The 57671-nt window shown below is 57.5% G+C and carries 49 protein-coding genes and 1 tRNA gene (1 of these 50 running past the window's edge); 20 read left to right on the top strand and 30 right to left on the bottom strand.

Features of this window, described 5'->3' with window-relative positions:
* Positions 1 to 850, bottom strand: the beginning of a protein-coding gene (gene acs / locus PH5382_RS00250) for an acetate--CoA ligase (protein ID WP_058332347.1). The gene continues 1112 nt to the left of window position 1, outside the view; the window shows 850 of its 1962 coding nt (coding positions 1-850); it begins with the start codon at positions 848 to 850; its stop codon lies beyond the left edge, outside the window.
* A 581-nt stretch (positions 851 to 1431) separates the two neighbouring features.
* Between acs and PH5382_RS00245 the strand changes: the two genes are divergently transcribed.
* The 3 genes from PH5382_RS00245 to PH5382_RS00235 all read left to right on the top strand — a co-directional run bounded on the left by PH5382_RS00245 (position 1432) and on the right by PH5382_RS00235 (position 4603).
* Entirely contained in the window at positions 1432 to 2448 is a 1017-nt protein-coding gene (locus PH5382_RS00245; RefSeq protein WP_058332346.1) for a C4-dicarboxylate TRAP transporter substrate-binding protein, read from the top strand.
* Positions 2449 to 2540: 92 nt separating this feature from the next.
* Positions 2541 to 3197 (top strand): TRAP transporter small permease subunit, encoded by a 657-nt coding sequence (locus PH5382_RS00240; RefSeq protein ID WP_058332345.1) that lies wholly within the window; start codon positions 2541 to 2543, stop codon positions 3195 to 3197.
* A gap of 2 nt (positions 3198 to 3199) precedes the next feature.
* Positions 3200 to 4603: a TRAP transporter large permease gene (locus PH5382_RS00235; RefSeq protein WP_058332344.1), complete on the top strand. Its 1404-nt coding sequence runs from the start codon at positions 3200 to 3202 to the stop codon at positions 4601 to 4603.
* Between the two features lie 164 nt (positions 4604 to 4767).
* Here the strand turns inward: PH5382_RS00235 and PH5382_RS00230 are convergent, their stop codons facing one another.
* From PH5382_RS00230 to PH5382_RS00220, 3 genes are all read right to left on the bottom strand, one after another.
* Complete coding sequence (locus PH5382_RS00230; protein ID WP_058332343.1) at positions 4768 to 5985, bottom strand: MFS transporter; 1218 nt, start codon at positions 5983 to 5985, stop codon at positions 4768 to 4770.
* Positions 5986 to 6272: 287 nt separating this feature from the next.
* A complete protein-coding gene (locus PH5382_RS00225; protein WP_058332342.1) occupies positions 6273 to 7697 on the bottom strand; it encodes an aldehyde dehydrogenase family protein in 1425 nt (474 codons plus the stop codon).
* 290 nt (positions 7698 to 7987) lie between these two features.
* Positions 7988 to 10657, bottom strand: coding sequence for a molybdopterin-dependent oxidoreductase (locus PH5382_RS00220; RefSeq protein ID WP_058332341.1), 2670 nt, complete (start codon positions 10655 to 10657; stop codon positions 7988 to 7990).
* Positions 10658 to 10799: 142 nt separating this feature from the next.
* Between PH5382_RS00220 and PH5382_RS00215 the strand changes: the two genes are divergently transcribed.
* Entirely contained in the window at positions 10800 to 11504 is a 705-nt protein-coding gene (locus PH5382_RS00215; RefSeq protein ID WP_058332340.1) for a response regulator, read from the top strand.
* On the opposite strand, the gene PH5382_RS00210 is transcribed toward PH5382_RS00215, so the two are convergent.
* The gene (locus tag PH5382_RS00210) at positions 11477 to 14341 is read right to left on the bottom strand and encodes an ATP-binding protein (protein ID WP_058332339.1); all 2865 of its coding nucleotides are present in this window, start codon (positions 14339 to 14341) and stop codon (positions 11477 to 11479) included. The two genes, PH5382_RS00215 and PH5382_RS00210, sit on opposite strands and share 28 nt — an antisense overlap.
* On the opposite strand from PH5382_RS00210, the gene torT reads away from it, so the two are divergent.
* A complete protein-coding gene (torT, locus tag PH5382_RS00205; protein WP_058332338.1) occupies positions 14340 to 15365 on the top strand; it encodes a TMAO reductase system periplasmic protein TorT in 1026 nt (341 codons plus the stop codon). The two genes, PH5382_RS00210 and torT, sit on opposite strands and share 2 nt — an antisense overlap.
* Positions 15366 to 15529: 164 nt before the next feature.
* Here the strand turns inward: torT and PH5382_RS00200 are convergent.
* Both PH5382_RS00200 and PH5382_RS00195 read right to left on the bottom strand, forming a co-directional pair.
* Positions 15530 to 15604: transfer RNA gene (locus PH5382_RS00200), tRNA-Asn, on the bottom strand.
* Positions 15605 to 15663: 59 nt separating this feature from the next.
* On the bottom strand, positions 15664 to 16593 hold the full coding sequence (locus tag PH5382_RS00195) for an MBL fold metallo-hydrolase (protein WP_058332337.1): 930 nt from the start codon (positions 16591 to 16593) through the stop codon (positions 15664 to 15666).
* A 336-nt stretch (positions 16594 to 16929) separates the two neighbouring features.
* Here PH5382_RS00195 and PH5382_RS00190 point away from each other — a divergent pair, with 336 nt between their 5' ends.
* Complete coding sequence (locus PH5382_RS00190) at positions 16930 to 18249, top strand: ATP-binding protein (protein WP_058332336.1); 1320 nt, start codon at positions 16930 to 16932, stop codon at positions 18247 to 18249.
* A 60-nt stretch (positions 18250 to 18309) separates the two neighbouring features.
* Here the strand turns inward: PH5382_RS00190 and speB are convergent, their stop codons facing one another.
* Complete coding sequence (gene speB / locus PH5382_RS00185; RefSeq protein WP_058332335.1) at positions 18310 to 19275, bottom strand: agmatinase; 966 nt, start codon at positions 19273 to 19275, stop codon at positions 18310 to 18312.
* Positions 19276 to 19587: 312 nt separating this feature from the next.
* Here speB and PH5382_RS00180 point away from each other — a divergent pair, with 312 nt between their 5' ends.
* On the top strand, positions 19588 to 20019 hold the full coding sequence (locus PH5382_RS00180; RefSeq protein ID WP_082645522.1) for an ester cyclase: 432 nt from the start codon (positions 19588 to 19590) through the stop codon (positions 20017 to 20019).
* Between the two features lie 174 nt (positions 20020 to 20193).
* Here the strand turns inward: PH5382_RS00180 and PH5382_RS00175 are convergent, their stop codons facing one another.
* Positions 20194 to 20787, bottom strand: coding sequence for an HD domain-containing protein (locus tag PH5382_RS00175; protein WP_058332334.1), 594 nt, complete (start codon positions 20785 to 20787; stop codon positions 20194 to 20196).
* An 80-nt stretch (positions 20788 to 20867) separates the two neighbouring features.
* Here PH5382_RS00175 and PH5382_RS00170 point away from each other — a divergent pair, with 80 nt between their 5' ends.
* The gene (locus PH5382_RS00170) at positions 20868 to 21746 is read left to right on the top strand and encodes a LysR family transcriptional regulator (RefSeq protein ID WP_231751760.1); all 879 of its coding nucleotides are present in this window, start codon (positions 20868 to 20870) and stop codon (positions 21744 to 21746) included.
* 41 nt (positions 21747 to 21787) lie between these two features.
* On the opposite strand, the gene PH5382_RS00165 is transcribed toward PH5382_RS00170, so the two are convergent.
* The 11 genes from PH5382_RS00165 to xdhA form a co-directional block, all read right to left on the bottom strand.
* Positions 21788 to 22126, bottom strand: coding sequence for a carboxymuconolactone decarboxylase family protein (locus PH5382_RS00165; RefSeq protein WP_058332333.1), 339 nt, complete (start codon positions 22124 to 22126; stop codon positions 21788 to 21790).
* Positions 22127 to 22215: 89 nt separating this feature from the next.
* Entirely contained in the window at positions 22216 to 22884 is a 669-nt protein-coding gene (locus PH5382_RS00160) for a DUF938 domain-containing protein (RefSeq protein ID WP_058332332.1), read from the bottom strand.
* Positions 22884 to 23963: an NAD(P)/FAD-dependent oxidoreductase gene (locus PH5382_RS00155; protein ID WP_058332331.1), complete on the bottom strand. Its 1080-nt coding sequence runs from the start codon at positions 23961 to 23963 to the stop codon at positions 22884 to 22886. The genes PH5382_RS00160 and PH5382_RS00155 overlap by 1 nt, the downstream gene beginning before the upstream one ends.
* On the bottom strand, positions 23960 to 24919 hold the full coding sequence (locus PH5382_RS00150) for an aldo/keto reductase (RefSeq protein WP_058332330.1): 960 nt from the start codon (positions 24917 to 24919) through the stop codon (positions 23960 to 23962). The genes PH5382_RS00155 and PH5382_RS00150 overlap by 4 nt, the downstream gene beginning before the upstream one ends.
* 988 nt (positions 24920 to 25907) lie before the next feature.
* Positions 25908 to 26984, bottom strand: a complete 1077-nt coding sequence (locus tag PH5382_RS00140; protein ID WP_058332328.1) for a BMP family ABC transporter substrate-binding protein — start codon at positions 26982 to 26984, stop codon at positions 25908 to 25910.
* A gap of 76 nt (positions 26985 to 27060) precedes the next feature.
* The gene (locus PH5382_RS00135; protein WP_058332327.1) at positions 27061 to 27981 is read right to left on the bottom strand and encodes an ABC transporter permease; all 921 of its coding nucleotides are present in this window, start codon (positions 27979 to 27981) and stop codon (positions 27061 to 27063) included.
* Positions 27981 to 29063 carry an ABC transporter permease gene (locus PH5382_RS00130; protein WP_058332326.1) on the bottom strand — a complete coding sequence of 361 codons (1083 nt, stop codon included), beginning with the start codon at positions 29061 to 29063 and terminating at the stop codon, positions 27981 to 27983. Before PH5382_RS00130 ends, PH5382_RS00135 begins: the two co-directional genes overlap by 1 nt.
* A 45-nt stretch (positions 29064 to 29108) precedes the next feature.
* Positions 29109 to 30626 carry an ABC transporter ATP-binding protein gene (locus PH5382_RS00125; protein ID WP_058332325.1) on the bottom strand — a complete coding sequence of 506 codons (1518 nt, stop codon included), beginning with the start codon at positions 30624 to 30626 and terminating at the stop codon, positions 29109 to 29111.
* Complete coding sequence (xdhC, locus tag PH5382_RS00120) at positions 30623 to 31567, bottom strand: xanthine dehydrogenase accessory protein XdhC (protein WP_058332324.1); 945 nt, start codon at positions 31565 to 31567, stop codon at positions 30623 to 30625. Before xdhC ends, PH5382_RS00125 begins: the two co-directional genes overlap by 4 nt.
* Entirely contained in the window at positions 31557 to 33887 is a 2331-nt protein-coding gene (gene xdhB / locus PH5382_RS00115; protein WP_058332640.1) for a xanthine dehydrogenase molybdopterin binding subunit, read from the bottom strand. The genes xdhC and xdhB overlap by 11 nt, the downstream gene beginning before the upstream one ends.
* A 14-nt stretch (positions 33888 to 33901) precedes the next feature.
* Positions 33902 to 35263 (bottom strand): xanthine dehydrogenase small subunit, encoded by a 1362-nt coding sequence (gene xdhA / locus PH5382_RS00110; protein WP_058332639.1) that lies wholly within the window; start codon positions 35261 to 35263, stop codon positions 33902 to 33904.
* Between the two features lie 401 nt (positions 35264 to 35664).
* Between xdhA and dnaE the strand changes: the two genes are divergently transcribed.
* Positions 35665 to 39177, top strand: coding sequence for a DNA polymerase III subunit alpha (gene dnaE, locus PH5382_RS00105; protein ID WP_058332323.1), 3513 nt, complete (start codon positions 35665 to 35667; stop codon positions 39175 to 39177).
* A gap of 113 nt (positions 39178 to 39290) precedes the next feature.
* Here dnaE and PH5382_RS00100 read toward each other — a convergent pair whose 3' ends face one another.
* From PH5382_RS00100 to PH5382_RS00070, 7 genes are all read right to left on the bottom strand, one after another.
* Entirely contained in the window at positions 39291 to 40859 is a 1569-nt protein-coding gene (locus tag PH5382_RS00100) for an ATP-binding protein (protein ID WP_058332322.1), read from the bottom strand.
* Between the two features lies 1 nt (position 40860).
* Positions 40861 to 41772, bottom strand: a complete 912-nt coding sequence (locus PH5382_RS00095) for a phosphate/phosphite/phosphonate ABC transporter substrate-binding protein (protein WP_058332321.1) — start codon at positions 41770 to 41772, stop codon at positions 40861 to 40863.
* 619 nt (positions 41773 to 42391) lie between these two features.
* A complete protein-coding gene (queF, locus tag PH5382_RS00090) occupies positions 42392 to 42856 on the bottom strand; it encodes a preQ(1) synthase (protein WP_058332320.1) in 465 nt (154 codons plus the stop codon).
* Positions 42857 to 42944: 88 nt separating this feature from the next.
* Positions 42945 to 43652 carry a 7-carboxy-7-deazaguanine synthase QueE gene (gene queE / locus PH5382_RS00085; RefSeq protein ID WP_058332319.1) on the bottom strand — a complete coding sequence of 236 codons (708 nt, stop codon included), beginning with the start codon at positions 43650 to 43652 and terminating at the stop codon, positions 42945 to 42947.
* The gene (gene queD / locus PH5382_RS00080; RefSeq protein WP_058332318.1) at positions 43649 to 44014 is read right to left on the bottom strand and encodes a 6-carboxytetrahydropterin synthase QueD; all 366 of its coding nucleotides are present in this window, start codon (positions 44012 to 44014) and stop codon (positions 43649 to 43651) included. Before queD ends, queE begins: the two co-directional genes overlap by 4 nt.
* Positions 44014 to 44715 (bottom strand): 7-cyano-7-deazaguanine synthase QueC, encoded by a 702-nt coding sequence (gene queC / locus PH5382_RS00075; protein WP_058332317.1) that lies wholly within the window; start codon positions 44713 to 44715, stop codon positions 44014 to 44016. Before queC ends, queD begins: the two co-directional genes overlap by 1 nt.
* 131 nt (positions 44716 to 44846) lie before the next feature.
* Positions 44847 to 45041, bottom strand: coding sequence for a SlyX family protein (locus PH5382_RS00070; RefSeq protein ID WP_058332316.1), 195 nt, complete (start codon positions 45039 to 45041; stop codon positions 44847 to 44849).
* Positions 45042 to 45157: 116 nt separating this feature from the next.
* Here PH5382_RS00070 and PH5382_RS00065 point away from each other — a divergent pair, with 116 nt between their 5' ends.
* From PH5382_RS00065 to hisG, 4 genes are all read left to right on the top strand, one after another.
* The gene (locus tag PH5382_RS00065; RefSeq protein ID WP_058332315.1) at positions 45158 to 45985 is read left to right on the top strand and encodes a crotonase/enoyl-CoA hydratase family protein; all 828 of its coding nucleotides are present in this window, start codon (positions 45158 to 45160) and stop codon (positions 45983 to 45985) included.
* 184 nt (positions 45986 to 46169) lie between these two features.
* On the top strand, positions 46170 to 46343 hold the full coding sequence (locus PH5382_RS19655) for a hypothetical protein (RefSeq protein WP_156414808.1): 174 nt from the start codon (positions 46170 to 46172) through the stop codon (positions 46341 to 46343).
* Complete coding sequence (locus PH5382_RS00060) at positions 46340 to 47428, top strand: ATP phosphoribosyltransferase regulatory subunit (RefSeq protein ID WP_058332314.1); 1089 nt, start codon at positions 46340 to 46342, stop codon at positions 47426 to 47428. The genes PH5382_RS19655 and PH5382_RS00060 overlap by 4 nt, the downstream gene beginning before the upstream one ends.
* Positions 47425 to 48117 carry an ATP phosphoribosyltransferase gene (gene hisG / locus PH5382_RS00055; protein WP_058332313.1) on the top strand — a complete coding sequence of 231 codons (693 nt, stop codon included), beginning with the start codon at positions 47425 to 47427 and terminating at the stop codon, positions 48115 to 48117. The genes PH5382_RS00060 and hisG overlap by 4 nt, the downstream gene beginning before the upstream one ends.
* A gap of 159 nt (positions 48118 to 48276) precedes the next feature.
* Here the strand turns inward: hisG and PH5382_RS00050 are convergent, their stop codons facing one another.
* Positions 48277 to 48708, bottom strand: coding sequence for a DUF1489 family protein (locus tag PH5382_RS00050; protein ID WP_058332312.1), 432 nt, complete (start codon positions 48706 to 48708; stop codon positions 48277 to 48279).
* Positions 48709 to 48898: 190 nt separating this feature from the next.
* On the opposite strand from PH5382_RS00050, the gene PH5382_RS00045 reads away from it, so the two are divergent.
* The 3 genes from PH5382_RS00045 (at position 48899) to PH5382_RS00035 (ending at position 52648) form a co-directional block, all read left to right on the top strand.
* Positions 48899 to 51193, top strand: a complete 2295-nt coding sequence (locus PH5382_RS00045) for an adenosylcobalamin-dependent ribonucleoside-diphosphate reductase (RefSeq protein ID WP_058332311.1) — start codon at positions 48899 to 48901, stop codon at positions 51191 to 51193.
* A gap of 492 nt (positions 51194 to 51685) precedes the next feature.
* Complete coding sequence (locus tag PH5382_RS19925) at positions 51686 to 52111, top strand: hypothetical protein (RefSeq protein ID WP_231751759.1); 426 nt, start codon at positions 51686 to 51688, stop codon at positions 52109 to 52111.
* Between the two features lie 123 nt (positions 52112 to 52234).
* Entirely contained in the window at positions 52235 to 52648 is a 414-nt protein-coding gene (locus PH5382_RS00035; RefSeq protein ID WP_156414807.1) for a hypothetical protein, read from the top strand.
* A gap of 235 nt (positions 52649 to 52883) precedes the next feature.
* On the opposite strand, the gene PH5382_RS00030 is transcribed toward PH5382_RS00035, so the two are convergent.
* Positions 52884 to 53792: an HNH endonuclease gene (locus tag PH5382_RS00030; RefSeq protein WP_058332308.1), complete on the bottom strand. Its 909-nt coding sequence runs from the start codon at positions 53790 to 53792 to the stop codon at positions 52884 to 52886.
* A gap of 295 nt (positions 53793 to 54087) precedes the next feature.
* Between PH5382_RS00030 and PH5382_RS00025 the strand changes: the two genes are divergently transcribed.
* The 4 genes from PH5382_RS00025 (at position 54088) to PH5382_RS00010 (ending at position 56135) form a co-directional block, all read left to right on the top strand.
* Positions 54088 to 54354, top strand: coding sequence for a hypothetical protein (locus PH5382_RS00025; protein ID WP_058332307.1), 267 nt, complete (start codon positions 54088 to 54090; stop codon positions 54352 to 54354).
* A gap of 154 nt (positions 54355 to 54508) precedes the next feature.
* A complete protein-coding gene (locus PH5382_RS00020) occupies positions 54509 to 55201 on the top strand; it encodes an HNH endonuclease (RefSeq protein ID WP_058332306.1) in 693 nt (230 codons plus the stop codon).
* Complete coding sequence (locus PH5382_RS00015) at positions 55198 to 55836, top strand: hypothetical protein (protein WP_058332305.1); 639 nt, start codon at positions 55198 to 55200, stop codon at positions 55834 to 55836. Before PH5382_RS00020 ends, PH5382_RS00015 begins: the two co-directional genes overlap by 4 nt.
* On the top strand, positions 55800 to 56135 hold the full coding sequence (locus PH5382_RS00010; RefSeq protein ID WP_197409966.1) for a hypothetical protein: 336 nt from the start codon (positions 55800 to 55802) through the stop codon (positions 56133 to 56135). The genes PH5382_RS00015 and PH5382_RS00010 overlap by 37 nt, the downstream gene beginning before the upstream one ends.
* 398 nt (positions 56136 to 56533) lie before the next feature.
* On the opposite strand, the gene PH5382_RS00005 is transcribed toward PH5382_RS00010, so the two are convergent.
* The coding region (locus tag PH5382_RS00005) for a hypothetical protein (protein ID WP_058332304.1) at positions 56534 to 57671 on the bottom strand (1138 nt) is incomplete at its 5' end.

Below are 57671 nucleotides of genomic sequence, written 5' to 3'. Positions count from 1 at the left end.
GATAGCCACCCGAGGTATGCACAACGCCCTTTGGCTGGCCGGTGGAGCCGGAGGTGTAGAGCACAAAGAGCGGATCTTCAGCGTTCATCTCAGCAGGCTTGCAGTAGTCGTTCGCCTCGAGCGCCATCTCGTTGTAGTCATAGTCGCGATCATTGATCCAGGTGGTTTGGCCACCGGTACGCTTGACCACCAGACATTTTACCGAGTCCTTGCAGTGCAGCAGGGCCGCATCCGCGTTGGATTTCAGAGGTGTTTTGCGACCGCCACGGGGGGCCTCGTCAGCAGTGATCACTACCTTGGCGTCAGAGCCGTTTACACGGGCTGCCAGGGCATCAGGGCTGAAGCCGGCAAAGACAATGGAGTGGATCGCGCCGATACGGGCACAGGCCAGCATCGCATAGGCGGCTTCGGGGATCATCGGCAGATAGATCACGACGCGATCGCCTTTGCGCACGCCCATGGTCTCAAGAATATTGGCCATGCGGCAGGTGCGGCGATGCAGCTCCTTATAAGTAATGTGCTGCGCGGCCTCTTCTGGATCATCTGGCTCAAAGATGATCGCGGTCTGGTCGCCACGGGTTTCCAGATGGCGGTCGATGCAGTTGGCCGACACGTTCAATGTGCCGTCAGAATACCAATTGATCGAAACCTCGCCGAAATTGTAGTTCACGTCCTTCACGGTTGTGAACGGCTTGATCCAGTCGATGCGTTTGCCCTGTTCTGCCCAGAAGGTTTCCGGATCGTTCAGAGAGGCGGCATACATCGCCTCATATTTGGCATTGTCGACATGGGCGCGGGCAACGGTTTCCTCGGATGGCGCGTGTGGCTGGCCTTCGGGCTGCGGTGTCATGCTTGTCTCCTCCCTATGATCTTGTCAGTTTGACACACCACAACTGGTGGGCGTGACTGTCAAACCGTTTCCTTCCTCTTCGGTGATCATAGGGAGTGTTGAAAATAAGTGAATAAGCGGCAGAAAAATAACGATTTGCTTGTAAATGAATTTCCCTGTTGGGCGTGCGTTTGAAAATTTGTTGGAAAAACTTCAAGAAATTCCTATGAAAATATGAGGAAATTCAGTCAACGATGGCCTGCCGGAATTTCGGTGAATTGTCGACAAAAGCCAGGAGAGAGCGGTCAATCCTGCCGTTTCGTGCAAAAATAAACCTGCGGCATTTTGTGACTCGGAGACGGTTTTACGTCGGCGCAGGGTGTTTTTGCGCAAGTTTGTTACTCCGCAGGGATGGTTGGAGCAGCCTTATCTGTACCGCTGTTTCGCCTCTGGGTGGAATCACGTTGCCTGTCTTGCGTTCTGTTGCGCTCCGGGCTTGGCAGCTTAGTCAGTTACCGCTAGCTTGTCGCCAAGCGCCTGGCCTCTGGGCCACCCGAAACGGGTAGTTTGGTCGATATGGGCGCAAAATGGGAGATGACTATATGAAAACGATTCTGACTGCCGCTGTGGCGGCTGCCGCTGGTTTTGCGCTCGTGGGAGAGGCCGCAGCAACCGAATGGAATGTCTCGGTCTGGGGCAAACGTCGCGCCTTTACTGAGCACGTCGAGAAACTGGCAGAGCTGGTTTCCGCCAAGACCAATGGCGATTTCACCCTCAACATCAGCTATGGTGGCCTGTCCAAGAACAAAGAGAACCTCGACGGTATCTCAATTGGTGCCTTCGAGATGGCGCAGTTCTGTGCTGGCTATCACCGCGACAAGAACCCTTCGATCACTGTGCTGGAACTGCCCTTCCTGGGGGTGAACACCCTCGAAGAAGAAGTGGCCGTGAGCCACGCGGTTTACGCGCATCCTGCGGCGCAAAAGGATCTGGCGCGCTGGAATGCCAAGCTACTGATGACTTCACCGATGCCACAGTACAATATCGTCGGTACGGGCGAGCCACGCGATGCAGTGGCCGAGTTCAAAGATATGCGGGTGCGCGCTACCGGCGGTATCGGCAAGGCATTTTCGGCAGTGGGCGCTGTTCCAACATCGGTGACCGCGACCGAAGCCTATAACGCAATGGAAAGCGGTGTTGTTGACACGGTTGCATTTGCTCAGCACGCGCATCTGGCCTTTGGCACCATCAACCGCGCTGAGTGGTGGACAGCCAACCTCAATCCCGGCACCGTCAACTGCCCGGTTGTGGTCAACACCGATGCCTATGACGCGCTGTCTGACGCCGAGCGCGCTGCACTGGATAGTTCCGTAGATGAAGCCATCGCGCATTACCTCGACAACTACGGCGCGCTGCTGGCCAAATGGGACACCGTCCTGGAAGAAAAGGGCGTGACCAAGGTGATGCTGCCGGAGGAAGAGCTGGCCTCGTTCCGCGCCACTGCTGCTGACCCGATCCGCGAACAGTGGATCAAGGACATGGAAGCACAGGGTATTCCGGGCCAAGAGCTCTATGACCTGGTGATGAAGACACTGGAAGACACCCGCGCCGACAACTAGGGCCGCTTGGGATTTGTCGGGGCTGAGAGCGCGCTCTCTCGGCCCCGATTTCCATTTCCTGGAACACTCTCTCTGACAGAAAGGTGGGACCCATGGCGGGAAACGCCGCGGTATTGGAAGATGGCAGTCTGATCAGCCGTCTTGACCGCAAATTGCTGCGCCTGGAGCAGGTTTTTGCCCTGCTGAGCGGGTTGGCAGTCTTTTCACTCATGCTGCTGGCCGTGATTTCGGTGGGTGGTCGCAACACGATGAACGCACCGCTGCCGGGATATGTGGACTGGATCGAACAGGCCATGCCGCTGATCGCCTTTATGGGGATTTCCTACGTGCAGCGAGATGGCGGCCATATCCGCATGGACATCGTCATTGGCGCTCTGCGAGGGCGCGCGCTTTGGCTGTTTGAACTGGTGTCTGTGCTGTTGATGCTGGTGCTGATGCTGGCCCTGGTCTGGGGCAGCTGGTCGCATTTTGCACGGTCCTTTGATTTTGCCGCACCACTGTGGAGCCGTGACAGTTCGATCGATATCGGATTGCCGATCTGGCCGGCCAAGCTTCTGGCGCCAGTGGCCTTTTCAGTGCTGGTTCTGCGCCTGCTGTTGCAGGTCTGGGGCTATGGCCGGGCCATGGTGCTGGGGCTGGCAACTCCACCGGCAGTGCCATTGATACAGGATGCCGCCGAACAGGCCGCCGCTGAGGCAGAACAGCTCAGTGGTCACGATGATGATGCCGTGAGCGGGCAGGGGAACTAGACATGGAACCAATTGATATCGGCCTTTGGGTCACTGGCATCATGCTGGTCCTGGTGGTTTTGGGTATGCGGGTGGCTTTTGCTGCCGGTCTTGCCGGTCTTGTTGGCTTGGTGTGGATCTTTTGGGCCAAGTTTGGCTATGATCCGTCCCGGTTTGGCAAAGCGTTGACGATTGCGGTGAAAACCGCAGGGCAGGTTCCGCACTCCAAGGTCTCAAGCCAGGCGCTGAGCCTTATTCCGACCTTCATTCTGATTGGCTATCTGGCTTACTACGCAGGCCTCACGCGGGCGTTGTTCGAGGCAGCCAAGCGCTGGATTGCCTGGCTTCCCGGCGGTCTTGCGGTCTCGACCGTGTTTGCGACGGCGGGTTTTGCGGCGGTCTCGGGGGCATCGGTTGCCACATCTGCGGTGTTTGCCCGTATCGCCATCCCCGAGATGCTGGCGATCGGCTACAACAAACGCTTTGCGGCAGGGGTTGTGGCCGCCGCCGGAACACTGGCCTCTTTGATCCCGCCATCGGCCATTCTGGTGATCTATGCCATTATCGTGGAGCAGGACGTGGGCAAGCTGTTGCTTGCGGGGTTTATCCCCGGTGCCTTTAGTGCTGTGGTCTATGTGACTCTGATCATTGGCATTGCGCTGATTTTCAAGAATGTCGGCCCGCCGGTTCGGGGCTTCACTTGGCGCCAGCGCTTTGAATCGCTACCGGGGGCGCTGCCGATCATCTTTGTCGTCGTGATCATCATCTGCTTTGTCTACAACCCTTTCGGCGGCGATGCTTGGGGCACTCCTACCGAAGGCGGCGCACTTGGGGCCTTTGTGGTCTTTTGCATGGCGCTGTGGCGCGGCATGAAATGGGCCGAGTTCAAATCGGCACTGCTGGAAACAGCCAAGCTGACGGTGATGATCTTTACCATCATCTGGGGCGTGCTGATCTATGTGCGTTTCCTGGGCTTTGCAGACCTTCCGGGGGCTTTCTCTGACTGGATCACCAGCCTCGAGATGTCGCCCATGGTGATCCTGATCTGTATCCTGCTGGCCTATGCGGTGCTGGGTATGTTCATGGATGCCATTGGTATGCTCTTGCTGACCCTGCCGGTGGTCTACCCGGCTGTGATGGCGTTGAATGGCGGCGAAACTGTTGCGGCAGCAGACAGCGCCTTTGGCATGTCGGGGACGATGTGCGCGATCTGGTTTGGTATTCTGGTGGTGAAGATGGCCGAGTTCTGCCTGATCACACCCCCGATTGGCCTCAACTGCTTTGTGGTAGCGGGTGTGCGTGATGATCTGAGCGTGCAGGATGTGTTCCGCGGGGTGATGCCGTTCTTCATCGCGGATGGCGTGACCATTGCGCTGTTGGTGGCCTTCCCGGGTATCGTGCTTTACCTGCCGATGCTGGCGCAGTAGCCGCAAACATTGGCCACTGTCAGCCATTGAAAGAAAAAGCACTCCGGTTTGAACGCCGGGGTGTTTCTCCATTTTGGGGCAGTCGAATTGCGTGAAATGGAGTGTTGCATTTGTTCTACTGGGCCAAGCACCAGTCCGCTACAACTGTGCCAATGTCCGCTTCGTCAATCGAGACGCAGTTTGAATAATGCATATATTAGCAGGATTGTGCAGGCTACCCCTGCACATAGGAACGATGAACGCAGTGCAATTTCGCGACCAAAATCCTGTTCCAAAACCGAAACCAAAATACCGCCAGTCATCGCTCCCAAAGGCATCGAACCCCATCCAAAGAAACGGTAAATACTATTGACGCGGCCTAATAGCTCCGGGGGGATACGCCTTTGCCGCCAAGAGACTGTGATGACATTCCAGAGCATGGCCGCGGCCATCACAAAGAAGAGCGCGAGCGCCATTGCCAGTCCTGAATGGCTCACTCCGATAGCACTATAGCCAATGCCCCAAGTTGCAATTGAAAGGTACAAACAGGCCTGCGAGCCAAGCCTGGAAATAGCCCAAGGAGCGAGCAGGCTTCCGGTGATTGCACCAACGGCTGCGACGGACAGGACCACCCCGTAAGAAGATGCGGATATCGCCAATACATCCTGTGCAAAAAGAACCTGGATAGTGATTGTCGCCGTAGCGATGAAGTTCGCGATCCCCAAAACGATTGCCAGTCGTAGCAACAATGCGTCACGCCGCATAAAGGCTATTCCTTCAAACAGTGCTTTTCGGAAACTGCGTTGGATCTTTGCCCTTGGCTTGAGCGAAATCATCCACACCAAGCCTGCCGCCAAGACCAGCAATGCAGCGTCAAGACCAAAGGGAATGCCAATGCCAGCGGCGATCAGAATGCCTGCCAATGGCGGGCCAATGAATTGGCCGGTCAATTGTTCGCTGCTCCAGAGCTGACCGTTGGCGGTCTCTAGATCCTTGGTTTCCACAATTGATGGCAGCATGGTTTGTGCGGCATTGTCCCGTAAAACTTCCGCAGACCCTAATAGAAAAGCAAGCGCTGCGAGTATCCAGATCGCGCCATCTATGTACTCACTCATCGCGAGCATCATGATTGCCGCAACAATGGCCGCACGTAAAATATCAGCACGCGCGATGAGCTTTCTATGGTCAGAGTTATCGATAATGACACCGGCAGGTATCGCAAATAACAACCACGGCAAGCGGCCCGCCGCCGCGACTGTGCCGATTGCGACAGGGTCATGCGACATCAGGGTTGCGAGCCAGGGTAAGGCAAGCACGACCATACCATCGCCAAGGTTGGTCAGAGTGCCAGCGCCAAAAAGAAGGCGAAAATTTCGGTTTCTGACTAAAAGTGGAGTAGACATTTTGATCCAAAATTCTCTCTAAAATGAGAGCTTGGCACAGCGGTTCATTTGCAACAAGCCGACGGAACGACCCGACTAGGATAAAGTCCAAACGGACTAAACCTGCCACTCGTCTGCCGCGCTGAATCATGCAGAGCGGACCTGCTTTGGGGCTGCCCTGACGCTAATGGCCAACGACCTCGTGAAACAGTGCTATAGTGAACGAAGGCGCGCTATCCGCCTTCGTTTCATTTACGAGTTCCCCCACGCCATTCATCACGAGTCTTTTCTCAGCCTTTGCCAGGCCATTAGCCAAAGTGCAACGTCTTGACCTCCAGATAGTCCTCCAGCCCCATATGCCCACCTTCGCGGCCATTGCCGGACTGTTTGTAGCCGCCAAAGGGGGAGCCATAGTTGAAGCCACCACCATTGATATGCACTGCCCCGGCGCGTAGCCGCGCGGCGACACGTTCGGCGCGCTCGGGGTCGCCGGTTTGCAAATAGGCGGCCAGACCGTAGGGCGTGTCATTGGCGATCTCGATAGCCTCTGCCTCAGTGTCAAAGGGGATCACCACCAGAACCGGGCCAAAGATCTCTTCCTGAGCAATGCGCATGGCATTATCCACATCGCCAAAAATGGTTGGCTTGCAGAACCAACCGGTGTCAAAGCCCTCAGGCTTGCCCAGTCCGCCTGTCAAAAGCCGCGCGCCTTCGTCGATGCCTGTCTGGATCTTTTCCTGAACCCGGTCGTATTGAATGCGGTCAAACAGCGGGCCGATGTGGTCGCCTTCTTCGGCCGGATTGCCCACCTGAATGCTTTCGGCGGTGCGCTTGGCGATGTCCAGCACCTGGTCATAGACGCTGCGCTCGACCAAAAGGCGGGTTGGGGCATCACAGGACTGGCCGGTGTTATACATCACCTCCTGCACCGATCCGGCCACGCGTTCTTCGAGATCGCAATCGGCAAAGACCAGATTTGGGGATTTCCCTCCCAGCTCCAGTGTGACGCGTTTTACCGTGTCGGCGGCGTCTTTGGTGATGGCGCTGCCTGCCCGGGTGGAGCCGGTGAAAGACATCATCTGGATATCTGCGTGGCGCGACATAGCGCTGCCAACCGACACGCCATCGCCCTGCACAAGATTGAAAACCCCCGCCGGGTAGCCCGCGGCGTCAATGATTTCGGCATAGATCATGGCCGATATTGGCGTATGTTCCGAAGGCTTCAGCACGCAGGTGCAGCCCGTGGCCAGGGCAGGCACCACCTTGAGCGCGATCTGGTTCATCGGCCAGTTCCAGGGGGTGATCAACCCGCAAACGCCAATCGGTTCGCGCAGTAAGGTATCGCCATTGGACAGGGTCTCTCGCTGCTTGATCTCCTGCAGGGCATCGATGAAGCCTTGTAGATGCCCGATGGCCGCATCTGCTTGCGCCTCGCGCGACATGGTGATCGGGGCTCCCATTTCTGCGGACATCGCCTGTGCGAGATCCTCGAAACGGGCTTTTGTTGCCTCCATTAGGCGGTCCAGCAGGGCCAGACGTTCTGCCTTGGAGGTCTGTGAGAAGCTTTCAAAAGCGGCCTTGGCTGCGGCCACGGCGCGATCCACATCGGCCTGATTGCCCATTGCGACCGTGCCAATCTGCTGCTCTGTGGCCGGGTTCATGACCGGCATGGTCGCGGTTGAGATTGGCTCAACCCATTCGCCACCAATGTAGAACTTTTTCAGGTTTTCCATCCTGTCACTCCTGTTGGGTATCGCGCGTTTGTGGCGAGCCTTCGGTTTTTGCTTGAGATACTGTGTCGCCTTTATCAGGCTTTGGCGATGGCTTTTTCGACAAGTGTCTTGACCTCACCGACATCTGCCAGCCGAGAGTTGCTGCCGACGACACGGTCTTGCAGTGCTATTTCTGAATCGCGCTGAAGCAGATTCAATTTGCTCGAAGGTTTTCAATCCAAAAAGAATCATGGGCGACCGGGAATGTCCCGGCCGCCCATGGTGTTCTGCCCGAAATGGACCGTGAGTGATTAGTTGGCGTCTGCCGCGTTCTTCATCAGATAGTCCAAGACCAGCGCAGATTCCTCGTCGTCTAGACCGGCACGCGGGAACATGGACGGGGTGATGCCCTGCCACTGTTGCCGGGTGTAGTGGGTCACTTCACGCGGCGCGTGGCAAACGGTGCAGCGCTCGTAGTAGATCTTTTCACCCGGGGTCATGTCTGCATAGAGCGAAGCGGTCAGAGCCTCGAGCCGTTCCAGGCCTAGCCCGTCTTCATCGATCTCTGTCAGCTCCATGTTATCGATGAATGCGGGTTTCTCGTAGGCCAGGTTGGGCCCGTCGGGATCTTCACATTTCTTGATCGACACCAGGGTGGTGTTGGCAGTGGTCGCCTGGCTGAGACCCGAGCTGCGCTGGGTCGAGGTCAGGAAGTTGATCAGACCCGAGTTGCAGCGGCCTTTGCTGTCAACCTGTGGCCAGCAGCCCTCGTAGATCGAGATCACCCCCGGCATGATGTCGTCAGAGACAACCGCCCCGGCCAGAACCGCGCCACGATCATTGTAAAGCTCGACCAGATCGCCGTCGGCGATGCCGCGTTTCTCGGCGTCCTGGCTGTTGATCCGCACCGGTTCACGTCCCTGGACCTTGTAGATGCCACGCAGGGTTGAGGATTGATCCATCTGGCTGTGCAGGCGGTACCAAGGGTGGGGGCTGACAACATGCAGCTGGCCCTCTTTGGCATTGCCCAGATATTCGTGTTTCTCCATCCAGACCGGCATGCCGGGGCAGTCTTCAATCTGCATGTCTGCAATGGTGTTGCAGAACATTTCGATCTTGCCCGAAGTGGTGTGCAGCGGATTGGCATCCGGGTCGTCATAGAAGGCTCCATGACGGGTCCATTTGCGCGCCTCGTCTTCCACTTCCATCAATGCGTAGCCCTGTTCCCAGAACTCCTCGAACGGGGTGGTCTTGGCCGCGGTTGAGCGCTCATAGGCCATCTTGATGTGATACATCTTATCTTCGCTGTCGGTGAACTGCGCCCAGAGACCCAGTTTGTCAGCAAGACCTTCGAAGATCTCATAATCTGGCAGTGCATCGCCGATCGGCTCAATGACCTTTTTCATCGCATAGACACGGTCGTTGGAATAGGTCCCACCCGAGGTGATGTCATCCTGTTCCAATGTGGACGCGGCGGGCATGACGATATCGGCCCAACGGGTTGCAGCTGTCCACCAGACGTCAACGCTGACAATGGTTTCGACCTTCTCGAGCGCACGGATCAGCCGGTTGGTATCTTGCTGGTGCGACATGAAGTTGTTGCCGGCGTTAAAGATCATCTTGACGTCAGGGTAGACGTTTTTGTTGCCATTGTAGCTCATCTCGAGGCCGGGATTTTCCAGCATTTCAGTGATCCGGCTGGCCGGGCAGATGGTTTTGACAAAGTTACGGCCCTGGCTGAGCCCCGATGGGGTGGATTTGCCAGAAGCGGGCATGCCGCCGTTGCCATAGTGCCAGGAGAAACCAACGCCCTGACCCGGTTTGCCGATCTTGCCGGTGAGGGCGGCAAAGTTGACGATGGCCCAGTGGGTCATTTCACCGTGCTGTGCACGCTGCAGCGACCAGGCACCGGCGATTTCTGTTTTCGAGGTCGCCAGCAGTTCTGCCAGGGCCTTGATTTCAGCTTCATCCATACCGGTGATGGCGGCCGCCCATGCGGGGGTTTTGGGGGTGCCATCGGTTTCACCCATCACATAGGCGATCCATTTGTCGGCGCCTGTGGTGTATTTGGCCATGTATTCCTTGTCGTCCAGGCCTTGTTCCAGCACGTGGTAGGCCATGGCGTTGAACAGGGCGACGTCGGTATTAGGGATGATTTTCAGCCAGTCGGCCTTGAGATACTCATCCGACGCGGTGCGCTGAGGGTTGATTGAGATGAACTTGATCCCGGCATCGCGGATTTCTTCCCAGTGGGCATACATGCCATGGTCGGCAACCCGGTATTCAATACGGTTGTTCTTGATCGGGTCACACCCGACAAGCACAAAGACTTCGGTTTCGTCGCGGATGGTTTCCCATGCGGATTGGGTGGAATAGACTTCCATATCGCCAATCACATGCGGCAGTGCGATCTGCGAGGCACCGGCAGACCAGTCACCAGCAGTATTGGTGCAGCCGCCCATCAGGTTGATCAGGCGCCCCTGCAACACGTTGGGGCGGAACACACCGGCATTGGACCAGCCGCCATAGGATGAGCTGAAGATGGCTTCGTTGCCATGATTGGTGGCGGTATCCAGCAGGGCCTTGGCAGTCAGGCTCCAGGCGGTGTCCCAATCGACGCGGACGTATTCTTCCTTGCCGCGCAGTTCTGGTTTCACGTCGCCGCTCTGCCAACCTTCGAGGTAGGATTTACGCACCATCGGGTAGTCGATGCGGCTTTTGTCATAGGTGCGGTCGATGATGCCATAGGACAGCATCTCGGTCGGGCGGGCATCAAGTTCCATCATATTGTTGATGGCGACGATCTTGCCATCGCGCACGACGGCCTCAAAGGGGCCAAAGTGGCTGGCATGAAAGGTGCGCGCCGCAAAGGAGTTGGGGTCGATCCCCGCCAGGGCGGTTGATCCCATCAGGGTGGTCGCGCCGAAGGCGGCAGCGCCACCTTGCAGGAACGAACGGCGGGTTGGGTTGGCAAAAGTCATGGTGTCCTCCACGGAATCATGTGAATGTCTGACCCCAAATCTAGAAACCGCGCATGAACAGGTCTTTCGTCAGCCATGAACAGGCTGTTTGAGTTTGTAAAAGAGTGTAACAATTCGGGCGAGTGGCCCCAAAGAGGCATGTATGAGCCAGCATATCATCATCGTTGAAGACGACAGCGTCACCCGCCGACGGCTGGCAGCGGCGCTGAGCAAGCAGATGTATCGCGTCAGCGAAGCGGAAGATGCCTGCCAGATGGAAGAAATCCTGGCGCGTGATCCGGCCGATCTTTTGCTGGTGGATATCAACCTTGATGGCAAAGATGGTCTGACAATAACCCGTGAACAACGGGCTAAATCAAAGGCCGGGATTATTTTACTGACCAGTCGCGATGATCAGATAGACCGGATCATCGGGTTGGAAATGGGGGCGGATGACTATGTGACCAAACCCTTTGACAAGCGCGAACTATTTGCGCGGATCAAGAACCTGATGCTGCGGATCAGTGAAATTGGCAGCAGTGAACCCGCACCAGAACCAGTCTGGCGTTTTGGGCGCTGGACATTGGATCGGATGCGTCGGCGTCTGGCGGATGACACCGGTGCGATCGAACAATTGACACGGGCCGAATTCGAGCTGTTGCATGCCTTCACCCGCTACCCCGGCGTGATCCTGCCCCGCGAACGCCTGCTGGAGCTGATCCAGCACCGGCAATGGGCGCCGGACAACCGCACAATTGATGTTCTGGTCGGGCGCCTGCGCAAAAAGATCGAAACGGATCCGGGACAGCCCGACTGGATTATCACTGTTCACGGCGAAGGCTATGTCTTTGCCGCCTCAGATACCTGAAGACCCAGATCCTGGGCAACTTTGCAAAGCTGGCGGCGTGTTTCCAAGAAAATCTGTTCAAGGTTTTCGCTGGCGCCCGACAGGTCCTGCTGTGTTTCTGCCAGTTTTTCCAAGCGCCCAAGATAGCTGCCCAGCACGTCCAGACGGAAATTGGAGGACGCCCCCTTCAGGCGATGTGCCGTCCGGCGGGCGTTCTCATGATCCTGCGCAGCACAGGCCTCGGCAAGCTGTGAGACGGCCTGGTCAGCTTGCTTCAGATACTCTGTCAGGATTGCACTGGTTTCCTCGGCGCCCAGATCCAGTATGTCGCTGGACAGGCTTTCACGCGTGGGTGCGGTTTCGATTTCTGTCTCTGTCTGTGCCAACTCACTTTCCCGGTTCTGCGCGTGCTGACCATCCGGGGGTGTGGTGGCAAGCATCTGGCTCAGCTGACGCGGAGAAATGGGTTTGGTGAGAATACGTTCGACGCCGAGACGGTCACGCTCTTCCTGGGTGTCGGCTAGGTTATGCGCGGTCAGCGCCACAAGCCGGGGCGGGGTGCTCAGGCATCGGGTGATTTCTGCCGCCACCTCAATTCCCGAGATGTCAGGCAGGTCCAGATCCAGCAGGACCACATCGAAATCGGCGGCGTGCACAGCTTTGATCGCTGCCTTTCCGGTTTCTGCTTCGGTGACAAAGCAGCCCAACCGTGCAAGGTAGCCCTGTGCCACCATACGGTTGACGGCGTTGTCTTCGACCAGCAGAATCCGCTGACCGAGCGTGGCACGTGCAACCGTTTCTATCGGACGGGAGACCTGCGCCAGATCGCCTTCCGGCAGGGCGAGGGTCAGAGTGAAGCGCGAGCCCTGGTCGGGCGCACTTTCAACGCTCAGCAAGCCACCGATGACTTCGGTCAGGCGGCGGGAAATTGACAGCCCCAGCCCCATCCCCTGAATATCGGCCTTCTTGCCCCGTTCGGCGCGGCCATAAGCATCAAAGATGAAGTCCATATCTTTGGCGGCGATGCCAATACCGGTGTCGACAACCGAAAAGCTGATGACATGGCGGCCATCCTCGCCTTCAAAGGCGTGGTCCACCACCAGATCGATACGGCCCTGCTCGGTATATTTAGTTGCATTGGACAGCAGGTTGACCACCACCTGGCGAATTTTGGAAACATCCCCAAACAACGCAATCGGCAAATCCGGTGGGGATTGGACGCCATAACCCAGCCCTTTGGCCTGGGTGCTGACACCGAGGTAGGTGGCAAATTGGCCGACCAGATCACGTAGGTCAAAATGGATGGGGGTGTCACGCAACTTGCCCCGTTCGGTGCTGGCATAGTCCAGCAGATCATTGGTCAGTCCCAGCAGGTGTTCGGCCGACTGTCGTGCCGTGACCAGGCGCTGGCGATCATCCTGACCTGCAAGCTCGCTTTCCAGCAAACGCAGCATCCCGATGATGCCGTTTAGCGGGGTGCGGATCTCGTGACTCATCATGGCCAGGAATTCCGATTTTGCCCGGTTGGCGGCCTCGGCCTCGGCGCGGGCGCGGTCATGTGCGTTCATCTCGGTGACAATGTCGCCGGTGCGCTGGCGAACCGTGTCTTCCAGTTCGTTGCGCAATTGCCGCGCTTTTGCGGCACGTCCACGCAGAATATGCAGAGCCTGTTCCATGGCGCCGATTTCGTCGTCACCGCTGACAGGAATGTCGCGGCCGTAGTCTTCGTGTACCAGTGCGTCGATATGTTCAGCGACACCGCGCAGGCGGGCCACGACCTGTCTTCTGGCAAATTGCCAGCTCACAAAACCCGCCCCAGTCGCCAAAAGCAGCAACACGCCAAGCCCGATTGCGATGCGGTGGCCGAGGGTATCAGTTTGCTGTTGTGATTGCAGAGCCCGAGCCTGTAGGCGGGTGAGCAGGTTATCGGTAAATCGGGTCAATACGCCGACATCGCGGCGTATGCCAGACAGCAGCGTGACCATCCTGTCGGCATTGACCAGCGCCGCTTCCTGCAGGCTATAGGCGCCTGTTTCTGCAAGCTCCTCTCGCAAGAGGCGCAGCAGATCAGTCGCCCGCGACTGCGCCTGTGCTGAAAGAAGATATTCCAGCCGCCGCTCGGCGAAGGCCAGGTTTTGGGCAAGGTCTTCGCGTTGCTGTGTTAGTTTTTCCCTGTCCGACAGATCCGCAATCAGCCGTAGATGGCCTCCGGCGGCATCAATGGCACGGGCCAGTTCGACCTGGCGGTCATAGGCGAAAAAATCGCGGTCGGCCAATCTGTCCAGCAGTTGCCTGGCCGCATCCGGTTGGGCATAAAGGTCGGCTATTGTTGCCGTGACCCTGACGCGGGTGATATCCAGCTGACTGGCCAAAATATCCTGAATTTCTGCCAGACTGTCTGCGACATTGGTCAGACGTCCGTCCAATCTCTGGCGTTGCTGCAGCCGCATTTGCGCAACCTGGGCCAGCTGTGTCACCGAAGATTGCAAACGCTCCAGAACCTGCGCACCATTGTTCAGGTCGTCCTTGAAAAGATCGGCGAATATTCCAGGCTGTCTGAGCCGATCGAAATCGGTCTTCAGATCGTCCATCTCGTGCTGCAGGGAACGGACCAGCGACTGGAGGTCTGCCAGATTGCCGACCTCGGAAAACGACGGAGCAAGCGCGGCGACAAAGATGCTTTCGTCGGAAATCTTGCGGGCGAGGGCGGCAGCGGGCAAATTGTCCTGTATCAAGGCGCGCTGTTGCCCGGTGAGATAGAGGTTGGAGCCTAGTGCTGCCAGGCTGACAAGGACGGAGAGGCTCACGATGAAGGTGAACACCCGTAATAACTGCTTGTCAAAACCAACGTGTTGCATGGCGCGACGCTATGGTGTTTTGCGCTTGCTCGCAATCACTTGCCTTGTTTTTGCATCCCTTGTTTTAGCGGTCGAGGCGCAAACCGGTGATGAATCTCCCTGGCCGCACCCTCACAGGGAGCAGACTTCTGCCCCGTCCAGTCAGGTTCGGCTGTGTGTAGTCGTCCCGCATTTCAAGGATGAATATTGGCTTAGTGTCGGACACGGCCTGCAGGAAGAGGCGTCTCGCAGGCAGGTCGCCCTGATCATCCATGAGTCCGGCGGCTATCACGCTCTGGAACGTCAGGTGAGCCTGCTTGAAACCTGCATTGCGCAGGGGGTGGATGCCATTTTGCTGGGCGCTATTTCAGCCGAGGCGGATGTTCTTCTGGCGGCAGTGAAACATGCTGCGGCCCGTGTTCCGGTCTTGGCGCTGGTGAATGAGTTGCAGTCGCCTGATCTGGCGGGCTCGATTGGCGTGGATTGGCGTCAAATGGGGCGTGTGATTGGGGATTTTCTGGCTGCAAGACATCCGGGCGGAGCCCGGGCCACCACGGTCGGATTTGTCACCGGGCCGGTCGATTCCGGCTGGTCGCCCTTGCTTGAAAGCGGGTTACGGGCCGGATTGCTTGGCTCTTCGGTCGAAATAGTTGTGACGCGCCATGCCGATACCGGGCTGCGCGAGCAATTGCGCGAAGTGGAAACAGCGCTGAGTTTGCAACCCGGCCTCGACTATCTGGTGGGCAGCGCTCCTGCTATCGAGGCTTCGATGGGGCTGGCGGCACGCAGCGACAGCGGCTTTCCTCAGATGATAGCCACCTACATCAGCCATTCTGTTCGACGTGGGCTGCAAAGTGGAAAAGTAGTCGCTGTGCCGTTTGATGATCCGGTGCTGCAGGGGCGACTGGGCGTTGGGGCAGCTCTCTATGCGATCAGCGGCGGACGGCTTTCAGCGTTGCAGGGACCGGAAATTGAACTGATCCAGGCCGAAGATGCAGGTGATTTGCCACTTTCGCCTGCGCACCTTGTTCTGGCCATCGAATAAAAGCCTTAGACCGCATTCTGCTAGGTTTGGCTGGCTAGAAAGAAAGTGCTGCCAAGTCTCGGCCAAATGGGTGATCCTATGAAATCCCGCTAGGCTTATTGAACTCACGGAAGGACTATTAAAGTCAAAAAAGCCACCAAGCTATTGAGCTTGGTGGCTTTTTATGGCTCCGGCGGTAGGGATCGAACCTACGACCAATTGATTAACAGTCAACTGCTCTACCGCTGAGCTACGCCGGAACGGTGAGAGCGATATAGCCAGAGCGGCAGAAGACGTCCAGAGGGGAAATGTAGATTTTTCAAGAAAAATCAGCCTGGGTCCCGAGGCGGAACTTTGCCTCCGGGGTAAGGGCGCCAATTGGCGACACAATAGACTTTCCCGCCAGATCGACCAAATGTGCAAGCACGTTGCGTTCAGCCGCGCCCAACAAGGCAGGTGGGGTTTCGGTGTAGATAGCCCGGGCCAGTTCCGCAGGTGTTGCAGGCTGGTGTTGCAGCCGTTCGAGAATTGCAGCCTCGCGGGCATTTCGGTGCCCCATCAGCCAGTCCAGTCGGCCCGAAGGATCCAGCACGGCGGCCCCGTGGCCAGGATAGAAGACACGCCAAGAGCCGTCGCGCAGGCGCTGACAAGAGGTCATGAAATCGGTAAGATCGCCATCGGGGGGGGATACCAGCGAGCTGGCCCAGCCCATCACGTGATCGGCGGTGAAACAGGCGTCATTCAGCCCGAGGGCAATGTGGTTCCCCAGATGGCCCGGGGTGTGTATGACCTCCAGGCTCCAGGTTTCGCCCGTCAGGATCTCGCCGTCGCGCACGGATATGTCCGGGATGAAATCAGTGTCAATTCCTTCACCACCCCCTTGCATACCCTTGTCCACGAGGTCCTGCATTGCAGGGCTGCGCCCGGCAGTAGCCGGGCCAAACCCATAGACAGGCGCCCCACAGCGCAGCGACAGGGCCCTGGCCAGCGGGGAGTGATCAAGATGGCTGTGGGTAACGATGATATGGCTGATCCTCTGCCCAGGTTCGATGGCGGCCAGGATGGCCTCCAGATGCGCGGGCAGGTCTGGACCGGGATCGATCACCGCAACATCCCCGGTGCCGATCAGATAGGTATTGGTTCCGCGATACGTCATCGGAGAGGGGTTGGGTGCCAGAATGCGCCGCACACCGGGTTCCAGTTCCTCGGGCTGTCCGGGGACTGGATTGAAATCATCAGGAGCCTTCATCTGCTGTCGCCTCGTCTCTGTCGTCTTGTTTTCTGCTGACCTGTGGCCTGCAACATTTAGCCTGCAACATTTTCAATGCTTGTTTGCGATCTGTCGGGCTGGTCTGCAAGCCCGCAGAACGACGGTCGGAACCAGGGCGAAGAGGCGGCCTGCGCCAACCTCGGTGTGATCCGCTGCCGGATACCACCGATCTGCACTCGTATCGCTGAACTACGCCAGTTTCCCTGCCAGTGCCGATTTACGTCCCTGATGTATTTCAGGGTCACATCAGCATTGCTGTCACCTGTTGTCAGCCTCCATCTTCACAGTGTCGCACTGCAGCTGTAGTCTTAACCTATGTTCTTCCAATGGCTCAAACAATATGTCCCGCGTAGCCTTTATGCCCGTGCGGCATTGATCCTGGTTATGCCAATCGTTGCACTGCAATTGGTGGTGTCGATCGTCTTTATCAAACGTGACCTCGAAGATGTCACGACGCAGATGACCACGACTGTGCTACGTGAAATCGCCCTGTTGCAGCAACTGGGCGCAGATGAAGCCGATCCGCTGGCCTATCTGGCGCGGATTGATCCGTTGCTGGAGCCGCTGACAATGCAGGCCCGAATCCTGCCTGCTGAGGCGCAGCCGCCGCGCGATGAGCTGCGCTGGGATGAGTTTTCAGGGCGTGTGGTCCGCGACAAGTTCCAGTTGGAATTGGCCGAATTTCGAGCCGTGAAGTTTCCGGAAAATCGGGACTTTTTGCTGTATCTGGACACCGCTGCGGGGATTCTTGAATTGCGGTTGGACCGGCGGCGCCTTACGGCGGCAGCACCGCATCAGCTGATTGTTACCATGGTGTTTTTTGGTTTCCTGATGACCGTGATTTCCTTTGTCTACATGCGCAACCAGTTGCGTCCGATCAAAAAACTGGCGGATGCGGCTCAGGCCTTTGGGCGGGGGCGCAATGTCCCCTATGCGCCGCGCGGCGCCACAGAGGTGCGGGTCGCGGGCAGCGCCTTTCTGGATATGCGTGCCCGCATTGAGCGCCAGATCGAGCAGCGTACCCTGATGCTGTCAGGGGTCAGCCATGACCTGCGCACGCCGCTGACGCGTCTCAAGCTGAGCTTGGCGATGATTGACGAGGATGAGGCCGAACCAATGCTGCGCGATGTCAGCGAGATGCAGGCGCTGCTGGATGCGTTCCTTGATTTTTCGCGTGGTGCCTCAACTGGTGAACCGGAACCGGTGGACCCGCAGGCGCTGATCACAGCCGTGGTCGAGGATTGGCGGCGCCAAAACAAAGACGTGATGCTGGGAGAGCTGAGCGGCGTCGGGACAGTGCCGCTCAGGGCGCAATCGATACGGCGTGCGGTCGAAAACCTGGTGTCAAATGCGGTGCGCTACGGCACCCGTGCCCGGGTCTCCATGGCATTGACGGAAAAGTCTTTGAGGATCCGGGTCGAAGACGATGGCCCCGGAATTCCAGCCGCGCAGCGCGGCGATGCGATCCGTCCCTTTTCGCGGCTGGATCCGGCGCGCAACCAAGATCTTGGCTCTGGTGTGGGGCTGGGTCTGGCCATTGTCACCGATATTGCCCGCGCCCATGGAGGGACTCTGCGCCTCGGCAAAAGCGAAGAGCTTGGCGGCCTGCAGGCGGATATCGTGATCGGCCGATGAGGCGTGCCGCCTCTATCACAAGAGTAGAGAGGCGGCACGAAAGTGCGGGGCGCGCTGTGGTCAGCTGCGATTGTGAAAGATGAAGCCGATGAAGTTGAGTAGAAGCTGAGCGGCCAGAACCTGCGTGCTTTCGCTGGGGTCATAGGCTGGTGCCACCTCCACCAGGTCAATGCCGACCACATCGCCACGCTGGCTCAGCCCCTGCAAGATCTCCAATACGTCGTAATAAAGAAACCCGCCATGGCTTGGCGTGCCGGTGCCTGAGGCAATGGAGGGGCAGAAGGCATCGATATCGATGGTGACATAGTAGCGACTGCCTTCGGGGATGCGGGCCAGCACGGCCTCGGTGCCCAGTTTGCGCACTTGGCGCACCGACAGGATGTCTGAACCACGGGTGCGGGCGTCATCGTAGCCTTCTTTGGCAGTAGAGGACACATTGCGAATGCCAAGCTGGGTCATGCCCGAAACATAGTCTTTTTCGATGGCGCGGCGCATCGGGTTGCCATGGCCATGGGTGACTCCATGGCGTTCGTCGACAAAATCCAGATGGGCATCAATCTGCACCACATGGATCGGGCCGTTTTGGGCACAGTCCTCGGCAAAGGCATTGATGCAGGGGATATTGATCGAATGATCGCCGCCGATGGTCACCGGCAAAGCTCCCGCATCAAGGATTTTCTTGACGCCGAATTCGATATTCGCGTGGCTTTCTTCGGTCTTGGTATGGATGATATCGGCGTCGCCAATATCCACCATTTTCATATCGGCGCCCAGATAGGTGGCATCGTCTTCGTGATCATAGGCTCCGGCATGGCCAAAGCTGAACAGGGTTGAGGCCTCGCGGACGGCGCGGGGGCCAAAACGGGCGCCGGCCCGCCATTGGGTGCCAAAATCAAACGGTGCCCCCAGGATGGCGACATCGGCGTCTATGGCATCCCAATCTGCGATGTATTGAGATTTACCAAAGGTGGAAATTCCCACGAATGGCAGATTGAGACGTCCCGCCGCATATCCATGTTCAGACACGTAATTCTCCCGTGGTTTTTATTGTTTCTCTGCCTGAGCATGGCCGATTTTTAGCGGGTCGCCAAGCAGGGGAGCGACAGATGGGCTTCGCTCCCAGACAAGAACGGGACAAGAAAGGGATGCATGCAGGGGTATGCGGTCTACACAGCTCGTCTCTAGGGGGCTTTGCCGATTCAAAACCTGCACTCAAGCTTTCGTGACTGGGTCAGTGTCAGGGTTTGGCAAGATAGGGGTTTGTGGTCGCATCGTGCACAATATACGCAGGGGTATCATAATTGTGATTCTGCCCAGTAGTGTGAGTTGAGACCAAACATGAGTAAACGTGACCTTGTTGAGCGCTGGTTTGTCGAGGCCTGGGAAAAGGGCAATATGGCAATCCTGGACGAAATGCTTGCGCCATCTTTAACGGATAGCGATCTTTTGGATGGATTGCTCGCTCCGCGCCGGGACTTCCCGCTTCTGGTGGAGGTCATTCACAAACTCGTTGGCCCCTTGAAGGTCGAGATCCTGCGCTTCTTGCAAGACGGTGACTGGACGTCGACGCATTATGTCATGACATCACCCGGCCCCGATGCGGCGACCCCCTTGCGTGTCGAGGGAGTCGTGCTGATCCGGTTCGAAGAAGACAAAATCGCCGAGCTGATTTCCCGCTTTGATGGATTCACCCTGTTTGAGCAATTGGGTCAATTGCCTCCTGATGCGCTGGTCGCCTGCCTTTCCGGGCAAAAACTGACCTGGGCCTAGACTGACCTGAGCAAGGACCGACCGGGGCATAGACTGAACTTGCATAGGTTGGGCACAGGCCAGACTTCAATTGCTTTTTCTGTTCCTGAGGAGGCCGCAAGACTGCCCGGCACAAGAGCACTGCCCGACTGGAGCGACGTCTGGAGCGAGGCCAGCTGTTCGGCTCAAACGGTCTCATGACGGGCTTGCGGTTTCGTTCAACTCCATATGTCCTTCTCCCCGCGACAGAACGCGACGCAGGATAGGTTCAAAGAACTCCAGTGGCTTGGTCGGATAATCCGGGTCAAAGGCGCATTGGTCATAATCGTGGCAGAATTTTCGGCACGCCTCCCAGTGGGGGCTGTCGCGGTATTTGTCGCGGGCATTGCGGTCTCCGCCCAGATGGTGATTGTAGTAAAATCCCTGGAACACACAGTGGTGTTTCAGGATCCACCAGGTGCGCTCGCTGACATAGGGTTTCATCATCGCGGCCGCCAGTTCTCCGTGGTTATAGGGAGACAGGATATCGCCGATGTCATGCACCAGGGCAGCAACGATGATCTCCTCATCAGCCCCATCGGTATAAGCACGCGTTGCCGCTTGCAGGCAGTGTTGATAGCGGTTGATCGGATAAGGGGTCCAGTCCTCGTCCAGCGAGCGGATGGCGGCGAGCATCCGCTCCGGAAGGGCGGCATTGAAGGCCTCTTCGTAGGCCATGACCGCATCCCAATCGGGTTTTTCGGCCTGTTCAAAACTGGTCCAGGTGGGTTTGTGACTTTTGTCGAGCATGGGCGCGTTTCCTGTTGAGGTGTCTTGTCTGGCTAGCGCAACGCGTATGATAGGCAAAACGAATTGATTTGATCTGTGTGATGCAGGATATTCATCACATGCAGATGAACGCCATTGATACCTTTCTGGCCATTGCGCGTGACGGCAGCTTTCACGCGGCCGCCGAGGCGTTGAATGTCACCCAGACAACTGTGAGTGCCCGGATTAGGGTGCTCGAAGAGGAACTCTCCATCAGCCTGTTTGATCGTGGACCGGGCGGCACGCAGCTGACGGCGTCAGGGCGACAGTTTCGACCCTATGCCGAACAGATGCAGCGTACCTGGGCCTTTTTGAAATCCGGTGGCGCCGCGCCGTTGCAGGACCGTTTGTCACTACGGCTAGGGGCGCAGCTGTCTATGTGGGACGCGATGCTGGTCGATCTAGTGATCTGGCTCGAAGAGCAGAAGGGAAAACTTCCGTTCATACTCAACTATGATCACGCGCTCAACATGGGGGAGGCGGTCACACAGCAACTGCTGGATCTCGCCATCGTTACCGAGGCCCCGCATGGGACACGGCTGCAGGTCGAGGATCTGCCCCCGGAGGAGCTGATACTGGTGTCGGATCAACTGCTGGACCTGGCCGGGCCGCAGATGGGGCAGAACCTGCCTTTGTTCATCAATCTGGATTTTGGGCGGCATTACGACCGGCAGGTGCAGGAGGTGATCCCCAAAGGCAGTCGCCAACATATCGTTCTGGGCAATGCCGGTATGGCACTGCGCTACCTGCATAAACGCGGTGGCATGGGGTTTTTTCCACGATCCATGGTGGCAGAGGCACTACAGGACGGGCGCTTGCAGCCGGTCGCGGGGGTCGCGCCGATGTGGCTGGACTGCAAGGCTCTCTATCATTCCGGATCGCCGATCTTGTCTCAGATCGAAGAGGCGCTTCAGGGATTACGCAGCCTGCGTTGCCCGTGAAGTGGGCCTGAAGTTAGCTGAATTGAGCCTGGGCTGAACCGTTATTTTGCGGTCAAATCATCAAAACAGGTCATGGCTTTGGCGGCATACATCATCGCCGGGCCGCCACCCATCTGGATCGACATGGCCAGCACATCCGCGACCTCTTCACGGCTGGCCCCGGCACGGATCAACGCTTCGACGTGCAAGCCGATGCAGTCTTCGCAGCGCAGTGCCACCGCGATACCAAGAGCGACGAATTCCTTTTGTTTGAACTCCAGCACGCCCCCCTGTTTGACGGCCTTGCCCAGGGCCCCAAAGGCCTGGGCAGTGTCGGGGATTGCTTTGTTCAGGTTGCGCAATCCCTGACGGGTGCCCTCGAGTTTGTCGTTCCAATTCATAGACTGTCCTTCGGTTTTACATTCCGCTTTCCGAAGGTGTAGGCAACAGGCGCTCTGCCGACTTTGATCTAGGTCACGCCGACAGCGCGTTACGTGGCGCCATTGTGAAACACCAGACCAAGATTGTTGGCGGGCATTTCGATGACGGCACCGGGGGTTAGCCCGGCGTCTTCAGCCCAGTCGAGCACATCGAAATCATCTTTGTAGCCAATCTCGGGGTCATGACCCACAAGGGAGGCATGAAAGGTCTCGTCGCCCTCACTGGTCAGCTCTCCCGCACGCGAAAAGGGGCCGTAAATCACCAAGGTACCCGCAGGTGCCAAGCAGGTTGCCGCCTCTTGTATAAGGCGCTGCGCCTCTGGCGTGCTGATCAGGTGTAACAGATTGGAAAGCATGATCAGATCCACCGGGCCCTGCGCCTGCAATACGCTGTCTGACCAGCCCGGTGCGGTAGCATCCAGCGCAAGGGCCGGGCGGATATTGTCTGTACCAGCCTCAGCCACGTGGGCATCAATGCTGGCGCGGCGTGCCGGGTCGACCTCGCTTGGCTGCCAGGTCAGACCGGGCAGGCGGGTGCCATAGCCAATAACGTGTTGTCCGGTGCCGCTGGCCAGTTCTAGGGCAGTGCCGGAAGTGGGTGCGACCTGATCGAGAAGATCACACAGGGCGGCCAAATTGCGCGCAGCTGAAGGCGCAAACAGTTTGCCGCCATCGGGGTTGGCTACCGAGGCGCTGCCGGGAACAGAGCGGACCGGCATCAGCGCAGCCTCTGTGGCGAAAGTGCCACCAGCGTTTCTGTGTCAAACAGGCTGGAGGTACCACCAAGGATATCCGCTAACAGCTGCGAGGCGGCAGGGGCGGTCTGAAAGCCATAGCCGCCCTGGGCTGCACACCAGATGAAATCAGGTTGATCCGGATCGGGGCCAAGCACCAGATTGCCGTCCGGGGCAAAACTGCGCAGGCCAGCCCAGTTGCTTTCAACCCGGGTGACCGGTGTCGTTACCCGTTCTTCATAGCGCGCCAGCCCTTCGGCAAGTACCATGTCATCGGCATAGGCATCATGGGGTGTCACCAGATCGGCATCCGCAGGGGAGACCAGAAGTTTTCCCGCGTCAGGCTTGGCATACCATGTCTCTCCGACGCCCATCAGCATCGGCCAGGTGCTGACATCGTGCCCGCCAGGGGCTGGCAGTCGCGCCATCGAGCGTCGGCGCGGTTGAATGCCAATGGGGGACACACCAGCAAGCACGGCGATCTCATCTACCCAGGCTCCGGCAGCATTGACGATTTGGGCTGCCTCGTAGGTCGTATCGGCGGTAGTCACTAGCCAGCCTGCGCCAGACCGGGTGATGCCAGTGACGGTCGCACGGGTCACGACACTGCCGCCGGCTGCGCGCAGAACCTTGGCGAAATCCTGGATCATGCGATCGGTATCAAGGTCCTGGGCCGCCTGATGCAACCCGGCATGGGTGACGGTTTTGGGGTTCAGGATCGGAACCCTGTCCAATGCGTCTTCGATCGAGATCGGCTCAAGGTGCAGGTCTTTGATATCAGAAGTGAACTGCTGCTCCTCACCGGGGCCTGCCACCAGCATGAATCCGCGCGGCGTGAGATAGCCGCCATTGGCGCTATGGTGATAGTCAGCGCTGGCCCGGTTCAGAGCGACCACGGCATCTGTGCCGTAGTTTTCTTCAAACATAGCCGCCGAACGTCCCGAGGCATGATAGCCAAGCGCCTCTTCCGCCTCGAGCAGGACCACGCGGCCCAGCGCCGACAGGCGGGCGGCTGCACTGGTGCCGGCAATACCGCCGCCAATGACGATAAAATCACTCTTCATGCACCCATCTCCTGTTCTTCGAGCCTATCGGTGGCTGGTACTGGCCGCGGGCTGAGCGCGGCTATAGCGTCATAGAGATCCTGATCCATCTCCAGATCCAGTGCGGCAAGCGAGGGCGCAATCTGCTCCACGGTGCGCCCTGAGATGATCGGCATCGGTGCGCTGCCATGGGCTGCGACCCAGGCCACGGCCAATGTCGCCGGATCCACACCGCGTGCCTGTGCCATAACGGTCAGTTCTCGGGCGGTGTCATGCATCCAGGCCTGGCCATAGCGGCTGTTATAGCGGGCATCCTCGCTCAGCCGTCCTGAGGACCAACCACTGCCACCTGAGGCATATTTACCGGTCAGCAAACCACCGCCCAGCGGCGAATAGGGGGCTACGGCCATGCCCTGATCGGCACACATCGGTAGGATTTCCACCTCGACCTGACGTTTCACCAGCGAATACATTGGCTGCAGGATATCTGTCGAAACCCCGATCTCTTTCCCAAGCATCTGGGCCTTCATCACCTGCCAGGCGGCAAAATTCGACAGCCCTATGTAGCGGATATCGCCAGCCGCCTTGCGGGCGGCAAACCATGACAGGGTTTCGCGCAGGTCAGTCTCGGCGTCAAAACGGTGCAGATAAAGGATATCAATGCAGTCCAGCCCAAGGCGCTTGCGACTGGTGTCAAACTGGCTTTGCAGATTACCCGCCCCGGCACCGCCGGAGTAGCCGACCTTGCTGGCGACCAGCACCTGGTCACGCTCAGCCTGGATCAGTTGCCCCAAAATTTCTTCGCTACGGCCGTCTGTATAGACCCAGGCAGTGTCAAAATGGGTAATCCCTGCGGCACGGCAGGCGGCATAAATTTCAGCAGATTGTGCGGCATCGGCGCGACCACCAAACTGCATGGTGCCAAAGGCAAAGCGGCTTGCCGGGGTTCCGTCGGGGCTGGTAAGGATCTGTGTCATGGGCGGAACCTGCCACGTCCCTGTAACAGGGAAAAGAGCGAAGGTGAGTGTCGGCCTACCTTTCGTGAAAAACTGCTCCGCCTGAGTCGTCAATGCTCAGGGAGATGCGGCTTGCAGGTTCAATAACTCGAAGTGCTTGGTGGCGCGATGTAGAGCTGAGTGGCCATCTAACAGCTTTACTCCGATGACCGGTTTGAGCCCTCTTTGCCGCGTTTTTGCACTGCGGCCAATGTCTGCTATCACGGTAGAGGTAAAAACGTTCAATAGCCACTTGGGTTTTGAACGGGTTTGTGGAAGCATTAAACGAGGACGTTTGCGGGAGTGCCCAAAACGAGGGTTTTTGGAAGGCTTTCACTTGACCGCTGTCAGATATTGCGGGCGTTCGGCGGTATGCTTATCATCAGCAGATAAAATAGGGGTCGAAGAATGCCAGATAATCACACTAACCCAGATAGGCCGTCCATAATTAAAAAGGCTTGGCGCGACTGGTTAAAGATGTTCCTGCCGCTCATGGCTGTAGTCTGGTTCGCAATGTATTGGTTTGGTTTTAATGCGATCATGCCATGGTTGATCGTAATGATCATCGTCACGTTATGCTATCAACGGTTCGTGAAGAAACGTAGTTGGAGATCAATCATGTGGGGCGTTTACGCTTCCGATAAGTAACCATACGCAGCTGATTGAGAAGCTCTAACCATTCAACCAAAATGCCAGAGATTGTATTCGCTGTAAGGTCAAAAGTGGCTCTCCAAAAACGACCGTTTTTGAACGGTTTGCCAAACCGGACATTGGCGCACGTGAAGTGAAGGGCGGCTTCGTCCGCACTGCGGACATTCGCCCAGTGCGTTTCTTCAGAAACTCCGGGTGGTCGGCAGTATTGTTCCCTTGTGTTGTGTGAATAGTGCGATTGTGTTTTTTCTAGACATCTCCCCCAAAAAAAGGCCCGCCTATTGGGGCGGGCCTTTTCGGTGGTGAAGGTAGCAGTTGTTTACTGCGGGATGTCGCCTTCGATGCCTTCGACATAGAAGTTCATGCCAGCAAGGGTGCCGTCATCCGCAGTCTCGCCATCGGCCAGCCAGGCGGATCCGTCCTGTTTGGTGATCGGGCCGGTGAAGGCGTGGTAAGAGCCATCCGCAAGGGCCGCTTTCAGTGCCAGTGCTTCGGCTTTCACTTCAGCAGGAACCGCGTCGGAGATCTCGCCGATGCCAACCATGCCAGCGCCGATGCCGTCCCAGGTGTCCGTGCTTGTCCAGGTACCGTCCATGACGGCCTTGGTGCGGGCGATGTAGTAGGGGGCCCAGTCGTCAATGATGGAGGAGACGCGTGGCTTGGGACCGTATTCGGCCATATCCGAGGCCTGGCCAAAGGTGATCACGTTGCCAGCAGCCTGTGCTGCGGCCTGTGGCGCGGTCGAATCGGTGTGCTGCAGGATCACGTCGGCACCCTGTTCGATCAGTACCTTGGCAGCGTCAGCTTCTTTGGCAGGGTCAAACCAGGTGAAGGCCCAGACGATTTTGAATTCGACGTCGGGGTTGACCTTTTTGGCGTGGATATAGGCAGAGTTGATGCCGCGGATCACTTCGGGGATCGGGTAGGAGCCGATGTAGCCGACGATGTTGCTTTCGGTCATATGGCCCGCGATGGTGCCCTGAACCGCGCGGCCTTCATAGAAACGTGCCGAGTAGGTCGAAACGTTTTCAGTATTGCGCTTATAGCCGGTGGCGTGCTCGAATTTCACGTCCGGGAATTTGGCGGCGACGTTGTTGGTCGGATCCATATAGCCGAAAGAGGTGGTGAAGATCAGATCCGCACCCTGCAGCGCCATCTGGGTGATCACACGCTCGGCGTCGGGGCCTTCGGCGACGTTTTCAACATAGACGGTTTCGACCTTGTCGCCGAATTCTGCGACAACAGCCTTGCGGCCCTGGTCGTGCTCATAGGTCCAGCCGCCGTCGCCCACGGGGCCAACATAGACAAAGCCCACTTTGGTTGGGTCTTCGGCTACAGCAGCCGTGGCAAGGCCCAGTGCCATGGCAGCACTGGTCAAAAGGTTCGTCAGTTTCATTAAAGGGATCCCCCCGTTTTGATTATGATTGTGCCCGGGGGCAGCCCCGGACAAGTGGTGTGCTGCGCGCCAAAGATTAGCGCGAAGCGTGGAAGTTGCGGCCAAGCGCAGCAGGGGCGCTGCTTTTATCGGCGGATAGAATGACGAGCACCAGAATGGTGATCAGATAGGGCGACATTGCCAGATACTCTACCGGGATGGCAACGCCTGCGGCCTGAAGATTAAGCTGAACAACGGTCACGCCGCCAAAAAGATAGGCACCCAGCAGCACGCGCCAGGGTTTCCAGCTGGCAAAGACCACCAAAGCCAGCGCAATCCAGCCGATGCCTGCGGTCATGCCCTCGGTCCATTGCGGCACGCGAATGAGGCTGATGTAGGCGCCGCCAAGCCCGGCACAGGCACCACCAAACAGGATCGCCAGAATGCGGATGCGAACAACCTTGTAGCCAAGCGCATGGGCGGCATCGTGGTTTTCGCCCACGGCGCGCAGAACCAACCCCAGGCGGCTGAACTTGATCATGGCCCAGACCGCCGCGATCAGTGCGATTGCCACATAGAGCATCAGGTCATGGCCGAACAGGATCGGGCCCACAACAGGTAGGTCGCTCAGCACCGGAATGTTCAGCTTTTCCATCTGTGGCGGCTTTACCCCGACATAGCTCTGCCCCATGAGGGCTGACAGACCCAGACCAAACAGGGTCAGCGACAGGCCCGAGGCGACCTGATTGGCCTGGGCAAACTGCGTGAGAATGGCAAAGAGCACAGAGAGCAATGCGCCGGCCCCAGCGGCTGCGACAAAGCCCAGCAAAGGCGATCCCGTCTCAACGGCAGTGGCAAAGCCAGCGATGGCGCCGATGATCATCATACCCTCGACGCCAAGGTTCAGAACCCCGGCTTTCTCCACCACCAATTCTCCAATGGCGGCAAACAGCAGCGGCGTGGCCGCGACCATGAGCGAGGCAATGAGCAGGACGGGGTTGATTGCAGAAAGATCCATCACGCGACCTCCGGTTTGCCAAAGCTGAGGCGGAAATTGGTGAGCAGGTCAAAGGCCAGCAGGAAAAACAGCAACATGCCCTGAAAGACCTGAATGGCCGAAGACGGCAGCTGCAGGTTAGCCTGGGCGATATCACCGCCGATATACGTCAGCGCCATCAGCCCCCCGGCCAGCAGGATGCCCACTGGATGCAACCGGCCCAGAAAGGCGACGATAATGGCGGTGAAACCATAGCCGACGTTAAAATCGATAGAGACCTGACCGGAGGGCCCAGAAACCTCAAACAGGCCTGCAAGACCGGCGAGAATACCAGAGGTGCCAAGGCAGAACAGGATCAGGCGCGATGGGTTCACTCCCGCGAACTTGGCCGCACGCGGCGCCTCACCTGTCAGGCGGATGTGATAGCCCGTCATGTGACGGTTGAGCAGCACATAGGCAAAGATCACCGCGATCAGGGCTGCAACCACGCCCCAATGCATGCCGGTTCCAGCGATCAAGTCGGCGTTATAGGCGCTCTCGTATTGCTGCAGGTTGCGTGAGCCCGGAAAGCCAAACCCTTCGGGGTTTTTCATCAGGCCCAATGACATAGAGGCAAGAAACTGTTCGGCCACATAGACCAGCATCAGCGACACGAGGATTTCGTTGGTGCCAAAGCGGACTTTCAAATAGGCTGGGATCGACGCCCAGAGCCAGCCGCCAAAGCCGCCAGCGATCACCATCAGCGGAAAGATATACCAGGCCTCAAGCGGGTAAAACGCGAGCCCAACCCCGGCGCCAAACAGCGCGCCCATGATATATTGCCCTTCGGCGCCAATGTTCCAGATGCCGGCCTTGAAGCCCAGCGAAAGGCCAATGGCGATCAGCACCAGCGGCGCACCTTTGACCAGCAGTTGCGGGCGGTAGTAAAAGGCGAACTCGCCAAACAGCGGTTCCCAGAAGATGGTGCGAATGGCCTCGACCGGGTCCTTGCCAAGGATGGCAAACAAAAGCCCGCCAGCCAGCATGGTAGCCAGCACCGCCACCAGCGGTGTGGCCAGTGACCAGGCCTTTGACGGCTGTGGCCGTTTCTCTAGCCGGATCATGCGGCCTCTCCCTGTTCTCGTTTTTTGTTGTTGTGGGCTGAAAGATCAGACATGCGCCACCTCCATGCCATGGGCACCGCCCATCATCAGGCCGATTTCTTCAACCGTCAGGCCAGCTGCCGGACGTGGCGCCGATAGGCGGCCCTCATTGAGGGCGGCAAAACTGTCGGAGATCTCCATCAGCTCATCCAGATCCTGGCTGATGCAAATCACTGCCGCACCGCCAGCCGCCAGATCCAGCAAGGATTGGCGAATGGCCGCCGCAGCAGAGGCATCAACCCCCCAGGTCGGCTGGTTCACGACCAGTACCTCGGGACGTTGCAGCACCTCGCGTCCGATGACAAATTTCTGCAAATTGCCGCCCGATAGCGAGCGCGCGGCATTTTCCGGCCCCGGTGTGCGCACGTCAAATTCCTTGATGACGCGCTCAGCAAACTCTTTTGCGGCCGCCCATTTGAGAAATCCGTTCTTGACCAGCCCTTCGCGAGTGGCCCCGGTCAGCATGGCGTTTTCTGTCAGGCTCATATCAGGGGCTGCAGCGTGGCCCAGACGTTCTTCGGGTGCAGCCAGCACCCCGAGTGCACGGCGTGCCACAGGGCCCAGTCGCCCAATCGGGTCTTTGCCTAGCTTGACTGCATCCGCTTCGGTCAGGGTCTCGCCAGACAGAACCGACAGCAACTCATCCTGGCCGTTGCCAGCGACACCCCCAATGCCAAGGATCTCGCCCCGGCGCACCGTCAGATGTACATTGCGCAGCGCCGTGCCAAAGGCCGAAGGCGAGGGCACCGACAGACCCGAGATATCCAGCGCCACCGCACCAAATTCACGGTCGCCGCGTTCAGGCGGGGTCAGGGCCGATCCGACCATCAGTTCCGCCATTTCACTGGCCGAGGTCTCAGCCGGGACGCATTCACCGACGTTCTTGCCCAGCCGCAGGATGGTCGCGTGATCACAAAGTGTACGGATCTCTTCCAGCTTGTGGCTGATATACAGGATCGAAGTACCCTCGGCGCGCAGTTTTTCCAGTGTCTGGAACAGGATGTCCACCTCTTGTGGGGTCAGCACCGACGTTGGTTCATCCATGATCAGCAGTTTGGGGTCCTGCAGCAGGCAGCGAATAATCTCCACCCGCTGACGTTCCCCGGCAGACAGATCGCCCACGGTGCGATAAGGATCCAGCGGCAGCCCATAGGTCTCCGAGACTTCGCGAATTTTCGCCGCCAGATCGCGCAGCTTGGGCGGGTTCTCCATCCCCAAAGCGATATTTTCGGCCACATTCAACGCATCAAACAGGGAAAAGTGCTGGAACACCATGGCGATGCCATCGGCACGCGCCTGGCGGGGCTCTCCCGGAGCAAAGGCTTTGCCCCGCAGGGTCATCTCGCCACTGTCGGGCTTCACCAGCCCGTAGATCATCTTGACCAAGGTGGATTTACCGGCGCCGTTTTCGCCCAGAAGCGCATGCACCTCACCTTCGCCAATGTCAAAAGAGACGGAATCATTGGCCACCACGCCGGGGTAGGCCTTGGTCAGGCCCTTCAGGCTCAAGAGTACCTCAGTCACGCGCGCCGCTCCTCTTTTATGTCTTTGATAGCGGTCTGCGCCAACAGCTGTGCTGCAACGCCGACCGCAATCATCTGCGGGTGTTTGCCCAGGGCTGGCGAGCCGATCGGGCAGGTAATGCGGGCGATCTCAGCCGGGCCGTGACCCAGGGCCGCCAACCGGCTGCGAAACCGCGCCCATTTGGTGGCCGAGCCAATTAGCCCCGCAAAGGTGAACCCATGCAATAGCAGGGCGTGGCATAGCGCCAGATCCAGCTCATGGGAATAGGTCAGGATCAAATGTTGTGCATTTACCGGGGCATGACGCAGCAAAAGAACGGGATCAGCTCCGGGAAGTCGGGTAACTTGGGGTGGAATATGATCCGGAAACCGCGCAGGGGCGGTATCAACCCAGGTGATGGACAGATCCGGCAGCGGCGCCAACACATCGACCAACGCGCGTCCCACATGGCCCGCGCCCCAGATCCAAAGATCTGTTTGTGGCAGATGCACCGGCTCCACCATCCAGCCTTCAATCAGCTGTGGGTCGGGCCGTTGTCCCTGATTGCGCAGCTGCGCCAGCAGGCGTTTAACGGCCAAAGGTTCTTTGGGGCTGGCGGTCTGCGCAACCGGTCTTGCAATGATCTGCGCGTCCAGTTGCTCCAGATCAGCCGCCTTATAGGTTTCGCGCAGCAATGTCACAGACCCGCCGCAGCACTGGCCCAGGTCTGGTCCCAGCGCATGGGTGCTGAGCCCAGACTTGGCGCCTTGCCTGCGCGAAATCTGAGCCGCCTCGTATTCTAGTGCCCCGCCACCGATGGTGCCGCTCTGGCCAGTCTCCCATACCAGCATGGCAGCGCCGACTTCACGCGGCGAAGATCCCCGAATGGCGGCAATCACCACCCGTGTGACCCTGCCGTGGCTTGCGACGGCTGCGCGCAACTCCTGCAGATCAAATCCCATCTGTCAGCCTCCGGCTGCAGCGCCAGACCTCCTCGGCTGTGGCCGGGGCATTCAGGGCAGGGTAGCCTTCGCCAAACTGCGCCACGGCGTTGCTCAGCGCCAGCCAGGCCGAAATCCCCAGCATAAAGGGCGGCTCGCCCACGGCCTTGGAGCGATAGATGGTCTCTTCGCGGTTTTCACCCTGATAAAGTGCGACGTTGAACACATCCGGCCGATCAGAACAGGCCGGGATCTTGTAGGTCGAGGGCGCATGGGTGCGCAAAGCACCTTTGCCATCCCAGACCAGCTCTTCCGTGGTCAACCAGCCCGCGCCTTGCACATAGCCGCCCTCCACCTGACCGATATCGAGATCTGGATTCAGCGAAGCACCGGCATCATGCACGATATCTGTGCGTAAAATGCGATTCTCGCCGGTCAGCCGGTCCACAACAACTTCGGTCACCGACGCCCCGTAAGCAAAATAGAAAAAAGGCCGTCCTTCACCTTTGATGCGGTCCCACTTCAGGCTCGGTGTTTTGTAAAAACCAGTCGCTGACAGGCTGATGCGCCCCTCATAGCACTGCTTGGCTGCCGCCTCGAATGGGATCTCCTCAGCGCCGATGCGCACGCGATCACCGTCAAACACCACCGCACAAGGCTGGGTTTGATGACGCTCGGCCAAAAAGGCAGTCATCCGGTCGCGAATGGTGTCACAGGCGGCTTTGACCGCCATGCCATTTAGGTCCGACCCGGAAGAGGCTGCCGTAGCAGAGGTATTGGGAACCTTAGCGGTATCGGTGGCAGTGATTTTCACCTTTTCCATTGAGATGCCAAAGCGGCTGGCGGCCACCTGCGCCACCTTCTGAAACAACCCCTGTCCCATCTCGGTGCCACCATGGTTCAGATGCACCGAACCATCCTGATAGACATGCACCAAAGCGCCCGCCTGGTTCAGATGGGTCAAGGTAAAGGAAATGCCGAATTTTACCGGTGAAAAGGCGAGCCCACGCTTCAGGTGGGACTGTCCCTTGTTCCACTCCGCAATTTCAGCCTTGCGTCGCTGATAGTCAGCACTCTCTAGCAGTTGATCGGTCAGCGCATGCAGCTCGAAATCTGTGACTTCCATACCGTAAGGCGTGGTGTTGTCCCGGGAACTCACTTTTCCAGAAACATTCCGGGGGGGCGAGCCCTCTTCTTCCGGTGCATCATAATAGTTACGTCGGCGCAACTCGACCGGATCCAGGCCCAGATCATAGGCAATATGATCCATCAGTCGCTCGATCCCGACCATACCCTGCGGCCCGCCAAAGCCGCGATAGGCGGTGGCGCTTTGCAGGTTTGTCTTCAGCCGGTGGCTTTCGATGCGAATGGCAGGGATGGCATAGGCATTGTCGCTGTGCAGCATGGCGCGATCCGCCACCGGCAACGACAGATCCTGGGCCCAGCCACAATTGACGAGATGGATGAATTCCACCCCAGCCAGACGGCCCTGATCATCATAGCCCGCACGGTAGCTGATCCGAAAGGCATGGCGCTTGCCGGTGATCACCATGTCATCGTCGCGGTCATAGCGCATTTTGCAGGGCTTGCCGGTCCGGGCCGCCGCCACAGCACAGGCAACGGCCAGCGCGTTGCCCTGGCTTTCCTTGCCTCCAAACCCACCGCCCATGCGCCGGGTCTCGACCCGCACTGCATGCATTGGCAGGCCAATCGCCTCAGCCACCTTATGCTGGATTTCGGTTGGGTGCTGGGTGGAGGAATTCACCAGCATGCCGCCATCTTCCTGTGGCAGCGCCAATGCGGCCTGGCCCTCAAGATAGAAATGTTCCTGGCCGCCCAGCTCAAACGTGCCCTCAATCTGATTCAGCGCCGCTGCAATGGCCGTTGCGGCATCGCCCTTCTGGTAGATGCGCGGCCCATCTTCAAACCGGCTGTCTGCTGCCAATGCTGCATCCAGTGTCAGCAGTGCGTCTTCTTCGGCATAGGTGATCACGCCTTTGCGCGCCGCTACCCGTGCGGCGCGATGGCTTTTTGCCACCACCAAAAACAGCGGTTGGCCCAGGTAATGCACCGTGCCATCGGACAAAAGTGGTTCATCATGGATCGAGGGCGAGACGTCATTGGTGAAAGGCAGATCATCTGCGCGAAGGACTGCAACCACATCCGGGCTGGTCTCCACGTCAGCCAAATCCATCGCTGTGATCCGCCCTTTGGCGATGGTGGACAGGCCAAAAGCGAGATGAAGGGAGCCACGCGGCAAAGGCGTGTCATCGACATAGCGCGCCTTGCCGGTCACATGCAGTTTGGCTGCGTCATGGGGCAGAGGCTTGCCAACGGGCAGGTTTTTTCCAAGGTTCATGACCGCACCTCCAAAACCGATTGGCCGGTGCCGTTCAGATCGGCAAAATATCGGCTCAGCATGTTGCGGGCCGTCTCCAGCCGGTAGGGAGCCGAAGCGCGCATATCGCTGAGCGGGCTGAAGTCGCGGTCCAGTTCAGCGGCTGCTGCTGCGATGCTTGCCTCATTCCAGGGCTGGCCAATCAGGGCAGCCTCTAGGTGGCTGGCGCGTTTTGGCCTGCCTGCCAAGCCCCCAAATGCGATGCGGGCGGCGGTGATCTGATCATCCGTCACGCTGACATTGAAAGCGCCAAGCACGGCAGAGATATCCTGATCAAAGCGTTTCGACAGTTTATAGACCCGCAAGCGATCTGCTTGTCGTGGAAGACTGACGGCTTCGATAAACTCTCCGGGTTTGCGGTCCTGTTTGCCATAGTCGACAAAGAAATCCTCAAGCGCAATCACGCGGCGGTTGTTACCCTGACGAAGGTGCAGATGCGCTCCAAGGGCGATCAGGGCCGGTGGATTGTCCCCGATGGGGGAGCCATTGGCGATATTGCCGCCCAGTGTGGCTGCGGCGCGCACCTGCTGGCTGGCAAACCGGCGGATCATTTCCCCGTAGGAGGGATGCAGCGGCGTGATTACCTCGCGCAGGCGATTCATATCGACCATGGCACCGATGCGGATCTCGTGCTCATTCTCCGAGACCTCTTTCAAATCGGCGCAGCCATCCAGAAAAATCATCTCACCGAGATCGCGCAGCCCCTTGGTGACCCAAAGGCCCAGATCGGTGGCCCCTGCCACCAGTCGCGCTTCGGGTTTGGCCTCATACAGGACAGCCAGCTCATCCGCGCTGCGCGGCATATTGGCAGCTGGCGTGGCTGTGGGTAGGGTTTCTTTGCTGATCCATTGCGGAACGGGGGCTTTTGCTGCGGCCTCGGCAGCGCGGATGATTGGGGCGTAACCGGTACAGCGGCACAGGTTGCCCGCCAGCTGCACGTCGTGATCGGTGGCGCCGTTCTTGTGGGCCGTGACCATCGACATCACAAAACCCGGCGTGCAAAAGCCGCATTGGCTGCCGTGATGGGTGATCATCGCGTCCTGCACTGGGTGCAGGGTGCCATCGGTATCAGCCGCCCCCTCAACTGTACGGACAGATTTACCATTCAGCTGTGGTAAAAACAGGATACAGGAATTCAGCGGTTTCGCCCCGGTGGGATCGCTTACCATCACGGTGCAGGCACCGCAGTCACCTTCGTTGCAGCCTTCCTTGGTGCCGGTCAGTCCGCGCTCTTCGCGCAAAAAATCAAGCAGTGTTGCTGCGGGATCGAAATCCTGCAGCACAACTTCTTCACCGTTCAAATGAAAGGTGATTGTCATCATTGAAACCCGTCGCCTTACTTGGTTCCCCCCGGTGCCAGACCTTCGATGCGACGTAGAAGGAATAGCGGGCGTTTTTATTATGCTTGCTTACCCCAGCCTAGGAAGCTCTGCCTCGCTCTGGCAAGAAAAAGCGACTCTGCGGTGCAGAATTCCATGGGCGCAACAATATTGCCGTATACAGGTGCATGCTGTTATTTTTAAAGCACTTCCTGCAAGGAGTTGTGCGAAATATCGGGGGCTGACAGTAAGACTTTCAAAACGCCTTTGATAATGGTCGGGCTTTTCATGCTTCTCGCGAAGGCTGCAAAGTGTCTTGGCATGCTGCACATGTCTGCGAGGAGGCTGGTTTGTCAGATCGGCTCTTATCCTTGCGGCGGTGATCGGATAGCTTGGCCAACATGACCAATGCTCCTCGATTCATTCACCTGCGCAGCCATACCGAATACTCTTTGCTTGAAGGGGCTTTGCGCCTGAAAAAGCTGCCGGATCTGTGCAAAAAACACGACATGCCCGCGATTGCGGTGACCGATAGCAATAACTTGTTTTCGGCGCTTGAATTCTCTGTCTCCGCCAGCGGGGCAGGGGTGCAGCCGATCATCGGCTGTCAGGTGGATCTGCGCTATACCGAGCCCGCGCCCGGAGAACGTCCCGTGCCACCGGCACCACTGGTGCTTTTGGCGCAGAGCGAGCGGGGCTATGAGCATCTGATGAAGCTCAACTCCTGCCTCTATCTGCGTCAGGGGAGTGAGCTTCCGCATGTCACGCTGGAGGAGCTGGCAGAACATTCAGAGGATATCATCTGCCTGAGCGGGGGACCGGACGGCCCTGTGGGGCGTTTGTTGCGTCAGGGGCAACGCCCAGCCGCCGAAGAGCTGATGCAGAGCCTCAAGCAGATTTTTGCGGATCGGCTGTATGTGGAGTTGCAGCGCCATCCGGGCGAGGACGGCCAGCCTGAGGCAGAAAAGCTGAGCGAACGTGGCCATGTCGAGATGGCCTATGCGATGGATTTGCCGCTGGTCGCGACCAATGACGTCTATTTCCCCAATACAGAGATGTACGAGGCCCATGACGCGATGATCTGCATCGCCGAAGGTGCCTATGTCGACCAGTCAGAGCCGCGCCGTCGCCTGACCGCCCAGCATTACTTCAAAAGCCAGGAAGAAATGGTCGCGCTGTTTGCGGATCTGCCCGAGGCAATTGAAAACACGGTAGAGATCGCCAAGCGCTGTGCCTTCAAGGCCTATCTGCGCGACCCCATCCTGCCCAAGTTCGCCGATGATGAGGTGTCAGAGCTGCGTCGTATTGCCAACGAAGGCTTGCAGCAGCGTCTTGCGGTAATCCCGCACGCGGTCAGTGTCGCCGAATATCAGGAACGGCTCGATTTCGAGCTTGGCATTATCGAGGGCATGGGCTTTCCGGGCTACTTTCTGATCGTTGCGGACTTTATCCAATGGGCCAAGGACCACAATATCCCAGTAGGGCCGGGCCGAGGCTCGGGTGCGGGCTCGCTGGTGGCCTATGCGCTCACCGTGACTGACCTTGACCCGCTGCGTTACTCGCTGCTGTTTGAACGCTTCCTCAACCCGGAACGGGTGTCGATGCCTGACTTTGACATCGATTTTTGCATGGATCGCCGCGAAGAGGTGATCAAATACGTGCAGGAGAAATACGGCCGCGACAAGGTCGGCCAGATCATCACCTTTGGCGCGCTGTTGTCCAAGGCGGCGGTGCGCGACATGGGGCGGGTTCTGCAGATGCCCTATGGCCAGGTGGACCGGCTGTCCAAGCTGATCCCGGTCGAAGGCGTGAAGCCGATGTCGATCGTCGACAGTCTCAAGGAAGAGCCGCGCCTGCAGGAAGAGGCCAAGAACGAGCCTGTGGTGGACCGTCTGCTGAAATACGGCATGCAGGTCGAAGGGCTGTTACGGTCTGCCGGCACCCACGCGGCGGGTGTGGTGATCGGAGATCGCCCACTGGATGCGCTGGTGCCGCTATACCGCGATCCGCGTTCGGATATGCCGGCCACCCAGTTCAACATGAAATGGGTGGAACAGGCCGGGCTGGTCAAGTTCGACTTTCTGGGTCTGAAGACCCTCACGGTGATTCAAAACGCAGTTGATCTGATCAAACAGTCAGGGCGCGACCTGCATACCGGGGCCGACGGCACCCCGCTGTATGAGCCGCCCGAAGGGGCAGTGAACGAGATCAACGCCATCCCGCTGGATGACAAGCCCACCTATGATCTTTATTCCTCGGCCAAGACGGTGGCGGTGTTCCAGGTGGAATCCACCGGTATGATGGATGCGCTCAAGCGCATGAAGCCTACCTGTATCGAGGATATCGTGGCGCTGGTGGCGCTCTATCGTCCGGGGCCGATGGAGAACATCCCGACCTATTGCGAGGTGAAGAACGGTCTCAAAAAGATCGAGTCGGTGCACCCGCTGATCGACCATATCCTTGAGGAAACCCAAGGCATCATCGTTTATCAAGAACAGGTGATGCAGATTGCCCAGGTGATGGCGGGCTATTCGCTTGGCGGTGCTGACCTATTGCGCCGCGCCATGGGTAAAAAGATCAAAGAGGCGATGGACGCCGAAAGGCCCAAGTTCGAAAAGGGCGCGGCTGAAAACGGCGTGCCTGCGAAGAAGGCATCGGAAGTCTTTGATCTTCTGGAGAAATTTGCGAACTACGGCTTCAACAAATCACACGCGGCGGCCTATGCGGTAGTTTCCTACCAGACCGGCTGGCTCAAGGCGAACCACCCGGTGGAGTTCATGGCGGGCGTCATGAACTGCGACATCCACCTGACGGATAAGCTGGCGGTCTATTTTGAAGAGGTCAAAAAAGGGCTGGGGCTGCCCTATGTGCCGCCCTGCGTGAACCGCTCGCTTGCGACCTTCAATGTGGTCAATGGTGAGCTGGTCTATGCGCTGGGCGCGCTGAAAAACGTAGGCCTGGATGTGATGCGGCTGGTGGCAGAGGCGCGGCAGGAGGACGGACGCGAACACCCCTTTGTCAATATTTTCGACTTTGCCCGCCGGGTGAACCTCAAAAAAGTCGGCAAGCGACCGCTTGAGATGCTGACCCGCGCAGGTGCCTTTGATCAGCTGGACCGCAATCGCCGCCGTATTTTTGACAGCCTTGAGGGGCTGGTGAATTACTCCGCCGCCATCCACGAGCAGAAAAACTCCAATCAGGTTTCGCTTTTTGGCGAGGCGGGCGATGATTTGCCGGAGCCGCGCCTGACCAACACCCCTGACTGGTTGCCAGCTGAGCGGCTGTCTGAGGAGTTCAAGGCGATCGGGTTTTATCTGTCGGGCCATCCGCTGGACGACTACATGCCCGCGCTGAAACGCAAGGATGTGATGACCCTGGATGAGGTCATGGTAAAAGCAGAGCGCGGACCGTTTATGGCCAAGATGGCCGGTGTCGTCGCCGGGCGGCAAGAGCGCAAGTCCGCGCGCGGCAACCGGTTTGCCTTTGCGCAGCTGTCGGATACCACCGGTGGCTACGAGGTGACGATTTTCTCCGACGTGCTGGAGAAAAGCCGCGAATTCCTCGAGACGGGTTCCAAGGTGGTGATCACCGCCGAGGCCACGATGGAAAGCGACCAGCTGAAACTGCTGATGCGGTCTGCCGGGCCGGTGGACAGCGCCATTGCCGATGCCGGGCGCAGCTCGCTGCGGATCTATCTGGATGATGCGGCGGCAGTGGCGACCGTGGCAACGGTACTCGAAGACGCCAAATCCGCCGCCCGCAATGCCAGCGCTGGTGACGTCTTTCTATATCTGCAGGACCCGGGCCTGCCGGGAGATGTGGAGATGGATCTGGGCCAGGCCTTTCCGATCAACCCGCAGATCAAGGGGGCGATCAAATCGCTGGAAGGGGTCATGGAGGTCGAAGAGATCTAGACAGTAGGAGATGCGGATTGGAGCGGCGGTGTGGACGCGATTAGGCCGGACCGGTTCAGATCGAAAATCCTGTCAGATCAGAAATGCTTTGGCCCGAAATGCTGTCGGAATGGCTAGCCTACGAGCTTGCCGCTGGGACTGTTGAAATCAAGGGCAAATGTTGTCTCTGCGACATCCGCTATCTCGAGCTGACAGCTGAAGGTGAAGGTCGATCCCTCATCAATGACGGATCGCACCTGAATACTGCCGTTCATAAGCTGCGCGAGGTCGGCTGAAATCGCCAGCCCCAGACCGGTGCCGCCATAAAGGCGGGTACTGGTTGCATTGACTTGGGCAAAGGCTTCAAAGATCTCTGACAGCTTGTCTTCCGGAATGCCAACACCTGTGTCCTGAACCTTGATCTCCAGCGACACGGTGCCTGCTGACACGGTGCCTGCTGACGCGGTGCCTGCTGACACGGTGCCGGTGACCCGCACGCAGACGCTTCCCGATAACGTGAATTTTTCTGCATTGCCCAATAAATTTGTAACGATCTGACGGATACGCCCTTCGTCACCGACAAGGAATTTCGGCAAAAGGGGGTCGTAATCCAGAACCAGATTCAAATTCTTGTCGGATGCTTTTTTTGACAACAGTTTCAAGATGCTCTGCAGCAGCGCTTCCAAGTTGAAGGGAGCTTCCTTGAGCGTGACTTTGCCGGCTTCGATTTTGGAGAAATCCAGTACGTCGTTGATGATTAGGAGCAGGGCTTCGCCGGATTCGGAAATGGTGCGAATGAACAATTCCTGTTCTGCATCCAGGTCAGTGTCCTGCAGCAGAGAGGCCATCCCCAGCACCCCATTCATCGGGGTGCGTATTTCATGGCTCATTGTTGCCAGGAATTCGGATTTGGCCTTGCTGCCCGCTTCTGCGGCCTGGGTGCGATCACGGACCTGTTGCTCTAGGGAATCTGCCAGTTCCTGCAGATCTTGATTGGACCGATCCAGTTTCTCCAGCATGCTGGCAAAGGACTGTGCCAGTCGACCAACCTCTCCCTTGCCGCAGTCGGGCACGTTGCGATCACTGCTGCCATTTTTGACGCTGACGGCAAAATCTGTCAGCCGGTTTATTGGCCGGGTGATCTGATTGGCCACCAGAAGAGCCACAAGTGACGTGACCACCACGCAGAGCAGCGACAAAATCAGCGTCTGCTGGATCTGGCCAACCATTCTGGCGTTTAGCTCTTCGGTTGAAAATTCGAGAAAGACATAGCCCAGCACAAAGTCTTCGGTCAGCAGAATGGGGCCTCCGGCTACGATTCTGTCGGTCTGGTGCCGGGTGATCCAGATCTTTTCCTGCTGGATACGAATGCTGAAAGAGTCGGACATCAGGCTGCCGCGGAATGGGTTTTCCTCGGTGCCATCGGTCAGAATTCGCCCATCCGCATCAAGAATGAAAGCCGTGTTCGCCTCTTCGTTGGTCAGCACAGAAGTGACCTGCTGGCGCAGAAGTTTAATGTCCAGTTCATAGACCGGCTCCACGACGGCTTCGCTTAGGGTTTGCGCCAAAGCGGTGACCTTGCGTTCAAAGGCCGCGACTGAATTTCGATGATCCAGGCTGATCGAAATTGTTGAGATCCCGCCTGCGACAGCGAGGACCACCAAGATTGTATAGACTACCAGTTTTGTCCGAAGCTCAGACACTTTAATCCTCACCTACCAGGGCCATTAACGGGGCTTGAAAATGCGTCAGAAGGGTCATGGTCTCCTGCGAAATCGCGTCGAACCTGGTGGTTCCTTCGAAGCTGTCCAGCACAGCCCGCCCTTCTGTGCTGTCGTGCATGGCAAACAATTCGGTTTCTATGGCTGCGACAAATGGCTGGGAAATCTCGGGTGAGACGCTGACCGCGTGGCGTGGAATATCTGCGGTTCTCAGGATGATCTTTAGCCTGCCCATATCGGAGGCGGTGCGGTGCTTGGCAAGGCTGGCCATGGACATAGCCCCCGCATCGACACGGCCGCGCAGGACCCATTCGATTGTGTTTTCATCGTCCCCTGTGAATACGTATCCCGTCTGTTTAGACGGTCGTTTGGAACCCGAGGTGGGCAAATGCGTCAGATCCACCCCAAGTTCGGCCATGGTCATGCGCGGCAGCAGATGGCCACTTGAAGAGAAGCTCTCTTCGAAAGCGATGACCTGACCTTCCAGGTCCTGAACATTGTTTATGTCACTGGTTTCTATCACGAAAACAACGGAATGATATTGGGAAATACCTTTTTTCCATCTGCGGGCCAACAGTCGGCTTCCCGCCTTTGTGTTGATCGCCATGGCAACCAGCGGGCTGTCAATAAAGAGATCAATCTCGCCGTTGCGGACCAGTCTGACCATATGGTTAATATCGCGGGCAATGACGACCGTTCCTTCTTGAACGCCAAAGGCTGCCAGCTGGCGTGCCAGATGTTGTGCAAAGGGAAGAAATACACGGATTTCTTTGACCGGCTCGTCGCTGATTGTGCCGACGACCAGCTGCTGTGTCTTTGTTTGGGCCGAAGCCAGGCTCGCGGTCAAAAGGCATGCGAGACTGCAGATCTGAAAAAGGAGAAGTCTCAGGTTCATTCTGGCGATCCCTTGCCTAAAAGAAGCTTCGAATTTTTTACCAAAAGAAACTGGTACCAGTTGGGTGTTTTACTTTGCAGTACAGGGCCTATGCTGTTCATGCGGCCTTCACCACTCGAACTTTTAGCCGTTGGACTTCCCCCTGTTAGTCCCGCCCCTTTGTGCGAGACCTGCACCTTTGGAATTCACAACTTTGGGTGGTACGAATAACATGAAGTATCCTAATGGATAGTGAAAGGATCAGTGCCCCGTACCGGATGTACCCCGTTTGTGGTCTATACCTGTAGCGCTGCGGGGCTTTCAGTATCTCTGAAGAAAGTCACAAAAAGCAATTCTTTTCTGCCCCTTATCTACGGAAGGGAAGGGGGACATTAAGCCAAAACGCCTCGCGGCTTTCACGCTTTATTTGTGTATTTATTTGGTTGAATTAACGGCCGCGCTCTAGCGGGTGAACCTGCAATCAGGGCCATGTAAAGCGCCTGTTCAAACTGATCTTGATGCGAAGGGGGCCGGATTTTTCGCAAACCGTGCTGCCGTCCATAAACTGGCCGACAGTCTATGGGCGACAATTTCTTGAGGGCAGTGCTTTGTGGTTTTTGGACCCTGGCGGCGAAACCTGTCAGCCACGCCCGCGATAAGGGGGCACACCCTGATCAGGGATCCAGACGCCTGCGGGCATCTCGCCGGTCTGCCAGAAGACATCGATCGGGATGCCGCCGCGGGGATACCAGTAGCCGCCTATGCGCAGCCAACGGGGCGCCAGGAAATCATTCAGGCGCCGGGCAATCGACACGGTGCAATCCTCGTGAAAGGCGCCGTGGCTGCGAAACGAAGTCAGGAAGAGTTTCAGGGATTTGCTTTCGACCAGCCACTCACCGGGCACATAGTCGATCACCAGATGGGCGAAATCGGGCTGGCCGGTCATCGGGCACAGTGATGTGAATTCTGGCGCTGTGAAACGCACATTGTAAGAGACGTCTGCCTGTGGGTTCTGTACCCGCTCCAGCTCAGCCTCTTCGGGGCTTTGCGGCATGACAGTATCGCCGCCAAGCTGTTTCAGGTTGCTATAGATGCTCTCGGACATGCGGGAACTCCTTATCGTCGGTTTGGGCCTGCGGGATGAGGGAGGGATTGGCTTGAAGCCAGGAAGCGGCGGTGGCCGGGGCGGGCGGTCAGACGCCGCGCTTGTTGCCCCAGATCAGCACATGCAGCTGTGGCAAAACACGCGGCACATACCATTGATCATCAGTGACTTTTTCAACCAGCCAGAGAAGGCGATCGGTGGTGATCTGAAGATCTACCGGCACGTCCGGGTCGACCTCCGGGTTGCCGGGCTGCAGATAGAGCGGCAGGTCGGGGTAACGTTCGGCGGTCTCTTTGGCCCAGGCGTAGTCGATATCGTCAAAGATCACGATCTTCATCACCACCTGTTCGCAGGAATGTGCCGCGACAATGCAGCTGTCAAAGACATCCCAGTCGACCGTTTCGCCAGAAGATGGCGGTTTTGGACTGAGAACCAGCGTGTCAAGATCGCCAAACCAGGGCTTGGCAATCGAGCCCTGTGTTTCGCACGCGAAACTATAGCCCGCCGCGTGTCCCAGCGCGATCACCGGGCCGAAATCCTGAATGGCAGGGTTGCCGCCGGAAATCGACACGGTCAGCGGCTTGCCGCCGGACAGCTGGCTGACGGCGTCAAACACCGCTTCGGCGCTCATCTTGGTCCAGTCGTGGCGGTTGGCGCTGTCGACCGCATGCAGACTGTCACACCAGGAACAGCGATAGTCACAGCCCCCCGCGCGCACAAAGACTGTGGGTTCGCCAATCAAGGCGCCTTCGCCCTGAATGGTGGGGCCAAAGATTTCAGCGATGCGCAGGCTCATGACTGCACCTGTGGTCGGTATTCGGCCCAGGTCTTGGGGGTTTCCGAGACCTTCACGGCGGTGACTTCGGCCCAGCGAGCCTGGCACCAGTCAAAGAAATGACGCGCCATGTTTTCTGCTGTCGACGGCCCCTCCATCACATCGTTCAGGTGGCGATGATCAAAGGCGGTGTCGATATAGTCCTTCAGCGCGGCCAGCTCGTGGTAGTCGCGCACAAAGCCGTCGGCGTTCAGCGTGGGCGCGCTGAGCTCCACCACCACAACATAGTTGTGTCCGTGCAGTCGGGCACATTGGTGATCAGCTGGCAGATGTTTCAGCTGATGCGAGGCCGAGAAATGGAATTCTTTGGTGATGCGAAACATCAGCTTGCCTCCTTGGCGGCGAGCGCTTCAAGCCAGAAATCGGGGTCTTCATAGGTCGTGGGATCCGCAATGCCCGCCAGATGAAAGGCTTCGCGCCGCTCGACGCAGGTGCCACAGCGACCGCACTGCTGGGCGTGGCCCTTGTAGCAGGACCAGGTCTCGGCAAGGGGGGTGTTGTACTTGGCGCCCGCTGTCACGATGTCGCCCTTAGAGCCATGCACAAAGGGCGTATAGAGCTGGACCTTGGCGTAGCCATCCAGAGCGGCCCGCTGCATCGCGTCAAAGGCTTCGGTAAAGGCTGGGCGACAATCCGGGTAGATGAAGTGATCCCCACCATGCACCGCCGTGGCGACCGCATCATCCCCATTGGCGGCGGCAATGCCATAGGCAATGGTCAGCATGATGGCATTGCGGTTTGGCACCACAGTGACCTTCATGCTGTCTTCTTCGTAGTGGCCGTCGGGCACATCAATATCATCGGTCAGGGCAGATCCGGTGAGGGATGCCCCAATGCTGCGCATATCAATGATGTCATGCGGCACGCCCAGGCGCGCGGCGCAGGCAGCTGCATAGTCGATCTCTTTGCGATGGCGCTGGCCATAGTCAAAAGAAACCAGACGGGTCAGTTCATGTTCTGCGGCGACCATATGGGCCAGCGACACCGAATCCAGCCCGCCAGAGCAGATTACTATCGTCTTCATGTTTTCAGTCCTTGTTTTGATCTACCGGGTAGGCTGCGACCGGTCGGCGCGCTCTAGCAGTCCTGCGACAGGGCTGCAAGCGTTTCGTCGTATAGCGCGCAGATCTAAAGTGCGGCGCTCAAAGGGGCCCCTTAGTAGTGCGGCGGGCGTTCGTCGCCAAAGACATGTGCGCCACCGCCTGCCTGTTCGCGCCCGGCTTCGCGTTCCATCAACATGCGCACGCGTTTGCCAAGGCGGCTGATCTCGTCCTGCTGGCTGGCCACGACGTCGCTCAGCTCTTCGACGGTGCGGGTGAGATGGGCGATCTGTTCTTCCAAAGCTTGCATGTTTCTCTCCATAGCTGCGCAACGTCATAGGCCGCTTCATCTTGCCGGTCCATGGGCAAGCGACGCAGGCTGTGGCGGTAGGCCGAAACAGGCACGAAAAATCAGCAGGGGTGATCATGTCCGAGAGTGAAATAGCCGCAAATCCAGTTGCCGTCAGTCACCAGAACGGCGTCACGACCATTTCCATTCAACGGGCCGAGGTGCGCAACGCGGTGAACCCTGAAACGGCGCGCACGCTTTATGCGGCATTTCGCGCCTTTGAGGCGGACACGGATGCGCAGGTCGCGGTTCTGACCGGCGAGGGCGGCTATTTCTGTGCGGGCTTTGATCTCAAATCGGCAGGGGCGGGTGCAGCGGATGATTGGATGCAAAACCTGGGCATTTCGCCGGACCGGCAAGATCCCATTGGGGATCCATGCCCTGGACCCATGGGGCCGACACGTCTGGTGCTGAGCAAACCGGTCATCGCCGCCATCGAAGGCCCGGTCGTGGCTGGCGGTATGGAGCTTGCGGCCTGGTGCGATATGCGTGTGATGGCCGAGGGGTCGGTGGCCGGTGTCTATTGTCGGCGCTGGGGGGTGCCGCTAATTGATGGCGGCACGATACGTTTGCCACAAATTCTGGGGCAGGGGCGGGCCAATGATCTGATCCTGACCGGGCGCCCACTAGAGGCCGCTGAGGCCTATCAGATCGGGTTTGCCAATCGATTGTGCCCTGCCGGAGATGCTTTGACGGTGGCGCAGGCGCTGGCGGCGGATCTGACGCAGTTCCCGCAGGCCTGCATGCGGGCCGATCATCTGTCGGCGCGGCAAGATCCGGCGGAGTTGGCGCAGGCGCTGCGACGGGAATGGCGATCGGCGCAGGCCTTTGCTGCCGAAGGGCGCGCGGGGGCGCAGCGCTTTGCCTCTGGTTTGGGGCGGTCGGGGGATTTTGGCCAGATCTGACAGCCGTGAAACAAGGGCCCATATCAGGCCGTCACGGATCTGACATGCATCAAAGTTAGGCAGGCGCCGAGATGCGCAACAGCGCAGGTGCCCTGTGGTGTCTGTCACCTTGCCGTGACGGGCAGCTTGGGCTAGACCGCGCGGCGAGTAGAAGACCCAAACCCACCCGTGAGGAGGCCCTTTGATGGCCAAGACCCAGAACCAGACCCGCCCCGTGGCTTTGCTGTCGCAGGGGATTTTCCAAACAGTGCAGGCAGGTTTCCTGCAGTCGCAGGCTGGTTCTTGCCATCATCATCACCATCAAACAGCGATTGCTTTAACCGTGATTTCCTCCACCAACTGCTGGGCAGACCAATGATCAAACACTCTGATACCCTAGCGCGGGCTGCCCGCCTGCGTATGAATTTCGAGGCCGCAGGTGCGCAGGTGGTCGACCCGCCATTGCTGCAGCCCGCTGGCACCCTGCTGGATCTCTATGGTGAGGACATTCGCGCCCGCGCCTATGTCACATCCGATGCGGTGCGTGGCGAACAGATGCTGCGCCCGGATTTCACCCTGCCAGTCGTCCAGATGCACATGCACGAAGGCGCAGAACCAGCCCGCTACACCTATTCTGGCGAAGTATTCCGGCGTCAGGAACATGACCCTGAGCGAAACAATGAATATATCCAGGTCGGCTACGAGATCTTCGACCGTGACGACCCTGCCGGGGCCGATGCCGAGGTTTTTGCGCTTTTTGCGCTGCAGCTACGCGGTTTGCCCCTGCGAGCTGCGACCGGGGATATCGGCATTCTGATGGCGGCCGTCGAAGGGCTGGATACCACGGCAGTGCGCAAGGCCGCCCTGATGCGCCATATCTGGCGACCGCGCCGGTTTCGCGCTCTGCTGGATCGCTATGCCGGTCGCACGCCACTGCCCGAGAGCCGTTTGAAACTGCTGTCATCCGAAGGCAAGCTGACTGGATCGGCTACGGTGGTCGGCAAACGTAGCGAGGCTGATATCGATGCGCGCGTCGACATTCTGCGCGCTGATGCAGCCGCACCTGCACTTGCAGAGAACGAGATCCTGGCGTTGGAGGCCTTGATGGCAGTGCGCGAGACTGTGCCCTTTGCGATGGAACAGATGCGCGATATCGCGGTGGATCTGCCAGCCATTTCACCGGCATTGGACCGGCTCGACATGCGGGTTGCGGCCCTAAAGGCGCGAGGGATCGACGTTGACAACCTCGATTTTGAAGCCTCTTACGGGCGCACCTCGATGGAATATTATGACGGTTTCGTCTTTGGCTTTTACGCCGAGACGCGCCCCGATCTGCCACCGATCGCCAGCGGTGGGCGCTATGATGCGCTGACCCGGCAATTGGGGCAGGGCGAGGAAATCCCTGCCGTGGGCGGCGTTCTGCGCCCGGACCTGATGTTGATGCTCGAGGAGGGTCAGTCATGAGCCTGAAACTGGGAGTGCCCTCCAAGGGGCGGTTGATGGAAAAGACCTTTGACTGGTTTGCCAAGCGGGGCCTGACACTGGCACGTACCGGATCAGACCGCGAATATGCCGCCGCCATTGATGGTATCGAAGGTATGGAACTGGTGCTGCTGTCAGCCGGAGAAATCCCGCGCGAGCTGGCAGCGGGCCGTATCCACCTGGGCGTCACCGGCACGGATCTGGTGCAGGAGAAACTGCCGCTCTGGGAGCAGCAGCTCGAAGAGGTGCAGCCGATGGGATTTGGTCATGCTGATCTGATCCTGGCGGTGCCGCAGTGCTGGATCGATGTGGATACGCTGGATGATCTGGATGCGGTTGCCGCTTCCTTCCGGCAGGCCCACGGCCACCGGCTGCGGATCGCAACGAAATATCACCGGCTGGTACGCGAGTTCCTGACGGTGTCCGGCGTGGCGGACTATCAGCTGGTTGACAGCCAGGGCGCCACCGAAGGCACAGTCAAGAACGAAACTGCCGAGATGGTTGCGGATATCACCTCGACCGGGGAAACCCTGCGGGCCAATCACCTGAAGCTTTTGGCGGATGGTCTGGTGCTGAAATCTCAGGCCACGCTCTGGCGCAGCCGTGTGGCCAGCTATTCAGAAAAAGACCGCGAGGTGCTGAAAGCACTGACCAGTCTGATTCACGACTAACTCTGGTTCATGACCAACGACCAACGCAGGACCTGCGGAGCAGGGCTTTGGTATCTGGTAAAGATCAAATCAGAATGTGTAAGGGGCGCAACAGGTGTTGTGCCCCTAGTTTTTTCTCTGCGGTTTGCCCGCTAGGCGCATCTGCCCGGCGGGCAGCTGTTAGAGAACACCGATTTCGGCCAGGGCCTGAGACAGCTCCAATGGCAGCGGCTCTTCGCTTTCGCGTCCCTCAGGCATATCCGCGGGGCTGTCCTCGGGTTTGAGGTAGCGCCAGCCCTGAAAGGGGCGTTTGGGGGCTGTATGCGTGCGGTGCAACTCGGGTTCCAGAACGATAGCACAGCGCCGGATACCGTCTTCGCCGATGACTTCGTCCATGCGCAGCACTCGCTGACGACACTGGATGAGCCCCTTGATAACCCAGAAAATTGAACCACCCCCAAGGATTTCCGCCTCACGCTTGGGCCACATGCGGGTGACATGGCGCGGCAGGCCTTCGGGCAGGCGCGCACGGGTATCGTCCTGCCAATCCTGCAGGCTTTCAACGCTTTCGGTGCCTACAGATAGCTTCACCAGGTTCATGTAGTTATCCACAGTTTCTCCACAGAGTCGTCCAGAGCGGATCCTTTATATAGTGTTTCAGGCGTTGGTGCTAGCAAGGTATTGTGGTACACTCGGTAATTATTTCTCAACGATCTGTGATTTCGGCGTTGAGGATTTCTATCTGCCTGTAGTATCGAAGCCGCCACTCACGACGAAATTCACGACTCAAGGGAATCGATATATGAGCCGCTTTGCTGCCCCCATCGCCGCGCAGATCTGGGATATGAAATACCGTTTCAAGGAAGCGGATGGTACTCCCATTGACGTGACCGTGGAGGATAGCTGGCGCCGGATTGCCCGCGATCTCGCCCGTGCCGAAGACAAGCCCGACGTCTGGGAAGAGAAATTCTACGAGGCGCTGGAAGATTTTAAATATCTGCCCGCAGGCCGTATCACCGCAGGTGCCGGCACCGCGCGCCAAGTGACTCTGTTCAACTGCTTTGTCATGGGCACCGTACCCGATAGCATGGCAGGCATCTTTGACATGCTGAAAGAGGCCGCATTGACCATGCAGCAGGGTGGGGGGATCGGCTATGATTTCTCGACCATCCGTCCGCGCGGCGCCGATGTCAAAGGTGTGGCGGCAGACGCCTCTGGGCCGCTGTCCTTTATGGATGTCTGGGACGCTATGTGCCGCACGATCATGTCTGCCGGCTCGCGTCGGGGCGCGATGATGGCGACCATGCGGTGTGATCACCCCGATGTTGAGGCCTTCATTACTGCCAAATCCGATTCCGCCCGTCTGCGCATGTTCAACATGTCAGTTCTGATCTCTGATGATTTCATGGAAGCGGTCAAGGCCGATGGCCCCTGGGAGCTGCAGTTCGGCGGCAAGGTCTATCACACGGTGCAGGCGCGCGATCTGTGGAACAAAATCATGCAGGCGACCTATGAGTTTGCCGAACCCGGTGTGATTTTCATCGACCGTATCAACAAGGCCAACAACCTCAGCTATGTCGAAGACATCTGCGCCACCAACCCCTGCGGTGAGCAGCCACTGCCGCCCTATGGCGCCTGCCTTTTGGGCTCGATCAATATGGCGCGACTGGTGTCCAACCCGTTTGAAGCCAATGCGGAGCTGAACCTGGATGCGATGCAGGAGCTGGTCTCGACCGCTGTGCGGATGATGGACAACGTGGTGGATGTGTCGAAGTTCCCACTGGAAGCCCAGGCCGCCGAGGCCCAGGCGAAGCGCCGGATCGGCCTTGGTGTGACGGGACTCGCCGATGCTTTGCTGATGTTGGGTCTGAAGTACGGCTCGGACGAAGCAGCGCGTCAGACCGACCGCTGGCTGCACGCGATTGCGCGCGCTGCATATCTGGCCTCGGTGGATTTGGCCAAGGAAAAGGGCGCCTTCCCGCTGTTCGATGCCGAAGCCTATCTGGCCTCGGGCAATATGATGAATATGGACGACGACGTGCGTGACGCCATCCGCGAACACGGCATCCGTAACGCGCTGCTGACCTCGATTGCCCCAACGGGCACCATCAGCCTCTATGCCGGCAACGTGTCGTCGGGGATCGAGCCGGTCTTTGCCTATGCCTATACCCGCAAGGTTCTGCAGAAAGACGGTAGCCGAACCGAGGAAGAAGTTGTCGACTACGCGGTGCAGATGTGGCGCGATAAATTTGGCGACAAGGCGCTGCCCGACTATTTTGTCAACGCTCAGACCCTGCCACCTTCGGCACATGTCAAAATGCAGGCAGCAGCGCAGAAATGGATCGACAGCTCGATCTCCAAAACCATCAATTGCCCCGAAGACATCTCATTTGATGACTTCAAAGACGTCTACATGCAGGCCTGGGATCAGGGCTGCAAAGGCTGCACCACCTATCGCCCCAATGACGTGACAGGATCGGTCCTGTCGGTAAGCGAAAGCGCCGATACCGCCCCCGGTGAGACCGCAAGCGCGCCGCATGACAGTGATCAGGGTGAAAACGGCGCCGAGGTTGTCTACATGTCGGAACCACTGGATCGTCCGCAATCGCTGGAAGGCCATACCTACAAGCTGAAATGGCCGGATTCCGAGCATGCGATCTATCTGACCATCAACGACATCATCATCAGCGATCACCGTCGTCCGTTTGAAGTCTTCATCAACTCCAAGAACATGGAGCACTACGCTTGGACCCTGGCACTGACCCGGATGATCTCGGCTGTGTTCCGCCGAGGCGGTGATGTTTCCTTTGTTGTCGAAGAACTGAAGGCGGTGTTTGACCCGCGTGGCGGCGCTTGGGTGCAGGGCAAGTATATCCCTTCGATCCTTGCGGCCATTGGTGGTGTGATCGAGACCCACATGGTCAAAACCGGCTTTATCGAAGCTGAGGGCATGGGGTTGAAGTCTGATCCCAAGGCAGAAGTCGTGACCTTGAATGCCCCGCGCGGCAAGGCCTGCCCTAGCTGTGGCCAGCTCGACATGCAGATGATCGAGGGTTGCATGACCTGTCGCAGCTGCGGCCATTCGAAATGCGGCTGATGTAGAGGGCTGTGGTGTTGTGTCGATGCGGGCATAGTTATGCCAAAACCCCCGATTTTGTTTGCCACGAAACGGTGCAAGTTTTGCCATAGGTGCCTAACGTACTGAATTAAAATAGTTTTGGCCGAATGGATGATTTGGCCAAAACAGACCTAAAAAAGCGTGAATTGGCGGTGCAAGAGGCAGTGGGCATCGAGCAGATGGCCGTGTCAGTGTATCGCAAACAGCGGCGACTGGGGTAAACAGCTGCAAATTCTGTAGCGTAAATATCTGATATACTCTGACCGCCGCCTTCTCACCTGATTTCCAGATCTTGCGCGGGCCCTCTTGTGAGGCCGCGAAGATCCGGAAACTCCGGTAAGGCCGAACCACAACAAACATCAAAAATAGCCAGACCGATAGACAATGCTGCTACAGCGTGTCTGGCCAGATTGCCTTTTGAAGGGAGGGAATGGGCTTCTTGAGCTGCCGATTGGCGCAGCATTTTTCGGGATGAAACCGATGACTTTCTACAGAACTTTCTCCACCAAACAGCCTTGCCCCAAGCTCGGACTCGTCCGCCGGTTTCTCTGTGATCATGGGACTGCTTTGGCTTTGGCGGCTCGCAGGCTTGGTGGCCCCGCAGCCAGTGCCCGCGTGTTCCTGCTCTGCGAAGCTGTACGCCATACAAGGCACCTCACGCGGACACAAAGCAGCCAACTTGTGGACTTTCACCAGTTGCTGACGCTGGAGCACGTCAGCGATCCGGATCGTATTGAGTGCGACCTCTTTGCTCAGATTAATCCTACTTCCAAATTTGTCGATGAGTGCTGTGTGTTGTCCGAAAAGCTCGGATCTTTGCTGCGGCGGATCGCCGAGAATGATCCCACCAGCGACGTTCGTTGCCACGCCTCTCAGGAATTGCCGCAAGTCGCGTGATCCCCCAGAGCCGACCCATGCGGGTCGGCTGTCTTGAAGGGGCGGCCATCCCGGGCGCCCCAATGAACGACAATCAACTATAGGGGTATCACGACGATGCACGTGTTTTACAACAAACAGAACATGGATGATCTGGCAGCCGAGGCTGTAGGCTTGGGAAGGCAGGTCGCCGAGAGGGCCAAAGCGCTTCACCTTGGCGACACTGCAAAGGATGTGGCGTTCGTGTCGCGTTGCTTCGCGTGCCTGAAAGATCGCCAACCCTTCGATGAAGGGGATGAAGGTGGTTTCGACGCCGTCATGGATATTTTGGAGCGTTGTATTGCTTCGGAATTCCTGGGCAGTGAAGAACAGTACGAGGAAACGGGGTACGATGATTTCGGCCCACGTGGCGAAACCCGTGATACACCAGTCTATTCCGACCGCGGTAATGAACTCATCGAACTGCAATACCTGTTCCAAGATTTTCTTAACAGCCGCGACGGTGTGCTCGACCACGTCGCCGCGCACCGCTGTTTGCTGGACATTATGAGTACCTAAAAAAGAGGGACACCCCGAGCAGCAATGCCGCTCGGGGTGTTTGTCGTTCTATAGAGACAGGGGAGTGAGGGTAAACTCCCCATTTTTAATAGGGAGATTACCATCTGAGTAGACGATCTCGGCCCAAAGCCGCCGTTAACTAAGATTATCGATGCTACGCTTCGGATTCCCAAAGCAGACCTTAACCGGATGAATTATCGCGTCTACGATGAGGGTTTCTTAGGTGTCGACTGTCTCAGTCTGAGAGCTGGCACTCAAGCGCCTCTGCCACCTCGGAGGCTGTAAGTGGAGAAAGCAAGTCTGGCGCTTTTACGTGCGCCCATCTGTGGCAAGTTGGGCAAAGCACAATCAGATCATCGACACGGCTCTCGCGGACGCCAGCAGCAAGGGGCTGGAGATGATGAGCGTCGAACATTCCGTCCGACATATCGCTGAAGCCACAAGCCTCGCAGCAGAGCGCGCCGCCATTCTTCGCCCGGTTTTGGGCCTTCACCTCGCGCTTCAAACTCGCGTCACGTTCGATTGCCTTCGACAGCTTCCAAACTTTTTTTCCCTCGGACGACTTGATGTTTAATTTGGGATACAAGGTGCCGATAAGCTTCACGCTACCGGGATCGCGGAAGCCGGAAGGTAGCTGCACCTCCCATCTGCGGGAAACATTGCGATCCTTCAAAGCGCTCCACAATGCTTCAATTTGTTCGGAGTACCGCATGACTCGGTCATATGCGTTTGCAAGAATGTTCATGTCGTCGAAACCCAGCTCGTCGACCAGCAACGGTTCGCCGTCAATTGCATAGACTTCAGAAAGAACAACTGCGACCGGCCATTGTTCAAGACGTGTTCGCAGCGAGGTACCTTTGACGAAAGCTGTCGTCTCGCCGTACGCACCAGTAGTGCGGACTAACTCAATCGCTCGCCCTCGCAACCCCTCAGGTACATGCTTACCACCGCCGATTGTGACGAAGTAAGGCTGCTCCTGCGCTTTTTCGGCCGTGATCCTCGCCTGCGAGTAATGACCTTTGTCCTTTTTCGCAGCATCTCCTCGCGACCCGAAGCACATTACCGCTTCTTCCGATCTTCCCCAGACGGCCTTGACGCCCATCAGGTCGTTTGCGCTTGGAACGACTTCATTGAACTTGACCATATGGGCCACTACCTCGCAATTCGACGGGTGATGACTCCAGTGAAAAGGAATTGTGGGGCTGCTTCAATACCGATTTAGTCGGGCGGAATGATTCAGCACCAATGGCTGGCCAGATGCGACACCACTCCCCGGCCCATACCTGCCGTTTGCGCAATAAATCGATGCTGCGCTGCGGCTTCCCTATTGCGGACATCCAACATAGTGAGTGACAAGTGTCGCCGTGAACAACCTAATCGAGGCTAACTGAAGCGGCTGACTAACCTGCCATCTCATAATTTCTTTAGAGGCTGATACCATGGAATACGTCGTTGTCGGTGTTTCGAGCAGAGCAAAAAATATCAACCGACTGGCACCGCGACCTGACGGACGGTTTGTAGTTATCCACCCTGATGTGCCCTCTCAAGAGCGCCACCATGCAAAGAACTATACGTGGGCAAATGACATCGACGAAGCGGTGAATTTCATTCGGGATGGCTATCATGCTCGCATGGTGAATGTCGAAAATGAACAGGCCGAAGACGTCATTATTCACGACAACATCAAGATATGGGAGTTTCCATAACGGCCCACGTCCGGCGTTAGACGGATATTAGTTTCACCGGGAAGCAATCCGGAGGCGACGAAAAGAAAATTATGACAATGCCTTAGGGCTCTTCATTGTTGAAAGCTTTTTAGACAAGTGCAAAATTTGGAAGTGAGAGAAAACAGGAGGTCGGATGGCAGATCGCAAAGCAATACCAAATGCAACGAAATTGCGCCTGTTCGCGGCTGCATCAGGGCACTGCCAAAGGCCGGAATGTCTTGATGCCCTTTTTCCTGCTGAAATGGGTGGCGACAAACACATAGCCGAGATGGCCCATGTCATTCCACATGGGGATGCTGGGCCACGCCATGAGGAAAGGCCAGCAGAAAACTTTGATGTTGATGCGTTCGAGAATCTGATTTTGTTATGTCCGACTTGTCACACTAAGGTCGACAAAGATCCCGAGGCCTATCCGCGCAATACCTTACTCGACTGGAAAGCTAATCATCTCGCGCGACTTGCGCTCAAACAGGGGATCAAGGCGTATGGTGATCGGGAGCAGGCACGAGCGGCGATCGCTGACATCCTCGCCGAAAACCGGGCTATCTGGGAGCGGTTTGCACCAGAGGATGGCTCAGAGTTTGAATATAACCCGGAGGCAGGCGCCGCGGCAGCATGGGACCAGCGGGTAAGAAGCGTGATCCTACCCAATCATTTTCGTGCGCTTGCCATCATCAAAGCGAACTTGGGGCTTGCCACCGAGGACGAGCGCCGAGCCTTTGCTGAATACCAGGAGCATGTGCGCGGTCTATCGGAGCGTCATGTCTGCGGCATACCTGGACGCGCTATTCTATTCCCAAGCTCAATGGAGGACATGTTCGCATGAACTGGCAGGTCAAATATGCGCTCGCTAATTTTTCAAAAGAGATGCGATCGACCGCTGAACATGTGGATGGCAATGTTATCAGGATTATGACCCATGATCGTCCGGACGTTCTGGCGGCCATCACGGACGTCGAGACGGTAAATCGGGAGACGGCGGTGCAATACCGAGAACAGACCGAAGGGCTCGATTTCCTGTGCGGTTATCGCAAGGAATGTGTCTGGGAAGGGGAGGCAATCCGGTATCTCGAAGATAATCGTATAGGTTGGGGGAGCTTTGGCACTCTCGTTTCGGCTGTTCTGGACGGAAATGCCAACACGGCAACGCACAAAACCTACAAGTTCTCCGACCGACTTCTCCGGCAATATGGCCCCGTAATGAGGGTTGATCGAGAATTCGATCGTGTTCATCGCGTCACGCTTCGGAGCAGAGCGGAGTTCCGAATCGGTATGATTGCGGCCTACGAACCAACTGCCGACGAAGTCCGCAGTCTTTGGGAACGGTTCGGGGGAGTCGATATTGCGTGGAATATCAATCCCAACGGCACACCGCAGCCAGAGGCGAGTGCGGCGGGGCGAGAACTCGGATGCGAGGTGATGAAATGGGACGAATTGAAGGACCGCCTGAGCAAGGCCTGATCAGCGCCAGCGAGGTGGCGGTTCACCTTTTGGAGCGTTGTGCTTCGTTGGAGCATTTCAATGCATTCATGTTCGGCTCCACTCTGCACGGTGTTGGCGAGGATATCGACATTCTCATTGTCGGTCCGGCTGGCGACTTGCTGGCGCAACTCAAGAAGGAACTGCATAGCGCAGGCGAAAGCTTGCCGCTCCACATACTCTATATGCAACCTTCAGAAGAGAGACGCACTCAGTTCGTAGCGAGAGAGAAGTGCTTTTCGCTCACGCAACTTGCTGCGGTCGCGCGGCAAGGCTGCTAAGCCAACTAACCCTAAGCTTGCAGGTGCCGGAAGGATTACGAATTCCCCGAATAATTGAAAGTTTTTGTCTGGCTATTTGGTCATATAATGCAGGGTAATTATCGTAATTGGCCCATTCTGGCCAAGCGCGGGGCGGAACATCGGTCCAGAGTCGATTAACGGTATCATTATGCATCTTTGTCTGAACGTCCACTTTCGCTGTAGGGTGGGTTCTTTTTGAAGCTTTGGCGAACTTCCGCTCTCCGCCCCTCGTGTCGGATTACATGAGCGTCCCAAAGGAGGCATCCGCCACGAAGCGGGAATTCTGCATTTGCATTCTGGGTCGCCGACATTGGCTATGGTTGCAAAATCATCTGAGTAACCCGCTATCATTTTGATGATTGAAATATTTGATAAACTTAAAGGTTGTGCTCTTTATCAGAAAAAAACTTTCGGTTCGGTTGGATAATAAATTGCCAAATCGGCAGCCCCTTTCCCTTGTATTTTTCCGGAATTTTCAACCGGAAGAAAGATGGATCATATTTTACGTCGAGCGAGACGATCCCTGTATCATCACTGATTGTAAGTTCTCGGAATGCGTTGCAAACCATTGAACTAAGGCTACCAACGATTTCAAACTCTTGGTTGTTATTGGCTTCACGTGGCGTTGATAAAAATGACACTTTCGAAAGAGTGCCATCGGAAACTTCGACTGCACCTTGTGTCACATCCCAATCACCGTAGCGCATTAGATAGAATGCAATGTCTTTTTCCTGCGCGCCTTCCAAGCGTTGGTCTGCGCAATACATATGAGTTTCACGTATAGAGATCTCTGCTATACCATCCTCGGATATTGGCGGTTTATCTTGATCCTGTTCACAGAGCATTTCGAACCGAAGCAAGGGCAAAGTTCCAATCTTGCGGTCCCCGATGACCGACATCTCGCTTCGCGCCATTGCATGGGCTAAATCTATCCAAAGTTCACCGTTTTCTTCCATGAAAGATTCCGGTGAAAGAAGTGACCATTGATTAACTGTTGAAAAGTATATCGCTATCTTGAGATCGGCTCTATTTATCTTCGCATACGCTTCTAATTTTTTGAGATAAGGTCGTTTGATCCGGTATCGTGATGAAAAATGTTTCATATGGAAGTTCTTGACCTCCACAAGAAAGAGCTCATCGGCGATGGTCACTATGCGATAGTCTGGGGCAATAAAATCATCAGAGGTTGCAAATGCAGTACCGCCGTCTTCCTGTTTGATATATTTGCACCGCCCCATCGCCCCTGCGACATGGGCGAACATCGCTTCTACCCGCTTGCCGTGCAAAAGACTGGGGTTATCAAGCGAGGCCTTTAAGGAATCGCCAATTTTTTGGTGAAACGCATCGATGTCACCTTGGGCATCTATTCGATATCCTTGATCACGTGCAAGCGCGGAATAGAGTTCCAATGTGTCGAATTTTTGGGGATTTCGAATTTGACGTTTCATATTCACTCTAAGCCCGCATTTCCCAAGTAACTTGACGTTTTCGCGCCTCCAACGGCCACTAATGTGT

The sequence above is a fragment of the Phaeobacter sp. CECT 5382 genome, from assembly GCF_001457775.1.
In the GTDB taxonomy this organism is placed as follows: Bacteria; Pseudomonadota; Alphaproteobacteria; order Rhodobacterales; family Rhodobacteraceae; genus Pseudophaeobacter.
Note: the sequence above shows the minus strand (reverse complement) of the source record. Positions and strands in the feature narration are given on the sequence as shown.

Bases quoted from the DNA above. Each gene is read 5' to 3' on its own strand.
- PH5382_RS00020 (WP_058332306.1), top strand. From the start codon at position 54,509: ATGGCAGATCGCAAAGCAATACCAAATGCAACGAAATTGCGCCTGTTC.
- xdhA (WP_058332639.1), bottom strand. From the start codon at position 35,263: ATGACAATCACCTTTCATTTGAACGGTGAAGAAGTTGTGCTGCAGGAT.
- PH5382_RS00065 (WP_058332315.1), top strand. From the start codon at position 45,158: ATGTCCGAGAGTGAAATAGCCGCAAATCCAGTTGCCGTCAGTCACCAG.
- PH5382_RS00025 (WP_058332307.1), top strand. From the start codon at position 54,088: ATGGAATACGTCGTTGTCGGTGTTTCGAGCAGAGCAAAAAATATCAAC.
- PH5382_RS00030 (WP_058332308.1), bottom strand. From the start codon at position 53,792: ATGGTCAAGTTCAATGAAGTCGTTCCAAGCGCAAACGACCTGATGGGC.
- hisG (WP_058332313.1), top strand. From the start codon at position 47,425: ATGAGCCTGAAACTGGGAGTGCCCTCCAAGGGGCGGTTGATGGAAAAG.
- PH5382_RS00245 (WP_058332346.1), top strand. From the start codon at position 1,432: ATGAAAACGATTCTGACTGCCGCTGTGGCGGCTGCCGCTGGTTTTGCG.
- dnaE (WP_058332323.1), top strand. From the start codon at position 35,665: ATGACCAATGCTCCTCGATTCATTCACCTGCGCAGCCATACCGAATAC.
- PH5382_RS00070 (WP_058332316.1), bottom strand. From the start codon at position 45,041: ATGCAAGCTTTGGAAGAACAGATCGCCCATCTCACCCGCACCGTCGAA.
- PH5382_RS00160 (WP_058332332.1), bottom strand. From the start codon at position 22,884: ATGCCGGTCCGCTCTGTTCCCGGCAGCGCCTCGGTAGCCAACCCCGAT.
- queE (WP_058332319.1), bottom strand. From the start codon at position 43,652: ATGAGCCTGCGCATCGCTGAAATCTTTGGCCCCACCATTCAGGGCGAA.
- PH5382_RS00060 (WP_058332314.1), top strand. From the start codon at position 46,340: ATGATCAAACACTCTGATACCCTAGCGCGGGCTGCCCGCCTGCGTATG.
- PH5382_RS00220 (WP_058332341.1), bottom strand. From the start codon at position 10,657: ATGACTTTTGCCAACCCAACCCGCCGTTCGTTCCTGCAAGGTGGCGCT.
- xdhC (WP_058332324.1), bottom strand. From the start codon at position 31,567: ATGGGATTTGATCTGCAGGAGTTGCGCGCAGCCGTCGCAAGCCACGGC.
- PH5382_RS19655 (WP_156414808.1), top strand. From the start codon at position 46,170: ATGGCCAAGACCCAGAACCAGACCCGCCCCGTGGCTTTGCTGTCGCAG.
- queF (WP_058332320.1), bottom strand. From the start codon at position 42,856: ATGTCCGAGAGCATCTATAGCAACCTGAAACAGCTTGGCGGCGATACT.
- PH5382_RS00015 (WP_058332305.1), top strand. From the start codon at position 55,198: ATGAACTGGCAGGTCAAATATGCGCTCGCTAATTTTTCAAAAGAGATG.
- PH5382_RS00135 (WP_058332327.1), bottom strand. From the start codon at position 27,981: ATGGATCTTTCTGCAATCAACCCCGTCCTGCTCATTGCCTCGCTCATG.
- PH5382_RS00165 (WP_058332333.1), bottom strand. From the start codon at position 22,126: ATGAATTGGAACGACAAACTCGAGGGCACCCGTCAGGGATTGCGCAAC.
- PH5382_RS00210 (WP_058332339.1), bottom strand. From the start codon at position 14,341: ATGCAACACGTTGGTTTTGACAAGCAGTTATTACGGGTGTTCACCTTC.
- PH5382_RS00130 (WP_058332326.1), bottom strand. From the start codon at position 29,063: ATGATCCGGCTAGAGAAACGGCCACAGCCGTCAAAGGCCTGGTCACTG.
- PH5382_RS00045 (WP_058332311.1), top strand. From the start codon at position 48,899: ATGAGCCGCTTTGCTGCCCCCATCGCCGCGCAGATCTGGGATATGAAA.
- PH5382_RS00240 (WP_058332345.1), top strand. From the start codon at position 2,541: ATGGCGGGAAACGCCGCGGTATTGGAAGATGGCAGTCTGATCAGCCGT.
- PH5382_RS00095 (WP_058332321.1), bottom strand. From the start codon at position 41,772: ATGAACCTGAGACTTCTCCTTTTTCAGATCTGCAGTCTCGCATGCCTT.
- PH5382_RS00225 (WP_058332342.1), bottom strand. From the start codon at position 7,697: ATGGAAAACCTGAAAAAGTTCTACATTGGTGGCGAATGGGTTGAGCCA.
- queD (WP_058332318.1), bottom strand. From the start codon at position 44,014: ATGTTTCGCATCACCAAAGAATTCCATTTCTCGGCCTCGCATCAGCTG.
- torT (WP_058332338.1), top strand. From the start codon at position 14,340: ATGGCGCGACGCTATGGTGTTTTGCGCTTGCTCGCAATCACTTGCCTT.
- PH5382_RS00215 (WP_058332340.1), top strand. From the start codon at position 10,800: ATGAGCCAGCATATCATCATCGTTGAAGACGACAGCGTCACCCGCCGA.
- PH5382_RS00150 (WP_058332330.1), bottom strand. From the start codon at position 24,919: ATGACACAGATCCTTACCAGCCCCGACGGAACCCCGGCAAGCCGCTTT.
- PH5382_RS00035 (WP_156414807.1), top strand. From the start codon at position 52,235: ATGGATGATCTGGCAGCCGAGGCTGTAGGCTTGGGAAGGCAGGTCGCC.
- PH5382_RS00195 (WP_058332337.1), bottom strand. From the start codon at position 16,593: ATGAAGGCTCCTGATGATTTCAATCCAGTCCCCGGACAGCCCGAGGAA.
- PH5382_RS00140 (WP_058332328.1), bottom strand. From the start codon at position 26,984: ATGAAACTGACGAACCTTTTGACCAGTGCTGCCATGGCACTGGGCCTT.
- PH5382_RS00190 (WP_058332336.1), top strand. From the start codon at position 16,930: ATGTTCTTCCAATGGCTCAAACAATATGTCCCGCGTAGCCTTTATGCC.
- PH5382_RS00175 (WP_058332334.1), bottom strand. From the start codon at position 20,787: ATGCTCGACAAAAGTCACAAACCCACCTGGACCAGTTTTGAACAGGCC.
- PH5382_RS19925 (WP_231751759.1), top strand. From the start codon at position 51,686: ATGAAACCGATGACTTTCTACAGAACTTTCTCCACCAAACAGCCTTGC.
- PH5382_RS00235 (WP_058332344.1), top strand. From the start codon at position 3,200: ATGGAACCAATTGATATCGGCCTTTGGGTCACTGGCATCATGCTGGTC.
- PH5382_RS00155 (WP_058332331.1), bottom strand. From the start codon at position 23,963: ATGAAGAGTGATTTTATCGTCATTGGCGGCGGTATTGCCGGCACCAGT.
- PH5382_RS00010 (WP_197409966.1), top strand. From the start codon at position 55,800: ATGGGACGAATTGAAGGACCGCCTGAGCAAGGCCTGATCAGCGCCAGC.
- PH5382_RS00180 (WP_082645522.1), top strand. From the start codon at position 19,588: ATGAGTAAACGTGACCTTGTTGAGCGCTGGTTTGTCGAGGCCTGGGAA.
- PH5382_RS00170 (WP_231751760.1), top strand. From the start codon at position 20,868: ATGCAGGATATTCATCACATGCAGATGAACGCCATTGATACCTTTCTG.
- queC (WP_058332317.1), bottom strand. From the start codon at position 44,715: ATGAAGACGATAGTAATCTGCTCTGGCGGGCTGGATTCGGTGTCGCTG.
- PH5382_RS00230 (WP_058332343.1), bottom strand. From the start codon at position 5,985: ATGTCTACTCCACTTTTAGTCAGAAACCGAAATTTTCGCCTTCTTTTT.